This window comes from Actinosynnema pretiosum (assembly GCF_024171695.1).
Taxonomy (GTDB): domain Bacteria; phylum Actinomycetota; class Actinomycetes; order Mycobacteriales; family Pseudonocardiaceae; genus Actinosynnema; species Actinosynnema pretiosum.
In genome coordinates, this window is sequence record NZ_JAMTCF010000020.1 from 115,343 (window position 1) to 172,073 (window position 56,731).

Here is a 56,731-nt window from a genome sequence, read left to right on the forward strand (position 1 = left end):
CTGGGCACCAGCTGCCCGGACCACTTCCTGCGCACCAAGGTCCGGCCGCTGGTGCTGGACCTGCCGCCCGCCGCGCCGCTGGACGAGACCGTCGCGCGGCTGCGCGAGCTGCACGCCGCCTACCGCGAGGACTACCGCGCCTACTACGAGCGGCACGCGCTCCCCGACTCGCCGCCGATGCGCGGCGCGGACCCGGCGATCGTGCTGGTGCCGGGCGTGGGCATGTTCTCCTTCGGCAAGGACAAGCAGACCGCCCGCGTGGCCGGGGAGTTCTACGTCAACGCGGTCAACGTCATGCGCGGGGCCGAGTCCGTCTCCCGCTACGCGCCGATCCCCGAGTCGGAGAAGTTCCGCATCGAGTACTGGGAGCTGGAGGAGGCCAAGCTCCGCCGGATGCCCAGGCCCAAGCCGCTGGCCGGGCGGGTCGCGCTGGTCACCGGCGCCGGGTCCGGGATCGGCAAGGCGGTGGCGGAGCGGCTAGCGGCGGAAGGCGCCTGCGTGGTCGTGGCCGACCTGGACGGGGCGTCGGCGGGCGCGGTGGCGAAGGGCATCGGTGGGCCGGACCGGGCCGTGCCCGTGGTCGCCGACGTCACCGACGCAGGTCAGGTCGCCGGGGCGGTCGCGGCGGCGGCGCTGGCGTTCGGCGGGCTCGACCTGGTGGTCAACAACGCCGGGCTGTCCATCTCGAAGTCGTTGCTGGACACCACCGAGCAGGACTGGGACCTCCAGCACCGGGTGATGGCACGCGGCTCGTTCCTGGTCGCCAAGGCCGCCGCCCGCGCCATGATCGACCAGGGGATCGGCGGCGACGTCGTCTACATCGCCTCGAAGAACTCGGTGTTCGCCGGACCCAACAACGTCGCCTACGGCGCGGCCAAGGCCGACCAGGCGCACCAGGTGCGGCTGCTGGCGGCCGAGCTCGGCGGGCACGGCATCCGCGTCAACGGGGTCAACCCGGACGGGGTGGTGCGCGGCAGCGGCATCTTCGCCGGTGGCTGGGGCGCGCAGCGGGCGGCGGTGTACGGGGTGCCGGAGGAGGAGCTGGGCGCGTTCTACGCCCAGCGCACGCTGCTCAAGCGCGAGGTGCTGCCCGAGCACGTGGCGGCGGCGGTGTTCGCGCTGACCGGCGGGGAGCTGTCGCTGACCACGGGGCTGCACGTGCCGGTCGACGCCGGTGTCGCCGCGGCGTTCCTGCGGTAGAGGGGGATCGGGGTGCGGGTGGCGGCGGTGGACCTCGGGGCCACCAGCGGGCGGGTCGTGGTCGGCGAGGTCGGCGGCGGGCGGGTGCGGCTGGCCGAGGTGCGGCGGTTCCCCAACGGGCCGGTCGACGGCGGCGGCGTGCTGCGCTGGGACACCGGCGCGCTGTTCGCCGAGTCCGAGGCCGGGCTGCGCGACGCCGGACGCCTGGACGGCATCGGGATCGACTCGTGGGCGGTGGACTACGGGCTGCTCGACGCGGACGGCGCGCTGCTGGCCCCGCCCGCCCACCACCGGGACGGGCGCACCGCCGGGATGCCCGCGCGGGTGCACGCCCTGGTGCCGGAGGAGGAGCTGTACGCGGTGAACGGGGTGCAGTCGCTGCCCTTCACCACCGTCTACCAGCTCGCCGCCGAGACCGACCTCGACCGCGCCGAGACCCTGCTGCTCGTCCCCGACCTGCTGGTGCACCACCTCACCGGCGCGGTCGGGGCCGAGCGGACCAACGCGTCCACCACCGGCCTGTACGACGTGCGCGCGGGGGAGTGGGCGCTCGGGGTGGCCGAGCGGGTCGGGGTGCCCGGCCGGTTGCTGCCGCCGCTGCGCTCGCCGGGCGAGGTGCTCGGGACCGCGCTGGGCGCGCCCGTGGTCGCGGTCGGCTCGCACGACACCGCGTCCGCCGTGCTGGGCGTGCCCGCGCGCCCCGACCGGCCGTTCGCGTACCTGTCCTCGGGGACGTGGTCGCTGATCGGCGTTGAGCTGGAGCGCCCGCTGCTCACCGGGGCGGCGCGGCTGGGCGGGTTCGGGAACGAGGCCGGGGTGGACGGCACGACCCGGTTGCTGCGCAACGTGATGGGGCTGTGGGTGCTCACCGAGGCGCTGCGGGCGTGGGGGAGCGACGACCTGGCGGGCGCGCTGGCGGCGGCGGCGCACGCGCCCGCGTTCGGGCCGGTGGTGGACGTGGACGCGCCCGCCTTCCTGCCGCCGGGCGACATGCCCGGCCGGATCGCCGCCGCCTGCCGGGCGAGCGGGCAGCGCGAGCCGGGGACGCGCGGCGAGGTGGTGCGGTGCGTGCTGGAGAGCCTGGCGCTGGCGTACCGGCGGGCGCTGCGCGGGCTGGAGCGGGTGACCGGGACCGGGGTGGAGGTGCTGCACGTGGTGGGGGGAGGGGCGCGCAACGACCTGCTGTGCGCGCTGACCGCCGACGCGTGCGGGGTGCCGGTGGTGGCCGGGCCGGTGGAGGCGACCGCGCTGGGGAACGTGCTGGTGCAGGCGCGGGCCCTGGGCGCGGACCTGCCGGACCGGTGGGCGGTGCGGGAGCTGGTGGCGGCGTCGACGGCGCTGCGGGTCCACCGGCCGGGGGACGGGCGGGCGTGGGACGCGGCGGAGGCGCGGGCCGAGGCTGCGGGGGTGTGGGGGTAGCCGCCAGGATGGTCGGGTGGACGAACAGGTCATCCCCATCCTCCGCGTCGCGCACGCCCCCACCGCCGTCGCCTGGTACGCCAGGCTCGGGTTCGAGCAGCGGTGGGAGCACCGGTTCGAGCCGGGGCTGCCCGCGTTCGTGGAGGTGGCCAGGGGCGAGGTGCGGCTGTTCCTGTCCGAGCACACCGGCGACGCCCGGCCGGACACGCTGGTGTACCTGCGGGTGCGCGACGTGGACGCGGTCGCGGGCGAGTTCGGCGTTCCGGTGGAGCGGGCGCCGTGGGGGCGCGAGGTCGAGCTGCGCGACCCCGACGGCAACCGGCTGCGCGTCGGGTCACCGAGCTCCTAGCGCGACAACCGGTCCCGCACGCGACCCGCCCGCGCGAGCAGGTCGGTGGGGTCGCGCAGCAGGCGGCCGTCGCGCTTGACCGCCCTGCCCGCGACCAGCACCGTCTCCACGTCACCCCGGTCCGCGCTCTGCACCACCGCGCCCACCGGGTCGTGCACCGGCGCGATCCCCGGCCGGTCTGCGCGCAGCACGACCAGGTCGGCCTGCTTGCCCGGCGTCAGCGAGCCGATCTCGTCGGCCATGCCCAGCGCCCGCGCGCCGTTGATCGTCGCGGCCTCCAGCGCCTGCCGCGAGGTCATCAGCCGGGGCGGCGGCTCGTCCCGGCCGGGCGCGCCGGGGCCGTGCAGGGCGGTGTGCCTGGCCGACTGGAGCCCCGACCGCATCTGGCTGAACATGTCGCCCGGACCGGTGGACTCCACGTCCGTGCCCAGCGTCGGCCGCAGCCCCGCCTCCAGCGCGGCGGCCAGCGGCGGCGTGCCGTGGCCCATCAGCATCTCCACCACCGGCGCCACGGACAGCGCCGCGCCGCTCTCGGCGAGCACCGCCAGCTCCGCCGCGTCCAGCCCGGTGCCGTGGACGAACACCGCCCTCGGGCCGAACACGCCGAGGTCGCGCAGGTCGCTCGGCTCCAGCCCGCCCCGACCGCCCAGGCAGTGCAGCACGACCGGCACGTCCAGCTCGCCCGCCAGCGCCCAGTTCCACCGCGCCGCCTCCGGGGTGAACGCGTCCACGCACAGCCCCATGCGCACCCGCGCGCCCCGGTCCGGCAGCAGCTCGGCCAGCCGCCGCACCCCCGCCTCGGACAGGCCGCCGTGGTCCGGGCGGTCCTCGCCCATCGCGCTGTGGCCGAACGCGAACACCGCCCGCAGCCCGGACTCGCGCAGCGCGGCGACCGCGGCCTCGGTGCGGCCGGGGCGGTCGTTGATGTTGGCCACGTCCTGCACCGTCGTGATGCCCGCGTCGAGCGCGGTCAGCGCGCTCAGGGCGGTGCCGACGCCGACGTCCTCCGGGGTGAGCAGGGAACCGCAGTGGCCGAGCACGTCGGCGAAGTACTCGGGCAGCGTCTGGTCCGCGCCCCGACCGCGCAGCACCGCCAGCCACATGTGCCGGTGCGAGTCCACGAAACCGGGGACCACGATCCGGCCGGTCCCGTCCAGGACCTCCTCCGCGTCGGCGGGGGCGACGCCCGCGCCCACTGCGGTGATCACGCCGTCCTCCACGACCAGGTCCGCGCCGACCAGGTCGCCGAGCCGCTCGTCCATGGTCAGCAGGGTCGTGTTGGTGATCGCCAAGCGGTGGGGCAACTCCGGCCTCCGTGCTCGTGGAAGAACCGGAGGCTAGCAACGGGAAGCCCTGCGGGACACCCCTTTCCGGGGTGCCGGGGGAGCGCCCCTCCGACACCCCGAAGCCGTCAGGGCCTGCGGAACTCCGGCTGGTCCAGCACCCGCAGCCAGGTCCCGTCCGGCTGCCTGCGCGCCACCTGCGCCCGCGCGCCCGCGCCGTCCGACGGGGGCGTGGAGGTCAGGGCCAGGTCGCCGCTGACCAGGGTGGGCAGCGGGGGTTCCGGGGTGAAGCGCGGGCGGTGCGCCAGGACCGACGTCCACAGGGCCTCGATCGCGGCCCGGCCCGCCGTCACCTCGCCGGGCGGGTAGGCCATGACCGCGTCCGGCTCGTACAGCTCGGCCACGCCCGCCGCGTCGCCCGCGTTGGAGCGCTCGACGAACAGCCTGGTCAGGTCCTCGGGGGTCAGTGCTTTCTCTCGTTCAACCACGTGGACCAGCCTGCGCCGGGTGGAATCAGAAGTCCAACAGATGGATCTGCTGGGAACTAGCATTCCTGGTCATGGATCTGCGTCAGCTGGAGTACCTGGTCGCGGTGGCCGAGGAGCGGAACTTCACCCGTGCCGCCGCGCGCGTGCACGTGTCCCAGTCGGGGGTGAGCGCGCAGGTCCGGCAGTTGGAGCGCGAGCTCGGGGCCGAGCTGTTCGACCGGACCAGCCGGGTCGTGGCGCTGACCGCCGCCGGTGAGGCCGCCCTCGCGCACGCCCGCGCCGCGCTCGCCTCGGCCGCCGCGCTCGGGCAGGCGGTGGGGGAGGTGGCCGGGGTGGTGCGCGGGTCGCTCGTGGTGGGCATGGTCGCGGGGTGCGCGCTCACGCCGCTGTTCGACGCGCTCGCCGACTTCCACCGCGCGCACCCCGGCGTGCGGTTGCGGCTGGTGGAGGGGGTGTCGGAGGAGCTGGTGGACGAGGTGCGGCGGGGCGTGCTGGACCTGGCGCTGGTCGGGGTCGCGGAGGCGCCGGAGGGGCTGGGGGTCCACGTGGTCGTGGCCGACTCGCTCGTCGCGCTGGTCCCCGAGGGGCACCCGGTCGCGGCGGGCGCGGACCCGTTCGCGCACCCGCTGGTGGCGATGCCCCCAGGGACGGGGTTGCGGGCGGCGCTGGACGCGCGGTGCGCGGCGGCGGGGGAGCGGGCGGAGATCGTGCTGGAGGCCAGCGCGCCGGACGCGGTGGCCGCGCTCGCGGCTCGGGGGTTGGGGGTCGCGGTGCTGGGGGCGTCGATGGCCTCGGCGTACCCGGACCTGACCCCCGTGCCGATCCCGGACACCCGCGCGCTGCTGGCGCTGGTGTGGCGGGATCGGGCGTCCCCGGCCGCTCGGGCCCTCCTTGGAATTATTCGGAATAATTCCTTCAGTGTTGACTAAAAGGAGTCTTCCGGGAGACGGCGGCGGGACCGGACCCGGACGATGACGAAGAGGACGACGGCGACCGCCACGGCCGCGAGCACCACCGTCTGGAAGACGCCCGCGTAGTCGTCGACCACGTGCCAGTTCGCCCCCAGCAGGTAGCCCGCCACGACGAACACCGAGTTCCAGACCAGGCTCCCGGCGGTGGTCAGGAGCAGGAACTTCGTGGGGGACATGCGCTCCACCCCGGCGGGAAGGGAGATGACGCTGCGGAACAGCGGCACCATCCGGCCCAGGAACACGGCCTTGGCCCCGTGCTCGGCGAACCAGCGCTCCGCGCGGTCGAAGTCGGCCACCTCCAGCAGCGGCACCCGCGCGATCACCGCCCTGGTCCGGTCGCGGCCCAGCAGCGCGCCCAGCAGGTAGACGATGACCGCGCCCGCCACCGAGCCCAGGGTCGTCCACAGCAGCGCCTCGGCGAGGCCGAACGTGCCCCGGCTGGCGGAGAACCCGGCCAGCGGCAGGACCAGTTCGCTGGGGATCGGCGGGAACAGGTTGTCCGCGCCCACGACCAGCGCCGCGCCGGGACCGCCCAGCGCGTCCATCAGGTCCACCGCCCAGCCCGCCAGGCCGCCGAGCGGTTCGGAGGTGGGCGGCGTTGCGTCGATCATGATTTTTCCTTGCTGTGAAAGGGTTTTGCGGACAGCTCGACGCTAGGCGGGGCTGAGGGGTCGGGGAATGCGGCGACCCGCCCGGCCGTGCTGGGGCAGGCCTCACGCCGGTGGTGCGGTAAACCTCAGGTCGCCGGGCGTGGCCCGCCGCTACCGTGGCCGCGTGATCCACACCGACGAGCTGAGCGCGGGCGCGGTGGCCGGGAGCTGGGGGCGGGCCGTCGTCGGTGTCCTCCTCGGCGGGCTGCTCGCGCTGGCCACCCCGCTGCTGCTGTGGCCGGTCGGGCGCGACCGCCTCGCCCTCGCGCTGGCCGCCGCCCAGGTCCGGCTGATCACCCGCTGGCACGGCCCCGTCCACGTCGAGCGCCCCGCGCCCGCCCGGTGCAGGCGCTACCTGCTGCTGCGCTGGCCGGTCGGACTGCTCGGGCTCGGCGTGCTCGCGCTGCTGCTGGTGTGCCTGGTCGTGGGGGCCTCGATGCTGTCGGCGTTCCTGCTGGACGGCGACTGGGCGCTGGTCGAGGACTCGCGCGAGCGGGTGGGCGCGGCGCTGCTGCTGGTGTCCGCCCCGATCGGGGTCATGCTGACCTTCGTCACCGCCGCGGGCGTGTTCGGCGTCGGCACGCTCGACCGGTGGCTTGCCGCCGAGGCGCTGGGGGTGAGCGACCGGGCGCTGCTGCGGCGCAGGGTCGCCGAGCTGACCACCACCCGCGCCGACGTGGTCGACGCCGTCAACGACGAGCGGCGGCGCATCGAGCGGGACCTGCACGACGGGGTGCAGCAGCGGGTCGTGGCGCTGGGCGTGCTGGTCGGGCGGGCGCACCGGGCGGGCGCGGGCGACCGGGCCCGCGACCTGCTGGAGCAGGCGCTGGTGGTGTCGCAGGAGACCATCGCCGAGCTGCGGCAGGTGGCGCTGCGGGTCTACCCGAGCGCGCTGGACGCCGGTGGGCTGCCCGCCGCGCTGGAGGCGCTGGCCGAGCGCTCGACCACGCCGGTGGCGCTGCGGGTCGACCCCGGCAGGCTGCCCGCCGCCGTGGAGGTGGCGCTGTACTTCGTGGCGTCCGAGGCGGTCAACAACGCGGTCAAGCACGCGGGGGCCACGCGCGTGGAGGTCGTCGTGGCGGAGCGGGACGGGCGGGTCGAGCTGAGCGTGTCCGACGACGGGGCGGGTGGCGCCGATCCGGCCGGGCCGGGGCTGTCCGGGTTGGCGCGGCGGGTGCTGGCGGCCGACGGGGTGTTCGGGGTGGACAGCCCGGCGGGCGGGCCCACCGTGGTGCGGGCGGTGCTGCCGTGCGGGTGATCCTGGCCGAGGACTCGACGCTGCTGCGCGAGGGCCTGGTGCGGTTGCTGGCGGAGGAGGGGCACGAGGTCGTCGCGGCGGTGGGCAGCGCGCCCGAGCTGCTGGCCCAGGTCGCGCGGCACCGGCCCGACGTGGTGGTGACCGACGTGCGGATGCCGCCCGGCGGTGGGGACGACGGGCTGCGCGCGGCGCTGCGGATCAGGGCGGAGCGCCCGGAGGTCGCGGTGCTGGTGCTGTCGCAGTACGTGGAGCGGCGGTACGCGACCGAGCTGATCACCGGGGGCGGCGGGAAGGTCGGGTACCTGCTCAAGGACCGGGTGGTGCGGGTCGGGGAGTTCCTGGACGCGGTGGAGCGGGTCGCGGCCGGGGGGACGGTGTTCGACCCGGAGGTGGTGCGTCGGCTGCTGGCGCGCGGCGGGCGCGGCGACCCGCTGGCCGCGCTCACGCCGCGCGAGGCGCGGGTGCTCGCGCTGATGGCCGAGGGGCTGACCAACGCGCGCATCGCGGAGCGGGTGCACGTGTCGGTGAGCGCGGTGGAGAAGCACGTGAACGGGGTGTTCGACAAGCTCGGGCTCGCCGGGCTCGCCGGGGTGGCCGGGGTGAGCAGGCGGGTGGTGGCGGTGGTGCGGTACCTGGGGCAGGAGCGGTGAGGGCTACTCGGCGCGGGCGGTCAGGGGGAACCGGGCGCGCACGGTGAAACCGCCGTCCACCGGACCCGTGGTCAGCTCGCCGCCCGCCTGGGTGACCCGCTCGCGCATCCCCACCAGCCCGTACCCGGAGCCGGGCACCGCACCGCCCGCGCCGCTCGGCTCGCGGTTGGCCACGGTCACGACCAGGTGCCCCTCCTCGACCACCAGGCCCACCCGCACGGCCGCGCCGGGGGCGTGCTTGCCCGCGTTGGTCAGCGCCTCCTGCACCACCCGGTACGCCGCGCGCGAGACGGCCGCGTCCACCTCGGGCAGCTCGTCCGACCGGTCCAGCAACACGTCGCCGGGGGTGTCGGCGATCAGCGCGGGGATGCCGTCCAGGCCGGGGGCGCTCTCCTCGGCGTCGTCCTCGCGCAGCACCCTCAGCACGTCCCGCAGCTCCGACAGCGCGGCGGTGCTGGACTTGCGGATGACCTCGGCGGCGTCGGCGACCTGGCCGTCGCCGACCACGGTCAGCGCGCCGGACTGCAGGGCGATCACGCTGACCCGGTGCGCGACGACGTCGTGCATCTCGCGGGCGATGCGCCTGCGCTCGGCGGTGACGGCGCGCTCGGCCAGCAGGTCGCGCTCGCGCTCGGCGGTCTCGGCGCGCTCGTTGAGCAGACCCACCACGCGCGTGCGCTGGTGCACCCACATGCCGGTGAGCACGGGGATCAGCACCGGGATCGTGTTGAGCAGCACCACGAGCACCCACGGGGTGAACTCGTAGTTCAGCCTGGGCAGGAACAGCGCGTACACCGCCGCCGCGCCCGCCCAGGTGCGCCAGGACGCGCCGAAGCGGGACGCGGTGCTGTGCAGGGCGACGAACACCAGGTACGTGGTCGTGTCGAGCGCCAGCATCGCCAGGCCGACCGCGAGCGTCGCCAGCGGCCAGCGGCGGCGCAGCAGCACGGCGGGCGCGGTGAGCAGCACCCCGGCCACCGCGCCGAGCGGGCCGTGGGCGTCCGCCAGCTCCACGGCCGAGGTCGTGGTCAGGAAGGCCGCCAGCAGCGCGTCGAACGCCAGCGACCGCGCGCGGCCCTGCCAGGGGGCCAGCAGGCGCTGCCGCGTCGTCAGCCGAGCGGGCTCGGGTCCAGCAGGTACCGCTCCAGCACCGGTCCGATCCACGCCCCCAGCTCCTCCCGCCCCATGGCCGCCAGCGGCGGCACCCGCAGCACGTACCGCGTGAACGCCAGCCCCAGCACCTGGGAGCCGACCAGCGCCGCCCGCTCGGCGGGCCGGTCCACCGCGATCGCGGCCAGCGCGGGCGCCACCTGGCCGGTGAACACCCCCAGCATCGCCTCGGCGGCGGCCGGGCTGCTCGCCGCCGCGCGCAGCAGCGACAGGAACCCGGCGTCGTGCTCCCACACCGCGAAGAACCGGTCCAGCAGCACCGCCGCGACCCGGTCCCCAGGCAGTCCGCGCAGGTCGGGCAGGCGCAGGTCGAACGCGGCTGCCTCGGCGAACAGCGCCTCCTTGCCGCCGAAGTACCGCACGACCAGCGCCGCGTCCACGCCCGCGTCGGCCGCGACGTCGCGCACCCGCACCCGGTCGAACCCGCCCTCGCCGAAGCGGGCGCGCGCGGCGTCCAGGATCGCCGCCCTGGTCGCCTCGGCGGAGCGCTTGCGGGGTGGTGCGGGCATGGGGCAAGTCAACAGTGCGTTCGCGCGAGTGGCCTAACCGGCCCCGGTCATCGGCGCGCCCACCCTCGGGTCCTTCGTGTTGACCAGGAACGACGTGGCGGGCAGCGAGCCGTCGGCGCGGCGCTCCCCCTCGGCGCTGGCGGGGTCGACCTCGCGCAGCACGTCACCGCCCCAGCCCCGCTCGTTCCAGGTGTTGCCCTGCGCGACCGCGCCGTCACCGAGCAGGGCCTGCTCGCGGTTGCCCAGCGCCAGGTTGTCGCGCAGCCGGGCGGGCGCGTCGCGCAGCGCGAAGCCGTCGCCGGCGTTGCGGAACGCGCTGCTGCCCGACAGCTCGTGCCCGGCGCGACCGGTGCTGGTGAACCCGTCGCCGTTGTTCTTCCACGCCGCGCTGCGCAGCACCGCGTGCGGGCCGCCGGTGCCCAGGTCGAAGCCGTGCCCGGAGCCGAGGGCGCGCGGGAAGCCCCAGCGGTTGATCCCGTTGCCGTAGGCCCAGTTCGAGTCCAGGGTGACCTTGCCGGTGAAGGCGCCGAGGCTGATGCCGTCGTCCACGTTGTCGTAGGCGCGGCAGCCGCGCACGGTGTTGCCGTCCCCGGACCCGGTGGTGAACGCGATGCCGTCCGCCTCCCGGCCCTCGGCGTCCCGGTTGTGGTGGAAGTCGCCGTCCAGCACCAGGTTCCCGGACGCGGAGCCGGAGAAGGCGAGCCCGGTGCCCAGGTTGTCGTGCAGGGACAGCCGCTGGAACGTGCTGCCGCCGCACGAGATGCAGGCCACCGCGCCCGCCGGGCCCTTGATGATCTCCAGGTCGCGCACCACCCAGTGCGCGCCGCGCACGGTCAGCATCGGGCGCGCGCCGACCTGGCTCGCGTCCAGGATCACGTGGTCGCCGGGTGCGGCGGCCAGGGTGATGGGCTTGTCGGGCGTGCCGGAGGCGGTCAGCTCGACGGCCTCGGTGGGGCGGTGGATGCCGTCCTTGAGGTAGATGGTCTGGCCGGGCTGGGCCACGGCGGCGGCCCGGCCGAGGGTGGCGAACGGGTCCTGCTCGGTGCCCGTCGCGCCGTCGTCGCCCTTGGGGGACACGAAGAAGCTGATGGGCGTCGCGGTCGTGGGCGGTGCGGAGGAGCTGGTGGGCGGCGCGCCGCTCGGAGTGTCCACTATGGACGGAGCGGTCGCCGTCGGCAGCGCCAGCTCGGTCGGCGGGTCCGGTTGTCCCGGCAGCGGGATCAGGTACACCGCCAGCGCCACGGCGGTGATCAGCCCGGCGGCGGGCAGCGCGGCGGCCAGCGGCTTGCCCGAGGCGTACCCGGCGACCGCCTTGAGCGCCCCGCCCGCCGGGGGCGCGACGCCCTGCGGCAGCGCGGACACCGCGGCCTGCAACCCGGCGGGCACGAGCAGCAGCCCGGCCTGCGCGGCGAAGTACTCGGCGGGGAAGCGCGGCGCGCCCACGTCCAGGCAGCGGGCGCAGCCGCGCACGTGCTTGGTGGCGCGCTTGAACCACCGGTCCCCGCCGTCCACCCCGCCGCAGGCGGACAGCTCCGGGCAGCGCGGCACGGCCCGCCACGCGCGCAGCGCCGTGCGCGCCAGCAGCAGCCGCTCCTTCATCCGCTGCACCCGCACCGCCGTGTGCGGCACGCTCAGCCGCAGCGCGCCCGCGACCTCGGCGCGCGAGAGCAGCCCGTTGACCTCCTGCCACCACAGGGAGAACAGCTCCCGGTCGGCGGGCGCGAGCCAGCGGGTCGCGTCCAGCACCTCGCGCGACTCGGCGACCTGGCCCATCCGGTTCGCGGTGCGCTCGGCCAGGTCCTGGCCGGGTGCCGCGGGCTCGGGCAGCTCGTCCAGCGGCAGCGCCGGGCGGCGTCCGCGCACGTGGTCGCGCACCTGCCGGATCGTGGTGGTCACCAGCCAGGCCCGGAACCGCTCGGGGTCCTTGAGGTCGCCGACGTGCCGCACCACCCGGATCATGGTCTCCTGCGCGACGTCCTCGGCGTCGGCGTCACCGGGCAGCGCCCGCGCGACCACGTTGTGCACCAGGGGGAGCGCCGAGGAGACGAGCTCGCGCACCGCGTCCGGGTCACCGGCCTGGGCCGCCAGCACCACCTGGGCGTCGACGAGGGAATCCACGCCTGAGTCCTCCCGTGCGCCGCTGCTCTCCGCGCGGCACGACGACGTGCCGAGGTGGCGGGGGAGCGGAGTCTGGCACAGGCCCGGAATCGGTGTAAAGAGCGCGCTTCCCGGCTCGCGGGCGCGCCGGGCGGGGGTGGTGCGTCCCGCCGGACGGGGGTGAGGTGGGCGAACGGCGCACCGCCTGGGCGTCCGGACGGCGCACCGCCTCGGCAGCCGTCCCGGAAAGACAGGGGTGCCAAGGGGATCGACCTCACTCCGCCGTTCGGTCGTCTCGGGGTTGGGCCGCTCGCGCGTGGCGGGGCGGTGCGGGCGCGGGGTGCGGCAACCGGGTCAGGCGCGGCGGCTGCCCGGCGCGCCGGGGGCTCCCTCCGGCGGGTGGGGGAGCGGCGGCCCGCCGGGCGTCGGGGGTGCGGCCTGCCGTCCGCCGGGGCGCGCTGCGGGCTCGGCGCTCGCGCGCGGCTTCGGGACCGGCTGCGGGGTCAGGAGTGCGCGGGCAGCAACCACACCAGCGCCACCAGCGCGATCGCCATCACCAGCGCGGTGACGCCGAGCAGCGCGCCCCCGCCGGGCAGCGCGGGCCGCTCGTGCGCCAGCAGCGCCCGGTAGGCGCGCGCCGAGCGGCGTTCGGCCAGCGCCCACAGCACCGCGCACACCACCAGGAACACCGGCCCCACGGCCAGCGACCACGCGCCCAGCACCGGGGGCAGCACCCGCAGCGACACCAGCGCCGCCGCGGCCACCGCGAGCACCGTGCGCCGCCACGCCAGCAGGGTCCGCTCCGGTTGCAGGCCGGGGTCGAACAGGGCGCGCTCAGCCACGGGAGGTCACCGCAGCGCCGTGCCCAGCACCAGCAGCAGCGCCACCGCCGTCACCCCGACCACCAGCGCCAACCTCGCCCCCGACGAGGAGGGCAGCGGCTCGCCGCGCCGCATCGCCCGCTCGGCGACCGCCCAGCCCCGCCACGCCAGCGGCGGCACGACCAGGCCCAGTGCCAGCAGCACGAGGGACGCGGCCAGCCGCAGCCCGGACTGGACGGGCAGGTGCAGCGCCTCCAGCGCCACCCCGCCCGCGACGAGCGCCAGCGAGGTCCTGATCCAGGCCAGGAACGTGCGCTCGTTGGCCAGGGTGAACCGGGGGTCGGGTTCGGCGCCGTGGTCGTAGACCCCGCGCGGGAAGCGCCGCAGGCTCACGCCGCGACCTCGCTGTGCTGCACGAACGCTATGCTATGCCACGCGGGCGCGCCCCGTTCGGCGCAGCGGGCGGCCCCGGTCGGCGCGGCCGGGGTCAGCCCTCCGGCTCCAGCAGCACCGGCAGCTCCTCCAGCCCGTTGATCACCGCCGACTCCAGCAGCCTCAGGCGCGCCTCCGGCACCGCCAGCCGCAGCCTCGGGAAGCGGCCGAACAGCTCGCGCAGCGCGATCTCCAACTCCTGGCGGGCCAGCGCGGCCCCCAGGCAGAAGTGCGCGCCCACGCCGAACCCGATGTGCCCGGTGCCCTGCGGCAGCGCCAGGTCGAACGGCGCGCCGTCCCGGTTCGCGCCCGCCAGCGACACCAGGATCGGCTCGCCGCGCCGCACCCGCGTCCCCGCCACCACCACGTCCTGCGCCGCGTAGCGCGCCCGCAGCTCGCGCACCGGGCCGTTCCAGCGCACCCCGACCTCGGCCACGTGCGACCACGGGTGCTCGCCCGCCAGCACGGCCGCGAGCTGCACCGGGTGGGTGAGCAGCGCGTGCACCGTGTTGGACAGCGCGTGGACCGTGGTCTCGTGGCCCGCCAGCAGGACCAGGTCCAGCGTCCCCACCAGCTCCTCGTCGGTGCACCGGCCGTCCGAGGTGCCCGCCTCGATCATCGCGCTGGTCAGGTCGTCGGCCGGTTCGGCGCGCCTGCGCCGCACCAGTTCGCCCAGCGCCTCCCGCACCTGCGCCGACGCCGCGACCCGCGCCGCCTCGCCCACCCGCCCGTCGACCTGGGCGGTGTAGCGCTCGCGGAACCACTCCAGCTCGTCGCGCCCGGTGATGCCGAACAGCTCGAACACCACGATCACCGGCAGCGGCAGGCAGAACCGCTCCTTCAGGTCGACCGGCGAGCGCGGGTCCAGCTCGTCCAGCAGCCGCCGGGTGATCGCGGTGACGCGTGGTTCCATGGCCCGCACCCGCTTGGCGGTGAACCCGGCGGCGGCGATCCGGCGCAGCCTGCGGTGCTCGGCGCCGTCGCGGTTGATCATCGAGTGCGCGGTCAGCATGGGCAGCAGCGCCCAGTCCCGAGGCACCTCGCCGTCGCGCAGGGCGGCCCACTCGTCGGGGTGCTTGGACAGCGGCGGCCGGATGTCCAGCACGGCGCGGGCGACCTCCTCGGTGGTGGCCAGCCACGCCCGCACGCCGTCCGCGTCGACCGGCACGAGCGGCCCGAGCTCCTTGAGCAGCCGGTGCTCCTCGTGCGTGGGGGTGCTGTGGTCGAGCACGTGCAGCGGCGCGTCGAGCGAGCGCTCGGCCCGCTCGTCGTGGACCGGTTCGTCGTGGGCCGTCTCGTCGTGAGCCGTCATGGCGGGGCCTCCGGTGCGGGATCGGCACGAGCGGGGCCGGGTCCACGCTAGTGCCGCGCGAGGGGCGGGCGTGAGGGCCGATCGACCGACCGCGCGCCGCCGCTCGCCTGGAATGGCGGCGGAAGGTGACCGGAACCGGTTCGCGGATATGCAGGAAAGCGCTTCCCGGCGGTTCGGCGCGCACGGGTGGAGCAGGGCGCCGGGAACCCGCGCGAACGCGAACCCCCGGCGCCCCAAGCACTCCCCGCCCTCACGCCCCGGCTTTCGAGCCCCGCCTGCACGCCGCTGGTGCCGCGTCTCGGCTCCGTTCGCGCGCCCTCGGTCCCGTGCCCGGCCCCGCCTACGTGCCGCTGGTGCAGCGCCCCGTCCTCGCCTGCACGCGGCTGGTGCCGCATCCGGGCCTCGTCTGCGTGCCGCTGGTGCCGCATCCGGGCCTCGTCTGCGTGCCGCTGGTGCAGTGCCCGGCCTCGTCTGCGTGCCGCTGGTGCAGCGTCCCGGCCTAGCCTGCGCGCACCAGGTCCCGAGCCCCGCCCCCGTGCTCCGCCCCGCCCTCACGCCCCCCGCTGCCCGCGCTCGCCCGCCGCCGCCAGCAGCGACCGGCCCAGCGCGGTGGCGGTGTGCAGTGACTGCCCGCGCTGCCTGCTCGTGCGCAGCAACCCCGCTTCCCGCAGCACCGCCGTGTGCCTGCTCGCCGACGCCGCCGAGGTGCCGACCCGGCGCGCCAGCTCCGTCGTGCTCGCCCCGGCCCGCGCGCACTCCAGCACCGCGCACCGGGTCGGCCCGAGCAGCGCGTCCAGCCCCGGCGCCGCGCCCCCGCTCCACCGGTCGCCCTCGTCCAGCGGGTGCACCAGCACCGGCGGCAGGTCCGGGTCGGCCAGGGTCGCCGGGGTGCGGCAGAAGTACGACGGCACCAGCCGCAACCCCCGCCCGGCCAGCCGGACCTCCCGCTCGGCGCGGTGCGCCACCTCCAGCACCGGCGGTCGCCACCGCACGTGCGGGCCCAGCCCGGACAGCAGCGCGTGCACGCCCCCGTCCACCAGGTCGCGGGCCCGCCTGGCCCGGTCGGCGGCGGCGCTCTCGGCCACCACGCCCGCGTGCGGCTCCACGAGCTTGCCGTGCAGCCTGCGCAGGCACTCCGCCAGCTCGCCCAGCACGCCGGTCCCGCCGCGCGTCACCGGTTCCGGCAGCCGCAGCCGGGCCAGCTCCGCCCCGGCCCTGCGCGGCGGCGTGGCCCGCACCGCGTCCAGCGCGGCTTCCAGGCCGTGCGCCTGCTCGGGCGGGGTCAGCAGGTCCGGCGCGGGCGTGAGCGCCCGCAGCACGGCCAGGTCGCGGTCACCCGGCCGCAGCCGCGCGCGGGTCTCGGCGGCCCAGCGCCGGAACGCGGCGGGCCGGTCCCGGTCGTGCAGCCTCCGGCAGGCCAGGACCACGTCCCACAGCGGTTCCGACCCGCTCGCCACGACGGTCCCCACCAGGTCGTCGGTCGTGAAGACGATGCGCAACACAGTTCCCCCTCTGCTGCTCGCCAGGACATCCTGGCCACCCCGGTGGCTCGGGGTGGGAGGTTCGGGAGGAGTTCACCCCGTCGGGAGCGCGCTTGCGCCCAGGGGGAAGGGGACGTCGGCGAGAGCGCTTCCACCGCAGCTCGGCGCGCCCGTCCCGACCGGGGTTTGCGCCTGCGCGCAAAACCGTGGCGGTCACCGCGTCGCGGCGGGCACCTTGGTCCCGCACCACCGAGTCAGACCACCGAGGGGGAAACGATGAGGGGAATCACCAGGGCCGCCGTCGCGGTCGCCGCCGTCTCGATGCCCGCCGTGCTGTTCGCGGTCCCCGCGCAGGCCGCGCCGAAGGCCGAGGCCGAGGTCGGGGCGCAGCACTTCGCGTGCGGCAGCGGCGTCCGGCCCAACCGGGACCCGATCAGCGCCATCACCGGGGCCAGCTCCGGCGCGCGCATCCGCACCGGGTCCGCCACGTCCTGCACCGCGCCCGGCTCGATCCAGCCGTCCGACCAGCTGGACTACTACTGCTACACGCTCGGCAACGACGGCTACACGTGGACGTACCTGCGCAACCGGCGCACCGGCGTCCAGGGCTGGACCAGGGACGACCTGCTGCCGGGCGGCGGCAGCAACTACGGCTGCTGAACAGGCCACTGAAAGCGCTTACCGCCTTCCGCGCCAAGGACTTCCGGCGCGGAAGGCGGTAAGTGGGCGAACGACGCCGGTCGCGGCTGGTGTTCGCGACCGGCGCCCGTCCAGGGGGCCTGGCTCAGGCGGCGCTGCCCAGGTCCAGCTCGGAGGCGAGCGCGTTGAACACGGCCACGTTGCACTCGAACGCCACGCAGGTCTCCACGATCACGCGCTCGCGCTCGACCTGGCTCCACTGCGCGGTGTCCAGGGACTCGCGGTAGCGCTTGCGGAAGCCGGGGAGCCCGCCGACCACGTCGAACCGGTAGAACGCGGCGCCCGCGTCCACCAGCCCGTACCGCTGGGCGAGCAGCCGCCGGATGACCTGGCCGCCCGCGACGTCGCCGAGGTAGCGGGTGTAGTGGTGGGCGACGAACCCGCCCGACCAGCGCCCGGCCTCCCGGATGCGCCGCACGTACGACTCGGTCGCCGGAACGGGGGCGATCTTCTCCCGCCAGTCCGGGCCGATCAGGTGCGCCAGGTCCTGCTCCAGCGCGGGGACGCGGCGCAGCTCGGGCTCGGTGAACCGGCTGGCGATCGGGTCGTCGGCGAGCGCGTCGGCCCGCTCCTCCAGCGCCCCGTAGATGAAGTAGTACTGCTCGGCGAGCCTGGTGTACGCCCCGAGGTCGAGGCGCTCGCCGATGAGGGCGTCCATGTAGCCGGTCCGCTCGGCGCGCTCGTGCTCCTTGCGGGTGGCGGCGCGCAGCTCGGCGGAGAAGGGGGTCGCGGTGTCCATCTGCGGCTCCTGGGGTCGGCGCGCTGCGGTGATCTCCGACCCTAGGGCGCACGATCAAGTTAGGCAAGCCTAATAAAGCGTCGTCCAGGAGTTGGAACACAAACTTCGCGCGCAGGGAGCAATTGCGCGACGACTCTCCGCGCACGTCCGGCGCGGGGTGCAGGATCGTCCTCGAACCCCGAGGAGGTCGTGTGTCCCTGCTGTCCCGCCCCGCCGTCGCCGACGCCGTGGCCAGGAGGCTCAAGTCGTTCATGACCCCGCGCGGCGACCCCGCCACCCCGTACCTGGGCGCGCGCGGCCGGGTCGGCCAGGTCGCCGTGCCCACCCGGCACGGGGACGTGGCCTGCGCGGTCTACCACCCGCCCGCCGACGTGACCCCGGCGCGCGGGGTGTACCTGAACCTGCACGGCGGCGGCTTCGCCATCGGCTACCCCGGCCAGGACGACTCGTGGTGCCGCTACCTGGCCGCCGAGACCGGGGTGGTCGTGCTCAACGCCGACTACGCCACCAGCCCCGAGCACCGCTTCCCGGTGCCGGTGGAGCAGGCCTACGACGTCCTCGCCTGGGCCGCCGGGACCGAGCGCGACTGGGCCGGGGCGAGGCTGTGCGTGGGCGGGCAGAGCGCGGGCGGCTCCCTCGCGGCGGGCGCGGCGCGGCTGGCGCTGGAGCAGGGCGGTCCGCAGGTCGCGCTCCAGGTGCTGCACTACGCGCCGCTCGACCTGGTCACGCCGGGCAGGGACAAGCGGCTGGCCGGGCCGAGGTCGATGCTGCGGCCGTGGATGGCGGAGGTGTTCGACACCGCGTACGTCCCGGACCCGGCGGTGCGGCGCGACCGGCTGGCCTCGCCCGCGTGGGGGGACAACGGGGTGGGGATCGAGGGGATCGCCCCGGCGGTGGTGATCACCTGCGAGTACGACCGGCTGCGGGACGAGGGCGTGGCGTACGCGCGGGCCCTGGCTGCGGCGGGCGCGCTGGCCGAGCACCACGAGGTGCTCGGGTACGACCACGGCTACAACTTCCGGGGCGGCGCGCCGCGCGAGGTCGTGGACGCGGTCTACGCGCTGATCGCCGGGCACGTCCGCCGGGTGGTGGGCGCGGGCTGAGGGAACCGGCTGAGGAGGCGGCGCTGGTCGGGGCGGGGGGCGCGGACCGCCCCCCCCCAGGTGGCTTGGAGGGACCTGGCCGGTGGCGCGGACTGAGGGGAGCCTGGGCCTGCCTGCCCGCCTGCCCGCCTGCGGGGCTGCGGGCGGGCGGCGCGGCTTGCGGAGGCGGGGCCAGGGCCGTGGTCCGGGTGGCCCCGGCGGGGGAGTGGCCATGCTCTACCTCCGCCGCTCGGGAACCGGCTGGACGCGGTCGTCCGGGCCGCGCTAACGTCCGGCCCGTGACCAGCCCGGAGTCGGAGAGAGGCGAGCCACCGGTGTCCCGGTGGCGCCCCGCGCTCGTCGCCTGACCCGCGCCGAGCCGTCCGCTCCCCACGTCGCCCCCGGCTGACCGGGGTCGCGCCGCCGCGCACCGCACCGCGCCCCCCGCCGTCCCGGCCGGGGGCTTCCTCGCGGGCGCCCGCAGCGCCCGCCGGTGTCGCGGAGCCCTTCCATGCCTCCTGCCGTCCACGCCCTGGCCCTGGCCGTGTTCGCCCAGGCCACCTCGGAGTTCATGCTGTCCGGCCTGGTCCACCCCCTGGCCGCCGACCTCGACGTCCCGCTCGCCGCCGCAGGCGCCCTGACCTCGGGCTTCGCCCTGGGGATGGTGCTGGGCGCGCCGCTCGCCGCCGCGCTCAGCCTGCGCTGGCCGCCCCGCCGGGCCCTGCTCGGCTTCCTCGCCGCGTTCCTGCTGGCCCACGTCGTGGGCGCGCTCACCCCCGGTTTCGCCGTGCTGCTGGCCACCAGGGTGGTCGCCGCGCTGGCCACCGCCGGGTTCCTGGCCGTGGCGCTCGGCGCCGCCGCCCGGCTCGCCGGCCCCGGCGCGGAGGGCAGGGCCACCGCGACCCTGCTCGCGGGCACGACCACCGCGTGCGTGGTGGGCGTCCCGGCGGGCGCGCTGCTCGGCGACCTGTGGGGCTGGCGGTCCGCGTTCTGGGCCGTCGCCCTGCTCACCGCGCCCGCCGTGGTCGCGGTCCTGCGCTCGGTCCCGGCAGGCGCGGTCGCAGGAGCGGGGAGCACGCTGACCACCGAGCTGCGCGGCCTGCGCGTCCCCGGCCTGCGGTCGTCGCTGCTGCTCGCGGCGCTGGTCAACGGTGGCACGTTCGGCGCGTTCACCTACCTCGCCCCGCTGGTCACCGACGTGGCCGGGCTGGGGCCCGGCTGGGTGCCGGTGGCGCTGGCGGTGTTCGGCTGCGGCGCGTTCGCGGGCGTCACGGCGGCGGGCAGGCTGGGCGACCGGCACCCGGACCACCTGCTGGCCGCAGGTCTCGCCGCGCTGCCCGCCGGGTGGCTGCTGCTGGCCGCGCTCCCGGTGGCGCCGCTGCTGCTCGTCCAGGCCGCCCTGTCGTTCGCGGTCGGCTCCACGCTCGTCGCGCGGGTCCTGCGCGCCGCGCCCGGCGCGCCGAGGCTGGCGGGCGCCGCGGCGACCGCCGCGCTCAACGTCGGCGCCGTCGTCGGCCCGCTGCTCGGCGGCGCGGCGCTGTCCGGGGGCGCTCGGGCGACGCTGCTCGTCAGCGCGGCGCTCACGGGCGCCGCGCTGCTGCTCCACGCGCGCGGCCGGGCGGCCACCCGCGCCTGACCGCACCGGGCCGGGTCGTCGACCGGCGACCCGGCCCTGCGATCCGCGCCACCCACCACCGTCCCAAACCGCCACGAACCACCCGTTTCACCCGCCCCGCAAGGCTTTCCGCCCGACCGACCGGAGGGTCGGCCTCCGCTAACCCGAGGCGCGTGGCACGATGCCCGAGGTCCGAGAACAGGAGCGGGAGCGGCTGATGAAGTACGTGGCGATCGGGGACAGCTTCACCGAGGGCGTCGGTGACGAACTGCCCGACGGGACCGTCCGGGGCTGGGCCGACCTGGTCGCGCAGGGGCTCGCGGCGGCCCTGCCCGACGAGGAGGTCGAGTACGCCAACCTCGCCATCCGGGGCAGGCTGATCACGCCCATCGCCACCGAGCAGCTCGAAGCGGCGCTCGCGCTCAAGCCGACCCTGCTCTCGTTCAACGGCGGCGGCAACGACATGATGCGGCCCGGCATGGACGCCACCAAGGTGCTCGCGCTGATCGAGCGCGTGGTGCGCCGCTGCGCCGAGGAGGACGTCCGGCTGATCCTGATCAGCGGCCCGAACCCCGGCGCCGGCCTGCCGTTCGGCCGGGTCATCGACCGCCGAGGCAGCGAGCTGACCAGGGCGGTCACCCCGCTGCGCGACCGGCCGAACCTGGTGCTGGTCGACATCTTCAACGACGCCGAGATCCGCCGCCCCGCCTACTGGGCCCCGGACCGCCTGCACCTCAACGCCACCGGCCACCGCAGGGCCGCCGCGCTGATCCTCAACGCGCTCGGCCACCGCGCCGAGGCCGAGATCGTCGCCCCGGACGCCGACGCCAAGTCCCGCACCCTGCTCGGCGAGCTGCGCTACTACCGCGAGCACGTCCTGCCCTGGCTGGGCCGCAGGCTCGGCGGTCGCTCCTCCGGCGACAACCGCACCGCCAAGGGCTCGGTCTGGTCCTCGGTCCCCAAGCTCTGAGGGGCGCCCGCCGTCCGACGTGACCGGGAACCCGGCGCCGCCACCGCGCGCCGGGCCCGGCGCGCCCCACCGCGCGCTGTGAACTGGCTCTCACGGTTTGTTGTCGCACACCCTTGCTTGTTACGAATAGCGGGCAACAAGGCCGACGAGGGGTGGACCGTGCGCGTACCTGCTTGGACCCGAGCTGCGGGAGCCCTGCTCTCCGCCGCCCTGCTGACCACGGCGTGCTCGACCTCGCCCACCGCGCAGGGCGGCCCGGCGCCGACCGAGCTGCGGCTGGCCATCGGCGGCGAGTCCGAGGACGGCTACGACCCCACGCTCGGCTGGGGGCGCTACGGCTCCCCGCTGTTCCAGTCGACCCTGCTCAGCCGGGACGCCGACCTCGCCCTGACCAACGACCTGGCCACGAACCACTCGGTGAGCCCCGACGGTCTGGTGTGGACGGTCGACCTGCGGGCCGACGCGAAGTTCAGCGACGGGCAGCCGGTCACCGCCAAGGACGTCGCCTACACCTTCACCACCGCCGCCAAGAGCGGCGGCCTCACCGACGTGACCGTGCTCAAGGAGGCGGTCGTCGTCGACGAGGACACCGTCGAGCTGCGCCTGACCCAGCCGCAGAGCACGTTCGTCAACCGCCTGGTGTCGCTGGGCATCGTCCCCGAGCACGCGCACGGCGCCGACTACGCGCGCAAGCCGGTCGGGTCCGGGCCGTTCGTGCTGGAGCAGTGGGACGAGGGGCAGCAGCTCATCGTCAAGCGCAACGACGCCTACTACGGCCAGAAGCCCGCGTTCGAGCGCGTGGTGTTCGTGTTCACCGGCGAGGACGCCACCCTGGCCGCCGCCCGCTCCGGGCAGGTCCACGTGGCCTCGCTGCCGTCGTCGCTGGCGAAGACCCAGCTGCCCGGCATGGTGCTGCGGGACGTGGACTCGGTGGACAACCGGGGCATCTCGTTCCCGTACCTGCCCGCCGAGGGCCGCACCACCGCCGAGGGGCGCCCGATCGGCAACGCGGTCACCTCGGACCGCGCGGTGCGCCAGGCGGTGAACTACGCGCTGGACCGGCAGGCGCTGGTCGACGGCGTGCTCGACGGCTTCGGCAGCCCCGCCACCGGCCCGGTCGACGGGATGCCGTGGTTCGAGCCGTCCTCCGCGATCGAGGACAACGACCCCGAGCGCGCCAAGAAGCTCCTGGACGAGGCGGGCTGGACCGACTCGGACGGCGACGGCGTGCGCGAGCGCGCGGGCGTCAAGGCCGAGTTCCCGCTGCTCTACCCGGCCAGCGACTCGCTGCGCCAGGGCCTGGCGCTGGCCGTGGTCGACATGCTCAAGCCGATCGGGATCGCGGTCTCCGCCCAGGGCGAGAGCTGGGAGGTCATCCGCACCCGGATGCACGCCGAGCCGGTCGTCTTCGGCTGGGGCAGCCACGACCCGACCGAGATGCACACCCTGTACTCGTCGGCCCGCGCGGGCGTCGAGCTGTGGAACCCCGGCTTCTACGCCAACCCGGCGGTCGACGCGCACCTGGACGCCGCGATGGCCACCACCGACCCGGAGGTCGCCACCCGCGAGTGGAAGGCCGCCCAGTTCGACGGGACGCAGGGCTTCTCCGCGCGGGGCGACGCCGCGTGGGCCTGGCTGGTCAACCTCAAGCACACCTACTTCGCCACCCAGTGCCTCGACCTCGGCCCCGAGCAGGTCGAGCCGCACGGCCACGGCTGGCCGGTCACCTGGAACATCACCGCCTGGCGCTGGACTTGCTGAACCCCGCAGGAGCAGCAGGCCTCGGCGGGCCGGGGGAGCCCGGCGACGGGATCGACCGCCCCGACGAGCTGACCGGCCGCCGGAACCGCTCGCGCCCCGGCCGCAACCCGGTGGTGCGCGCGGTGGCCAAGCTCGGCCGCCTGGCGCTGCTGCTGGCCGCCGTCGCCGCGGGCACGTTCACGCTGATGGTCAACTCGCCGGTCGACCCGGTGAGCGCCTACGTCGGCGCGGACGTGGCGCGCCTGGGCCCCGAGCAGCGCGAGCTGATCGCCCAGCGCTGGGGCCTCGACCAGCCCGCGCCGCAGCGGTTCCTGTCCTGGCTGGGCAACCTCGTGCGCGGCGACTTCGGGTTCTCGCCCACGTTCAACCGCCCCGTGCTGGAGGTCATCGGCGACCGGTTCACCGCGAGCCTGGGGCTGATGGCGCTGGCCTGGCTGCTGTCCGGGGTGCTCGGCTTCGCCCTCGGCGCGCTCGCGGGCGCGCGGCGCGGCAAGGCCACCGACCGGGTGATCACCTGGTGGGCGTACACGCTGGCGTCCGCGCCGGTGTTCTGGGTCGGCCTGCTGCTGCTCTACGTCTTCGCCGTGTCGCTGAACTGGGCCCCGGTGTGCTGCGCGGTGCCGATCGGGGTGCCCGCCGCCGAGGTGACGGTCCTTGACCGGCTGGCGCACCTGGCGCTGCCCGCGCTGACCCTGAGCGTGGTCGGCGTCGCGCCGGTCGTGCTGCACACCCGGCACGCGGTGATCGAGGCGCTGGCCTCGGACCACGTCGCGTTCGCCCGCGCCCAGGGCGACCGGGGGATCGGCCTGGTCGCGCACCGGGTGCTGCGCAACGCCGCCGGTCCCGCGCTGCTGCTCCAGTTCGGCTCGCTGGGCGAGCTGTTCGGCGGCTCGGTGCTGGCCGAGCAGGTGTTCTCCTACCCCGGACTCGGGGCGGCCACCACCCAGGCGGCGATGTCCCAGGACGTGCCGCTGCTGCTGGGGATCGCCCTGTTCACCGCCGTGCTGGTGTTCGTCGGCAACACGATCGGAGACCGCGTGCACGCCGCCGTCGACCCGAGGGTCGCGCTCCGGGCGGGTGAGCGGTGAGCGCCCTGACCGCCGACCGCCGCACCCGGACCCTGGTGCTGCTGGGCTGCTCGCTGCTGGTGGTGGCGGCCGTGCTCGTCGCGGGCGCCCTGGCAGGCGACGCCGCGCAGACCACCGCGCTGTCCCAGCGCAACCAGCCGCCGTCCGCCGCGCACTGGTTCGGCACCGACTGGCTCGGCCGCGACGTGCTGGCCAGGACCCTGGCCGGGCTGCGGCTGAGCCTGCTGGTGGGCACCTGCGCGGCGGCGATCTCCGCCGTGGTCGCGCTGCTGCTGGCGTGCCTGGCCACGGTCGGCGGCAGGCGCGCCGACGCGGCCGTCGGCTGGCTGGTCGACCTGTTCCTGGCCCTGCCGCACCTGGTGCTGCTGATCCTGCTGGCGTTCGCGCTCGGCGGCGGCACCGGCTCGGTCATCCTCGCGGTCGCGCTGACCCACTGGCCCACCCTGACCCGCGTGCTGCGCGGGCGGGCGCGCGGCGTGGTCGGCTCGAACTACGCGCTGGTCGCCACCCAGCTCGGGCGCAGCCGCTGGTGGATCGCGCGCAAGCACGTCGCCGGTCACCTGACCGGGCAGTTCCTGGTCGGCCTGGTGCTGCTGTTCCCGCACGCGATCCTGCACGAGGCGGCCCTGTCGTTCCTGGGCATGGGCGTCGACCCGGCGCAGCCGTCGATCGGGGTGCTGCTGTCGGAGTCGATGCGGTTCCTGTCGGCGGGGGCGTGGTGGCTGGCGCTGCTGCCCGGCGCGTGCCTGCTGCTGGTCGTGAAGGCCGTGGACGGCGTCGGCGAGCACCTGCGCGCGCTGCTGGACCCGAGGAGCCACCACCTGTGAGCCTGCTGGAGATCGACTCGCTGGGCGTGCGCTTCGGCCAGTACGAGCGCGGGTTGCGCCGCCGGACCGTGGTGGCGCTGTCGGGCATGGACCTGCGCGCCGACCGGGGCGAGGTGGTGGTGCTGGTCGGGGCGAGCGGGGCGGGCAAGACGCTGCTCGCGCACGCCGTGCTGGGGATGCTGCCGCCCAACGCCGAGGAGAGCGGCGAGGTGCGCTTCGCGGGCGGGGTGGTGGGCCCGGACGCGCGGCGCGCGCTGGCCGGTCGGGAGATCGCGCTGCTGCCGCAGGCCGCGTCGTTCCTGGACCCGGTGACGCCGGTGGGCAAGCAGGTGCGCCGCTCGGCGAAGCTCGCGGGCGCGGCCGATCCGGGTGCGGCGGCGCGCGAGGCGCTGGCGGCGCGCGGGCTGGGGCCGGAGGTGGCGAGGTTGCACCCGCACCAGCTGTCCGGCGGCATGGCCCGCCGGGTGCTCGCGGCGATGGCGCTCATGGCGGACCCGGCGCTGGTGCTGGCCGACGAGCCGACCCCCGGCCTGCCGCCGGAGTCGGTGCGCGCGGTGCTGGCGGACCTGCGCCGGACCGCCGACGAGGGCCGCGCGGTCGTGCTGATCACGCACGAGCTGACCGGTGCGCTGGAGATCGCCGACCGGGTGGTGATCTGCCGCGACGGGCGGACCGTGGACGAGGCCGACCCGGCGGACTTCCGGGACGACGGCGCGGCGCTGGCGCACCCGTACACGCGGGCGCTGTGGAACGCGCTGCCCGCCAACGGGTTCCACGTTCCAGGGTCCGGTTTGGAGGAGCGGTGAGCCTGCGCGCGCGGGACGTGTGGTTCCGGTACGGCCGGACCGGGCCGTGGGTGGTGCGCGGCGTCGACCTCGACGTCGAACCCGGCGAGGTGGTCGGGTTGTACGGGGCGAGCGGGTCGGGCAAGAGCACGCTCGGCAGGCTGCTGGGCGGTCTGGACCGCCCGCGCCGCGGCTCGGTGGAGGCCGACGGCGCCGCGCCGAGGCCCGGCAGGGGCGTGCCGAACCCGGTGCAGATCGCCTTCCAGGACGCGCACTCGGCGATGGACCCCCGGTGGCGGATCTCCGAGGTGCTGGCCGAGACCGCGCCGGACGCGGGCGAGGTCGCCGCGCTGGACCCGGTGCTGGTCCCGCCCGCCCTGCTGGACCGGTTCCCGCACGAGGTCAGCGGCGGCGAGGCGCAGCGGGTGAACCTGGCCAGGGCGCTGCTCACCGGGCCGCGCTACCTGGTGGCCGACGAGATCACCGCGAGCCTGGACGCGATCACCCAGGCGGTGATCTGGCGGCTGCTGCTGGAGCGGGTGCGGGCCGACCGGATCGGCGTCCTGGCGGTCTCGCACGACCGGCCGCTGCTCGACGCCGTCGCGGACCGGGTGATCGACCTGGCGGCGTTGCAGGCCGAACCCGCTCAGTAACCCCACACCACTCGGGCGGGTGGCCTCCTGCCCCCGTCCGAGTGGTGTGCGTGCGCACTGCGGACGGAGCGTGCAAAACGGGCAGACAGTCCCGCCTCCCGCTGTTACACCGGGATCACCAGTGGTTGCGGTAGCTGATCACACCGGCTGGAGGCGGCCATGTGCGGCATCACCGGGTGGGTCTCCCACGACTCCGACCTCACCGCGCGTCCCGGCGCGGGCGACGTCCTGGCGCGGATGACCGCCACCATGGCCTGCCGGGGCCCCGACGACTCCGGGACCTGGTGGCACCCGAACGCAGCCCTCGGCCACCGCAGGCTCGCCGTCATCGACCTGCCCGGTGGACGGCAGCCGATGGTCCTGCCCACCCCGCGCGGCGACCTGTGCCTGGTCTACAGCGGCGAGACCTACAACCACGTCGAGCTGCGCGCCGAGCTGACCGCCCTCGGCCACACCTGGCGCACCGCCAGTGACACCGAGGTCGTCCTGCACGGCTACCTGGAGTGGGGCGAGCGCGTCGTCGAGCACCTCAACGGCATGTACGCCTTCGCCGTCTGGGACTCCCGCGACCGGACCCTGCTGCTGGCCCGCGACCGCATGGGCGTCAAACCGCTCTGCTACCACCCGACCCCGGACGGCGTCCTGTTCGGCTCCGAGCCCAAGGCGGTCCTGGCCAACCCCCTGGTCGAGCGCGCCGTGGACGACGACGGCCTGCGCGAGCTGCTCGTGCCCACCCAGCGCCCCGGCTGGGCGCTGTGGAAGGGCGTCACCGAGGTGGAGCCCGGCACCACCGTCACGGTCAGCCGCTCGGGCATCCGCGCCCGGACCTACTGGACCCTGCGCACCGCCCCGCACACCGACGACCGCGACACCACCGTCGCCACCGTCCGCGAGCTGCTCACCGACACCGTCCGCCGCCAGCTCGTCGCCGACGTGCCCCGCTGCGTCCTGCTCTCCGGCGGCCTGGACTCCAGCGCCATCACCGGCCTCGCGGCGGCCGAGCTGACCGAGCCGGTCCGCACGTTCTCCGTCGACTTCCCCGGCCAGGAGGAGAACTTCGCCCCGGACGGCCTGCGCCCCACCCCGGACGCGCCGTACGTGCGCGACGTCGCCGCCCTCGTCGGCTCCGACCACCACGACGTCCTGCTCGACCCGGCCAGCCTCACCGACCCGGCCACCCGCCGCGCCGTGCTGACCGCGCGGGACGTCCCGATGGGCGCGGGGGACACGGACGTGTCCCTGTACCTGCTGTTCAAGGCGATCCGCGAGGGCTCGACCGTGGCGCTGTCGGGGGAGTCGGCGGACGAGGTGTTCGGCGGCTACCGCTGGTTCCACGACGGCTCGGCCGAGGTCGACGGGTTCCCGTGGATGGTCGCGTTCCGCGAGCTGGGCTCCCGCTCGGCCTCCCCGCTCCGCGCCGACCTGCTGGACCGGCTGGACGTCGGCTCCCACCTGCGGGACCAGTACCGCGCGGCGGTGGCGCGGGTCGAGCCGCTGGACGGCGAGTCGGCGCGCGAGGCGCGGATGCGCGTGGTGTGCCACCTGCACCTGACCCGGTTCGTGCGGATGCTGCTGGACCGCAAGGACCGCATGTCGATGGCGGTGGGCCTGGAGGTGCGCGTCCCGTTCTGCGACCACCGCCTGGTCGAGTACGCCTACAACGCCCCGTGGTCGCTCAAGACCTTCGACGGCAGGGAGAAGAGCCTGCTCCGCCACGCCACCGCGCACGTGCTGCCGGAGTCCGTGCGCGACCGCGTGAAGAGCCCGTACCCGTCGACCCAGGACCCCGGTTACGCGGCGGCGCTGCAGCGGCAGGTCGAGGACGTGCTGGCCGAGCCGGGGCACCCGGTGTTCGACCTGGTGGACCGGGAGCGGGCGCGGGCGCTGGTCGGGGTGGACCCGGCTGCGGTCGGCGCCGCCCAGCGCTTCGCGCTGGACCGGGTGCTGGACCTGTACCACTGGTTCGACCTCTACCGGCCCCGGCTGCTGGTGTCCTGAACCGCCCCGGCCGATCCCGCGCTTTTCGTGTTACCCCTATCTTCAGCGAGCAACGACACACACCGCGCCACGAGCCCGGAAACCTTTGTCCGCCAATGCTTTCCGGCCTTCCCGCCGGTAGTCGCCGTGAACGGTCCGCCGATTCCCCTTGTGGTGGAACAAAAACTTCCACCGAACGGGTGAGACCGCTCTCGCGTTGCGCCGTTTCCCTTACCTGACCGCACTTCTCGGGGGTAACGCCGCGCACCGGATGGCCGATGCACAGCTCGTACGTGAGGAGGGCCCCTTGTCGCCGCACAGCACGGAATCCGCTCTCGGGGTCGACCCCGACGTCCTGGCCGCCATCGCGGCGAGGTTGCGCGAGCTGCGCACCCGCCTCGACCACGACCCCGCCGACGCCCGGCTCGACGTGCCCACCTCGGGCTCGGACCTGGTGTCCGGCGCGCTGGAGGACTTCACCGCCCGGTGCGCCGAGGGCAGGCAGCGGATCAGCGAGGAGCTGGAGGCCGTCGCCGCCGCGTTCGACGCCTCGGCCGCCAAGTGCCTGCGCGCCGACCACGACGGCGCGCTCGCCCTCGCCCAGCTCTTCGGCCGGAGCGCCCCGTGACCACCCTGCCCAGGCTCGCGCGGGTCGCCGCGCCGGGAGACCCGGACGGCGTGCGGCGCGCCTCCGCCGCCCTCGCCCTGGCCGGTGAGGAGGCCGACGCGGTGCGCACGGCGCTGCGCGCGGTCGGCGACGTGCTGTCCATGTGGCCGGGCGCCGACTCGTTCCGGGGCAGGCTCGAACGGGTCTGCGCCGACCTCGGCGTCCTGGTCACCGCGCACGCCACCGCCGCCAAGGCGCTGTCCGGCTACGCGACCGAGCTGGCCCCCGCCCGCGCCCGCGCCGGGTTCGCCCAGGCCCGCGCCACCTCCGCCGCCGAGGAGGAGGCCGACGCCGCGCGCAGGGCCCGCGCCGCCGACGCCGAGGCCACCGCGCACGGCAACCGGGCGCTGCAGGCCGTGCAGCGGGTCGGGTACGCCAAGAACCAGCTCACCATCGCCACCCTCATCGGCGACGACAAGGCCGCCGACGACCTGGCCTCGCGGATCGAGACCGAGGAGCGGCTGGCGCGCGTCGCGGGCGCCGAGCACGAGCAGGCGCAGGAGCGCGCGAAGCTGGCGCAGTCCGAGCGGGAGGAGGCCGTGCGCAGGCTGGGCGCGGCCAAGGAGCTGGCCGAGCAGGCCAGGAACCTGCGCGAGACGGCCGCCCGCGTGGCCGCCGGGGTGCTGCGGGAGGCGGTCGAGCACGCCGTCGGCGAGTTCGCGGTCGGCGCGCTGGAGGGCGCGGAACAGGCAGCGGGCGAGCTGGGCGGTGGCGGGGAGGGCGAGTCGGCGGGGGAGTGGTCCGATGGCGTGGCCGCCGTGCCGCGCGCGGCCGTGGGCGCGCTCCGGGTGCTGCCGCAGGAGGAGCCGCGCCCCGACGCCGAGACCGCCGAGACCTCCGATGTCGACACCGCCGAGCCGGATGACGTCGGGACCGCGCCGGTGACCTTGTCCGAGCTGCCCGCCGCCCGCGCCCCGCTGGCCCTGCTCCCGCCCGTCGAACCGGGGGAGTCGACGCCGGTCGAGCGCGTCGGGAGCCACCGGGCCGCCGAACCCGCACCCGTGACCGGTGCCGTTGACGGCGCAGAGGACACCCCGGGGGATGCCCCTGAGCCCGACGCGGACCCGGTGCTGTCCGGGACGATCGACGTCGAGTGGTTGACCGCCGACGTCTTCCTCGACCCCGCCGACACCCCTGCCGAGCCGTCCGAGGACCTCGTCGACTGGGCCGAGTTCGAGTCGCTGGCCGGGGTGGTCCTGCTCGGCGACCGCATCCGCCCGCCCGGCGCAGACCTGGACGAGCTGGCCGAGGTCCTGTCGCTCGACACCCGCCTGCGCGACCAGCTCCCACCTCGCGAGCACCCCGTGCCCGCCCCCGATCTCTCGGCCGCCGTCCCCCTGGCGGCCGAGGCCGCCACCACCGCACCCGCCGACACCGGTCCGTTCGGCGCCGCACCCGTCGCCACCGGAAGCGCCCACGCCAAGCCCGCCGCTACCACCGGATGCCCCGACACCACGCCCGTTGACGCCGGAAGCGCTCACGCCAAGCCCGGCACCGCCGCGCCCGCCACCCCCGAGCCCGCAGGTCCCGAGCGCTCAGCCCCCACGCCCGCAGACCCCCGGCCCGCAGACCCCCAGCCCGCAGACCCCCCGTCCCTGCCCGCCGTCGCGGAGCGCAACCTGCCCCGCCCGGTCAGCAAGGTCTCGGCCGCGCTGCGCCTCCCGGCGGGCTGGATCGAGATCGACCCCCGCTCGGACGCCCCCCTGCCCAGCGCCGCCCTGTCCGCCAGGGCACAGCGCGCCGAGGCCGAGCGGGTCGCCAAGCTCGCCGCCCCGGTGGCACTGGAACTGCGCAAGCTCTCCGAGGGCTCCGAACCGCTCCTGGCCGCCGTCTGGGCGGGCGGCGGCGACCTGGCCCCGCCCGCGCTCACGGCGGGCGCGCTGCTCGCGGTGTCCCCGGCGGTCGGCGGACTGGCCCAGGTGTGGGCGTCGATCGAGCGCGCGCCGGGCGCGGGCGAGGTCACCGTGTCCTCGGTGGAGCTCCCGGTGGGCGTGGCGCTGCTGGCCACCACCGAGGTCGACCTGCCGAGCCCCGGCCTCCCGGTCCCGGACCGCGCCCTGGTCAGCCGCTACTTCCTGCGCCTGCCGAACAGCGACCGGGTCGCCGTGCTGTCCTTCACCACCCCGAACACCGAGCTGGCCGACCGCTTCGGCGAGGTCTTCGCCGCGATCGCGGCGAGCCTGCGCTTCCACGCCGCCTGACCCCCGCCCGCCACGCCTCCCCGCGCGGCGGACGGGACGTCAGCCCAGCCCGTGGCCGCGCCCGGTGACCGCGTCGCGCAGCTCCTCGCGGCCGTCCAGGTACTCCAGGCTCGTGCCGGTCACGACCGAGTCGGTCCAGCTGCGCGGGCGCATCCCCTGGTCGTCGCGGAACCGCTCGGACACCGCCTCGTAACCGGGCACCCACTGCGCGCTGGGCGTCGGCGAGTACCGGTCGTGGTGCAGCACGACCCGCTGCGGCGGCCGGGGCCGGATGCCGCCCGCGCGCTCGGGGTCGGGCACGCCCACGGCCAGGCCGAAGGCGACGTAGCTGTGGTCGGGCAGGCCGATCAGGTCGGCCAGCTCCTCGGCCCGGTTGCGCATCGCCCCCAGGTAGACCGCGCCCAGCCCGATGGCCTCGGCCGCGACCACGGCGTTCTGCGCGGCGATGGCGGTGTCGATCGTGGCCGTGGTGAACGAGTCCAGGTACTCCAGGCTCGCCGCGACCTCGCCCCGCTCCTCGGTGATGGCGTGGTTGCGGGAGTTGTCGGCCACCCACAGCAGCACGACGGGGGCCTCGTCGACGAAGCGGTAGGTGGTGCCGGACAGGCGACTGCGGGTGAACTCGGTCAGCCGGGCCTTGAGCTCGGGCGCGGTGACGGCCACGACGCTCCAGTGGTGCAGGTTCGACGAGGTCGACGCCGACTGCGCCGCGGCGACCATCGTCTCCAGCGCCCCCTCCGGCAGCGGTTCGGGCAGGAACGCGCGGACCGACCGGTGCCGGAGCAGGGCCTCGACCTGCTCGTTCCAGATCAGGCCCGCCGGGGCCTCGTCGCGCCCGTAGCGCTGTTCCAGCAGCTCGCGCTGTGCCTCGTTCACGGTGGCGTGCCTCTCTCGGGTGCCGTCAGGCAGTCGCCTGACCGAGTGGCACAGTATCAGCACTTTGGCATAGCTCTGCCACAATGGCGCGGAGTAGAGTGCGGGGGTGTCTACCCTCCAGGACAGGCGGCGCCAGGCCACGGTCACCGAGATCGAGGCCGCGGCGATCAGGCTCTACGCCGAGCGCGGCTTCGACGCCACGACCTGCCCGGACATCGCCGAGGCCGCCGAGGTCTCCTCCCGGACCTTCTACCGCTACGGGATGAACAAGGAGGAGGCGGCGTTCCGGGGCGCCAAGAAGTTCAACGAGCTGCTCGCCGACGCGGTCGTCGCGCGCGCGGGCGACGGGCGCCTGACCCCCGCCGCGTGCGAGGAGGCCATCACCGGCGTGCTCGTCGACGTCGCGGCCGAGGAGTGGTTCGAGCGGGTGCTGCGCGTGCGGCGGCTGGCCGCGCGGGACCCCGAGCTGCGCCGCGTCGAGCACCACCACGACGCCGAGGGCGTCGACCTCGTCGTCGACCGCGTCGTCCGGGACGGGGCCGGGGACCGGCTGCGGACCAGGGTCGTCGTGGCCACCGCGCTCGCCGTCTTCCGGGCCGCGCTGGACGAGTGGGTCACCGCCGAGCCCGACACCGGGACCGCCGGGCTGCTCGACCTCTACCGCGAGGTCCGCGCGCACGCCGAGGAGCGCTGACCGCGCGCGGTCAGCGCTCCTCGGGAAGCAGGTCAGGCGACGGCGGTGGTGGTGGCCACGAGACCCACCCCCGCCGCGATGAGCGCCATCCCGGCCAGGGTGCCCGGCGCGATCGGGTCGGCGAACAGCACCCGACCCGCCACCGCGACCAGCGCGATGCCACCACCGGCCCAGATGGCGTAGGTGATCGCGACCGGCAGCCCGAGCCGGATCACCTGCGCCTCCAGGTAGAACGCGATGCCGTAACCGACCACCAGTCCGAGGACCGGCAGCGGTTTCGTGAAGCCGTGCGAGGCTTTCAGGCACAACGTGGCGAAGACCTCGCTGCACACGGCGAGGCTGAGCAGGAACCACTTGAGCATGGAGTTGTCCCGGAGTCCGGAGGGAAGCGTGGGCTGGGGTGAGCAGCCCAGGCGTCAACCGCCGCGGGTGGGGAAGTGGACTCGCAGGACGAATTTGGAGGGGCCGTCAGGTGTCGTCGCGCGACACACGGAACATCACCCTTACGCCAGGAAGGTGGCCCTTGGTGGCCTGTGGTGAGGATACCCCCGACCGCCTGAGCCGCAAGGAAGTTCACCCGAGGGACGGGTGAACCGCCTCACCCGAGCACGTCCCGCACCGCCAGCGCCAACCGCTCCGCGACCACCGCCACCTGCTCCGGCGTGATCACCAGCGGCGGTCCCAGCAGCAGCACGTCCCCGTCGCGCCCGTCCGCGCACCCGGTGGAGTGGTACACCAGCAGCCCGCGCTCGCGCGCCGCCGCCACCACCCGCTCGGCCACCCGCTCCGCGCGCGGGAACGGCGCCTTGCCCTCCCGGTCCGCCACCAGCTCCACGCCGCGCAGCAACCCGATCCCGCGCACGTCCCCGACCGCCCGGTGCCCGCCGAGCCGCTCCCGCAGGCACGCGTCCAGCACCGCCCCGACCCGCTCGGACGCCTGGACCAGCCCGCGCTCGGACAGCACCCGCAGCACCGCCCGCCCCGCCGCCGCGCCGACCGCGTGGTGCGAGTTGGTGAACCCGTGCGTGAACGCCCCGATCGCCTCCCGCACCCGCCCCGAGCACACCGCGAGCCCCAGCGGCCAGTACCCGGACGACGCGCCCTTCGCCGCCACCAGCAGGTCCGGCCGCACCCCCCAGTGCTCGCACGCGAACCACCGCCCGGTGCGCCCGAACCCGGTCATCACCTCGTCCGCGACCAGCAGCACCCCGCGCTCCCGGCACACCCGCGCCACGGCGGGCCAGTACTCGTCGTCCGGCACGCACGCGCCCAGCCCCGCGCCCGCCACCGGTTCCGCGACGAACGCGGCCACGTCGTCGGTCAGCAGCTCGTCCAGCCGCCGCGCGTGCCACGTCCCGCAGCCCACCGGGTGCTCCGGCGCCGGGCAGCGGTACTCGTAGGGCGCGGTGGCCCGCCGGGTCGCGCCCAGCCACGGCAGGTACGGCGCCCGCAGCCCGTCCCGCCCCGACACGTCCAGCGCCCCGCGCGTGCTGCCGTGGTACGCGCCGCCGCGCGCCACCACCACGTGCCGCTCCCGCCCCTGCGCGAGGTGGAAGGCCCGAGCCATCTTCAGCGCCGTCTCCACCGCCTCGCTGCCACCGGACACCGGGTACACGCGCGGGTCGTCCACCGGCAGCAGCGGGGCCAGCTCGTCCGCGTAGGCGTCGACCTCGGCGCTGCGCAGCGCGGTCGGGTGCACGTACGCGACCTTGCGGGCCTGCGCCGCGATCGCGTCCACGACCTCGCCGACGCCGTGCCCGATCGAGGTCACCACGGCCCCGCCGGACCCGTCCAGGTACTCGCGCCCGTCGGTGTCCACGACCACCGCGCCGCTGGCGTGCGAGGCGGTGGGCAGCCCGGTGGCGCGGGCGAACACGTGCCCGCCCGCGCCACCGGCTAACCCGCTGCTCATCCCGCCACCGCCGCCAGCGCCTCGCCGAGCACGCGCAGCCCGGTGTCGGCCTCGGCCTCGGTGATCACCAGCGGCGGGGACACCCGGATGCTGCTCTCGCCGCACTCCAGCACCAGCAGCCCGCGCTCGAACGCGGCCTGCTGCACCGCCTCGGCCAGCTCCGCCGTGGCCAGCTCGACGCCGATCATCAGGCCGACGCCGCGCACGTCCACGATCGCCTCGGGCCAGCGCGCCTGGAACTCGCGCAGCCCGGCCGTCAGCCGCTCGCCGACGGCGGTCGCGTTGGCCAGCAGCCCCTCGGACTCGATGACCTCCAGCGTCGCCAGCCCCGCCGCGCACGGCACCGGGCTGCCGCCGTAGGTGGACCCGTGGGCGCCGGCAGGCCAGGTCTCCATCAGGTCCGCGCGCGCCACGAACGCGCCCAGGGGCAGGCCCGACGCGAGCCCCTTGGCGCTGAGCAGCACGTCCGGCCGCACGCCGGTGTGCTCGATGGCCCACATCCTCCCGGTGCGCCCGACCCCGGACTGGACCTCGTCGGCCACCAGCAGGATGCCGTGCCGGTCGCACAGCTCCCGCAGCCGCGCCAGCCAGCCCTCGGGCGGCACGATGTACCCGCCCTCGCCCTGCACCGGCTCCACGAAGATCGCGGCGACCTCGTCCGGGGAGACGACGTGCCGGAACAGCACGTCCTCCAGGTGCTCGAACGTGGCGTCGCTGCCGTACGGGGCGTGCAGGATTCCAGGTAGCAGCGGCCCGAAGCCCTTGTGGTACTTGGACTTCGACGCGGTCAGCGACACCGCGCCGTAGCTGCGGCCGTGGAACGAGCCGTAGAAGCTGATCGCGTACTGGCGGCCGGTGGCGTGCCTGGCGAGCTTGAGCGCGCCCTCCACCGCCTCGGCCCCGGAGTTGGTCAGGAACACCCGCGCCGGGCCGTCGATCGGCGCGGTGTCCGCCAGCGCCCGGCACATCTCGGAGTAGATCGGCAGGTAGAAGTCGCTGGCCGAGTAGTGCAGCAGCTCCGCGCTCTGCCGCTGCACCGCCTCCACCACGCGCGGGTGCGCGTGCCCGGTGGAGTTGACCGCGATGCCCGCGTTGAAGTCCAGGAACAGGTTGCCGTCGACGTCCTCGATGACGCTGCCCCGACCGCGCAGGGGCACCAGCGGGTAGGCCCTGGGCAGGGAGCGGCTGGTGACGGCCTCGTCGCGGGCCAGCACCTCGCGGGCCAGCGGGCCGGGCAGCTCGGTGCGCAGCAGCGGCGCGGTGGCCGTGCCCGCGTTGCTCGTGGCGGTCATCGCGACACCACCGTCCGGGACTGCTCGCGCAGGTACAGCTGCACGTAGTGCGGTCCGCCCCCGGCCTTGCCGGTGCTGCCGGACCCCTTCCACCCGCCGAAGGGCTGCACCCCCGGCCACGCCCCCGTCGTCGCACCCGCCGCGCGGTTCACGTACACCACCCCCGCCTCGATCTCGTCCAGGAACCGCTCGACGTCGGCGTCGTCGCCGGAGAACAGCCCGGCGGTGAGCCCGAAGTCGGTGTCGTTGGCCAGCTTGAGGGCCTCGTCGAGCGAGTCGACGGGCGCGATGGCGACCAGCGGCACGAACAGCTCGTCGCGGAACAGCCGGTCGTCCACCGGGACGCCCGTGACGACGGTCGGCGCGACGTAGTGCCCGTCCGCGCGGCCGTCGCCCGCGCCCAGCACCTCGCCGCCCGCCACGACCTGCCCGACCTCGCGGGCGTGCGCGACCGCGTCCGCGAACCGGGCGACCGCGTCGGCGTCCACCACCGGCCCGACGAACACCGGGCGCTCCAGCGGGTCGCCCACCACCAGCTCGGCGGTCTTCGCGACCAGCTTGGCCACCAGCTCGTCGTGCACGTCCCGGTGCACGTACACCCGCGAGCACGCCGAGCACTTCTGCCCGGAGAACCCGAACGCCGAGCGCGCGATGCCGGTCGCCGCGACGTCCAGGTCGGCGTCGGCGGTGACGATGGCGGGGTTCTTGCCGCCCATCTCGCACACCACCGGCTTCGGGTAGGCGCCCGCGAACGACCGGTACACCTCCATGCCCGCCGCGTACGAGCCGGTGAACGTCAGCCCGGCCACGCCGGGGTGCGCGACCAGCGCCTTGCCGGTGTCGTCGCCGCCGGGCAGCAGGTGCAGCGCGTTCGCGGGAACCCCGGCCTCGCGCAGGCACTCCACCAGCTTCGCGGCGCTGAACGTGCCCTGCGTGCTGGGCTTGAGCACGGTCGAGTTGCCCGCGACCAGCGCGGCGCCCAGCGGTCCCGCCGCCAGCGCGCCGGGGAAGTTGAACGGGCTGATCACGCCCCACACGCCGTGGGGGCGCAGCACGCTGCGGGTGTGCTCGCGCTCGGACAGGCGCTCCATGTCGGCGGAGAACCCGTCGTGCTCCTCGAACCGGTCGCAGTAGTACCGGATCAGGTCGGCGGACTCCTCGACGTCGCCGAGCGCTTCGAGCCGGTTCTTGCCGACCTCCATCGTCATCAGCGCGGCCAGCTCGCCGGACCGCTCGCTGATCAGGTCGGCCGCCGCGCGCAGCACCCGCAGCCGCTCGGCCTGCGGGGCCCAGGACACGGCGGTCGCGGCGGCGCGCACGGCGTCGTCCACGTCCCGCGCGGTCGCGGTGCGGCCCCGGCACAGCACGACCGAGGTGTCGGCGGGGCTGGTGACGGTGAACAGCTCGCCGGTGGCCCTGGGCGCGCCGCCGACGTCGACCGGTATCTCCCGGCCCAGCCACGACCGGGCGGTGTCCGCGCCGCGCTCGTAGTGGGTGTGCAGGGCCTCGTTGTCGGCGGTCAGGGTGGCGTAGGTGACCCGCGGGCGTTCGGCGTCGGCCATCGTGTCGCTCCATCCTCGTGGACTGCGCGGCTGGGCAACCCTAAGACGGATTCCGTGGCCGTGTCGACGCTTGCCCCGAAGCTCTTTCGTGACCAGGCGGCTAGACCGCAGTTCTTCCGGAGTTGTGCGTGTCCCGCCGAAGCTCTTGCACATCGTCGCGGGAACGGGCTAATCCCACTGGCCGGGAGCCGGTCCCACCCCGCGCTAGGGTGCGGGGTGTTGGTGGTTCGCCCGACCGGTTGACCCCGGAAGGGCGAGGCAAGAGGGAACCCGGTGCGAGTCCGGGACTGCCCCGCAGCGGTGAACGGGAACGAAAGCCGTCATCAAGCACTGCGCCCGAGTCGGGCGTGGGAAGCGACGGCCGGTAGGAGCGCGCACGACGCCCGTGAGTCCGAAGACCTGCCGCCGACCCGCGCGCCCACCGGACGCGCGGCGCCCGTGGGCCTCTCGGGAGGGCTCGCGCGGACGCGGCCGTCACCCCTCCGGGTAAGGCCCTCCTCGCGACGCGCCCGTGCCTGCCCGCGGGTCCACGCACGCTCACGAGGAGAGAGCCTGTGACCAGCGGTATCGGTTCCACCGTGCTCGGCTACCCCAGGATCGGCCCGCGCCGGGAGCTCAAGCGCGCCGTCGAGTCCTACTGGGCCGGGCGGATCGACCGGGACGCCCTGCTCGCCACCGCCGCCCGGCTGCGCGCCGACACCTGGCGCGACCTGCGCGAGGCGGGCCTGGACTCGGTCCCGTCCAACACGTTCTCGTTCTACGACCAGGTCCTCGACACCGCCGCCCTGGTCGGCGCCATCCCGGCCCGCTACCGGCAGGACCACGAGGTCGACACCCTGTTCGCCGCCGCGCGCGGCACCGGGTCGCTGGCCCCGCTGGAGCTGACCAAGTGGTTCGACACCAACTACCACTACCTCGTCCCCGAGATCGACGAGGACACCACGTTCGCCCTCACGGGTGACAAGCCGCTGGCGGAGTACCGGGAGGCGCGGGCGCTGGGCGTGCCCACCAGGCCGGTCGTGCTGGGGCCGGTGACGTTCCTGCTGCTGGCCAAGGGCGCCGACCCGCTGTCCCGGCTGGACGAGCTGGTCGAGGTGTACGCGGACCTGCTACGCGCGCTCGCCGACGAGGGCGTGGAGTGGGTGCAGCTGGACGAGCCCGCGTTCGCCGCCGACCGCACCGAGCGCGAACTGGTGGCCCTGGAGCGCGCCTACACCCGGCTGGCCGCCCAGGCGGCGAGGCCACAGCTGCTGGTGACCGGCTACTACGGCGACCTCGGCCGGGCGCTGGGCGTGCTGGCGGGCACCGCCGTGGACGCGCTGGCCGTCGACCTCGTCGCCGGGACAGAGGAGGGCCTGGCCGAGGTGACCGCGCTGCGCGGCAAGACCCTCGTGGCAGGCCTGGTCGACGGCCGCAACGTGTGGCGCGCCGACCTGCGCGCCGCCCTGGCGCGGGCCGAGGCGCTGCGCCCGCTGGCGCGGGAGGTGGTGGTGTCGACGTCGTCGACGCTGCTGCACGTGCCCTACGACCTTGACCAGGAGCAGGGCCTCGCGCCGGAGGTGCGCGACCGGCTGGCGTTCGCGCGCCAGAAGGTCCGCGAGGTCGTCCTGCTGGGCCGCGCGCTCGCCGAGGGCCCGACCGGGGAGTGGGAGGCCGAGGCCGACCGCCCCCGCTCCGCACCCCGCCACGACGAGTCCGTCCGCTCCCGCCTGGCGGGCTTGCCGCCCACCGCCCGCACCCGCGCCCCCTACGCCGACCGGGTGATCGCCCAGTCCGACCTGGGGCTGCCGAGGCTGGCGACCACGACGATCGGCTCGTTCCCGCAGACCACCGAGATCCGCACCGCGCGCGCCGCCCTGCGCTCCGGCGAGCTGGACCACGACGGGTACGCGGAGCGGATGCGGGCCGAGATCGGCCGGGTGATCGCGCTGCAGGAGGACATCGGCCTGGACGTGCTGGTGCACGGCGAGCCGGAGCGCAACGACATGGTGCAGTACTTCGCCGAGCACCTGGACGGGTTCGCGGGCACCGAGCTGGGCTGGGTCCAGTCCTACGGCTCCCGCTGCGTGCGCCCGCCGATCCTGCACGGCGACGTCACCAGGCCCGAGCCGATCACCGTCCCGTGGACCACCCACGCCAGGTCCCTCACCAAGCACCACGTGAAGGGGATGCTGACCGGTCCGGTGACCATCCTGGCCTGGTCCTTCGTCCGCGCCGACCAGCCGCTCCGCGCCACCGCGGACCAGGTCGCCCTGGCGCTGCGCGACGAGATCGCCGACCTGGAGGCGGCGGGCACGCGCGTGATCCAGGTGGACGAGCCCGCGCTGCGCGAACTCCTCCCGCTGCGCGAGGCGGACCGGGAGGACTACCTCGACTGGTCGGTGTCCGCGTTCCGCCTCGCGACGGGTGGCGCGGCGGCGGGCACGCAGGTGCACACGCACCTGTGCTACTCGGAGTTCGGCGAGGTCATCGGGGCGATCGACGCCCTGGACGCGGACGTGACCACGATCGAGGCGGCCCGCTCGAAGATGGAGGTCCTGGCGGACCTGAGCGCGGCCGGTTTCGCGCGGGGAGTCGGACCGGGCGTGTACGACATCCACTCGCCTCGCGTGCCGGGGGAGGAGGAGCTGGTGGCGCTGATCGCGGAAGCGTCCCGCGCCGTTCCCGGCGACCGGCTGTGGGTGAACCCGGACTGCGGCCTGAAGACGAGGGCCTACGCGGAGGTGGAACCCGCGCTGCGGGCCCTGGTCGCGGCGGCGAAGCGCGTCCGGGAGACGACGGCGGACTGACGCCCGCCGAGGTGTTCCCGCTGGGCTGACACCCGGCAGGGTAATGGCCCCCGCGCTCCCGATCGGGAACGCGGGGGCCGCCTCCACCCCGGAGTCCGTTGCAGCGACGGAACCCGGTAGTACTTCCGCACCTTCGCCAGAACCCTGCTGAACGCTGAGTACCCCACCCCCCACACCCTGAACCTGCCCGATCCACATGTCCCCCGGACGGCGCAGCCCACCCCTCACCGCCACCCCTCGCCACCTGCCGGCCACCGTTCCCATCGCTCGTCCTCGGGGGCAATCACTCGTCCGAGGGATGAACCCGGTGCCCCACGTTGCAGGCGCGGCGTCCGCCGCACACGATTCCCCCGCAGTGGCAGGTCTGGTGGCAGCAGGTCTGGCGGCGCTGGCAGGTCTTCAGGTGCGGTGCCCGGTTCGGATGGTGCCCGGTTCTGATGGTGCTCGGCGCTGTGCTCGGTTGTGGTGGTGTTCGGCTCTGGTGGCGGAGGGGCGGTGGCATGGGGCTCGCGGCGCACGAGCAGCACGAGGAGGCCGAGGCGGGGGACGCCGTCGACGCGCTCCTGGGCGGGTACTGGAGGTTCCACGTGCTCGGGGCGTTCGTGCGCCTGCGCGTGCCCGACCTGCTCGCCGAGGGGCCCACCACGGCCGCCGAGGTGTCCGACATGCTCGGGGCGGTCCGGCCCGACGTCGTCGACACCTTCCTGCGCTGCGCCTCCGCCGAGGGGCTGCTCGACCGGAGCAGCGACGGCTGGTACTCCGCCAACGTCGTCACCGCCGCGCTGTGCCGCAACGGCAGTCACGCCACGCTCGCCCTCATGCTCACCGCACCGGGGGCTTGCCGCCCGATGGAGGTGCTCGACCAGGTCGTCCGTCACGGCAGGTCACGGGCGGACCTGGTGTTCGACGGCGACGACCTGTGGACCTACTACCGCCGCACCCCGCACGAGGCGGCCTGGTTCTCCGACTGGATGCAGGAGTTCACCGAACCGGTCGTGGACTCGGTACTGGACCGCTACGCGTTCACCGGCCACCGCCGCGTCGTGGACATCGGCGGCGGCAACGGCACCCTGCTCCACCGGGTCCTCGCCGCCCACCCCGACGCCACCGGCGTGCTGTTCGACCGCCCCGAGGTGGTGTCCAGGGCGGGCGCGGTGTTCAAGCGCCTCGGACTGGCCGACCGGGTCGAGCTGGTGGGCGGCGACTTCTTCGAGGCCATCCCGCCGGGCGGGGACCTGTACCTGCTCAAGAGCGTGCTGTGCGACTGGGACGACGCCAGCTGCGTCCGACTGCTCTCCCGCTGCCGCGAGGCGGCCGGACCGGGCGTGCCGATCGTGGTCGTGGACTGGGTGCGCGGCGACGGCGACTCCCCGGTGCACGACACGATCTCGTTGCAGCGCCTGGCCCTGAACGGCGGCGAGATCCGCACGTTCGGCCACTTCCGCGGCCTGTTCGAGGCGGCGGGCCTGGAACTGGCCGTCCTGGACCGCCCCACCCCCGGCACCACCCACGAGTGGGAACCGGCAACGATCATGGAAGTGGTCGACGCCTCCCCGTGGCGGTAAAGGCTCACGGGCAGGCAGGCTCCCCACGGGCGGGGGCGGGGGCTCTGTGGGCAGGGACCTCACAGGCGGGACCCCTGTGGGCAGGGACCTCACGGGCAGCGCTCTGCGGGCAGGGTTCTGCAGGCAGGAGACCCCACGAGCAGGGACCCCACGGCGGGGGACTCCACGGCGGGGGACTCCACGGCGGGGACTCCACGGCGGGGGACCCCATGGCGGGGCCCCATGGGCAGCGCTCTACGGGCAAGGCTCTGCGGGCACAGGCGGTGTTTCACGGGCGTATGGAAAAACGGATACGCCCTCGCAACCCGCTGACCTCTTCACTGACCGGCAACCGCAACGCGCTCCGCGTGCGGGCAGGGAAGGGGCATGGTCGTGGACGTGGGCAACGCCGTGGGAGATGTCGAAGGGACCTCAGAGGGGAGCGCGGGCGGGATCGGTCGGCGGAAGGTGCTCGGGTGGGGTGGTTTAGCGGCGGCCGGGGTGGTCGCGGCGAGCGCGTCACCCGCTGACGCGCTCGAAGCCCCGCGCAAGGGCGCGGGAGCCACCGATGCCGGGAGCGGGGCGGGAGCCACCAACGCCGGGAGCGGGGCGGGAGCCGCCGATGTCGGGAGCGGGCCGGGGGAGCGGGTTCCTCCGGACGCCCTGCCCGGTGGCGCGCTCGACCGGTACGTGGCCGAACTCGCCGCCGAGGACGAGTTCTCCGGGGTGCTCCTGCTCTCGTACCGAGGTCGGACCGTGCTGTCCCGCGCCTACGGCATGGCGGACGAGGAACTCGGGGTTCGCAATCACGTGGGTACCGCGTTCAACCTCAGCTCGGCCAGTCAGCCGTTCCTGGCCGTGGCGGTCATGCAGCTCGTGCAGGCGGGCGCGGTCGGGTTGGCCGATCCGGTGGGCGCCCACCTGACCGGGTTCCCCACCGACATCGCCGAACGGGTGACCGTTCACCACCTCCTCACCGGCACCGGCGGCCTGGACGCCCCGATGCCGGACTGGAACCGGGTCTTCCACAGCCGTGACGAGGTGCGCGAGCAGCACCGGCTGTGGACGCACCAGGCCCGGCTGGTGGCAGCCCCCGGTTCAGCCGACCAGGGGCACACGCCCGGCGGCGGGGTCGGATTGGCCATCGCCGCGCGGATCGTGGAAGCGGTCGCAGGGACGACGTTCTGGGACTACGCGCACGAGCACGTCTTCACCCGCGCGGGCATGACCGGTTCGGGTTTCTACACCCGGACGCAGTGGCTCTCGGATCCCCGCATCGCGCACCCGTACGCGAGGCAGACCGACGGAGGCCGGGTGGACGTCGTGCGCCACCTCGACCGGGGCAGCACCGCCGACCCGATCGAAGGCCGGAACCCGGCGCGCGCGTTCATCGGCCACTCCTCCGGCGACGCCTTCGCCACCGCGCCCGACCTAGTCCGCTTCGCGCACGCCCTGCGCGACGGCACACTCCTGTCCCGCCCCTACGCCGAACTGCTGACCGGCGCCAAGCTGCCCAGCCGCAACCCCAGGTCGTTCACGGGCTACACCGGCCCGCTCCACCTCCTCAACGGTGATCAGTGGACGTTCGGTCGTGGTGGCGGCAACGCGGGCTGCGGAGCCGACTGGACGGTCTACCCGGACACCGGCTGGACCGGCGTCCTGCTCAGCAACTACGACGACTTCCCGATGGTGGAGATCCTCCAGCTCCAGGAGCAGGTCATCACCGGCCAGGACGGCACCCCACCGGGCGGCGGCTGACCTCACCGATTGGTGGCTGACCCCGTTGAGGTGATCTCGGCGAGGTCCGTCACGAGCCCTGGTCCGACACCAGGCTCGCGACGTGGCCGCGAATTCGGCCTGCGCCTGTGCGGTCTGGTCCCGGCGCGCGCCGACGTCACCGATCACGCCGCAGCTCACGCGGTCTTCGAGGTCGGCGCCTCGCCGGAGCTGGACCACTGCGCCCTCTCCGGTGAGGCGCAGCGGTGGGTGGTGGTGGAGCTGCGCACGCGGGTGTTCAACACCCGCGCGTAGCGGCCTCGAGGCCGCGCTCGTCCCCGCCGTCGAGCGCTGTTGTGACTACTGGTGGGCATACCCGCCGGTGCGCTGAGCACGCCCCCGAGGACCGGAAACCCTGTGCCCGAGCTGCCCGACCTGCCCGACCCCGATGCCTGACCGCGTGCGGACCCGGCCGATACCAGGGTCTTCCCCGATGTCGTCAGGGTGACCATGTGGTTACCGTGCGTGCATGACCGAGACGTGGAAACCACCGAGGACCCAGGCTGAGGCAAAGGCCCTGCAAGCAGCTTTAACGCACGGTGAGGGCTATCGGGTCTCTCTGGACCTGGTAGTCACCGTGCTGGACGAGGAAGCGCTGCGGCGGGCGGTCCAGACGGCCCTGGAGTCCGCCCGCTTCAGCACCGAGCAGGCCCGGCGGTCGGTGACCGAACGGGTCGGCGGCGACGTCGCCGAGGCACTGCACTTCATCCTCCAGGTCGATGGAATCTTCGCGGACGAGAGCGCCGTGTTCGTGCGGTCGGCCCACGTCCTCGTCCAACCGCAGGGGGCGGAAGACGCCTGACCATCCCCTGCCGCCGCCGCGCCCGGAACCGCACCGGCCATCGCGCGTTGATCCGGGCCGTGCCGCGCAGGGCGGCCAGGTCACCGAAGTGGACCGGCGCGGCGGTGACGCGGACCAGGAAGTGTCCCGGCAGGGGGCGGCGGTCGCCGCGCGCCCGCCAACCGACTTGCCGAACCCGCCCCGCATCCGTCCTGCACCCGCCCCCCGAACATCCAGTTCTCGTCCCGGAGCCTCGTCATCGACGAGTTGCCCCCCGGTAGCCCGGTCTTTCGCATCTCGACCGCGACGGCATGGCTGATCTGCTTGGTGGCCATCGAGCGCTGGAACGCGGTCTTCACGTTGCCCGCCCGCTGCGCCAGGTTCCGCAGGAAGGTGAGGATCTTCGTCGGTGCCCACTGCGGCGGTCGACGCGCCGAAGTTGGGCACGGCAGCGGGTGGCGCGGGTATTCGGATCAGCACCAGCCGGGGGATCAGCTCGGTGAGGACCGCCTGGGAAGTCCTCGGCGAGGATCATGATCATGTCGGAGAGCTGGAGCACCTGCGTCAGCTCGCCGGCCTGGGGCGCGACGCCGTCGACGCCCGAGGCGAACTCGCCCAGCTTCGTGCTCACCGCCCGCCTCGGCAGCGCGTTCCCCGGTGGTGGGATCGGTGCGCGTCCTCCTCAGGCCTCCTGCACCACCGCCGTCGCCCGGATCTCCACGCGCATCCCCGGTGCGCCCAGCGCCGCCACGCCCAGGGACGTCCAGATCGGGGCGCGGTCGCCCAGGCGGGCGCGGAACTGGGCGACCATCGTTCTGTTGTGGGTCTCGCCGAGGAAGTCGCCCGCCTCCGGCTCCGGCACGTGGTACGAGTCCACCGCGATCACGTCCGCCCACGTCGCGCCCGCCGTGGCCAGGGTGCGCTCCAGGTTGTCGAACGCCTGGACGATCTCGGCTTCCAGGGACTCCGGGAAGTTCCAGTCGTCGTCCCAGCCGCCCTGGCCGGACGTCTCCACGCGGTCGCCCACGCGCACCGCCTGGCTGTAGCGCATGGTCGTGAGCTGCCGGTCGCCGTAACCGGGGGTCACGCTGAAGGTCGCGCTCATAGAGAAAGCTCCTGTTCGATCGACGAACCACGGGATGAGTTCACGCTTGAAGTCAAGCTACCACCGTTTCGCTTCACGTGTGAAGTCATCGGGGATCGGTAGAGTTCCCGGCATGGCGGGCGAGACTTCGAAGAGCGGGGAAACCGCAGGTCAGGGACCTGAGAACCCGAACGGGTACGACGACAAGAAAGTCGTCTGGGAGCCCCGCTGGCTCGACGCGGGTGAGAAGGAGGCCTGGATCGCCCTCGTCTCCCTCGTCCTCCTGCTTCCCGGCAGGCTGGAGTCCCCGCTCCAGCAGGAGGCCGGGCTGACCCTGTTCGAGTACCTCGCCCTCAGCCACATCTCCGAGGCCCCCGACCGCCGCCTCCGGATGAGCGAGCTGGCCTACCTCGCCAACGGCTCCCTGTCCCGCCTGTCCAACGTCGTCAAGCGCTTCGAGCAGCGCGGCTGGGTCGAGCGCTCGCCCGACCCGGCCGACGGCCGCTACACCCTCGCCGCCCTCACCGACGCCGGGTTCGCCGTGGTCCGGGCCGCCGCTCCCACGCACCTGCGCGCGGTCCGCGAGCTCGTGCTCGACCCGCTCACCGCCGACGAGCAGCGCGCCCTCGCCGAGATCGCCGCCAAGCTCCGCGCCCGCCCGGTCGACCTGGCCTGAGCTCCGCGAACCCCGCGCGACCCGGATCTCCGGGGAAAACCCCTCAGCCCGCCCGCCGCCGTGCCGAAGCTCGGTGGCACAGGTCATAAGCGGGTACAGGAGGAGCCGGTGTTGCGTTCGCTGAGCATCAGGGGAGGCCTGCTGGCCTCGGCGGGAGTGGCGCTGGGGGTGGCGGTCGCCATCGGCGCGGTGGGGATCGTGGAGACGTCCAACACCGCGACGAAGGCCGAGGCGATCCACCAGGAGGCGCTGCTGCCGCTCTCCGCCGTCAAGGACATGCAGCAGCTCATCTGGCACGGCCGCTGGGCGTCGCTGTCCAACCTCACCGCCTCCGACGCCGAGAAGGCCAAGGCCTACGGCGCCGAGTCGGCCACGAACTACGAGGCGGTCACCACCCGCCTGAACGAGTACTCGACCATGCCGGTCACCGACGCCGAGCGCGCCGCCATGGCGACCTTCGCGACCGACTGGGCGAACTACATGGAGCTGCGCAAGCAGTCCTCCGCCCTCAAGAACGACGGCAAGATCGCCGAGTGGGAGGCGTTCCGCAGCAGCACGCTGAACCCGGCGCTGGCCAAGGCGCTGGAGAACCTCGACAAGGCCATCTCCCTCACCCAGGAGCACGCCACCTCCGCCGCCACCGCCGCCCAGGACGCCGCCTCCAGCGCGCGCCTGGCGATCGTCCTGGTGCTGATCGCGGGCGTGCTGCTGGCCGCAGGGTTCGCGCTGGCCGTGTCCCGCGTCCAGGCCCGCCGCCTGCGCGAGCTGCAGGACGTCGTGACCGCGCTGGCCGACGGCGACCTGAGCGAGCGCGTCGCCGACACCAGCTCCAACGAGATCGGCGAGATGTCCCGCTCGGTGCACACCGCCGTCACCAAGATGCGCGGCACCGTGCAGACCCTCGCCGCCGCGAGCCGCGAGCTGTCCGAGCGCTCCACCGCGCTGCAGGGCACCAGCCGCGACCTGGCGGGCGGCGTCGACCGCGCCTCCGACCGGGTCGGCCAGATCGACTCCGCCGCCGGTGAGGTCAGCGACGGCGTGCAGGCCGTGGCGGGTGGCGCCGAGGAGATGGGCGCGGCGATCCGCGAGATCTCCATGAGCGCCGCCGAGGCCGCCCAGGTCGCCGCGAACGCCGTGCAGTCCGCCGCCGAGGCCCGCCAGCTCATGGCCAAGCTCGACTCGTCGTCGGTGGAGATCAGCAACGTGGTCTCCGCGATCACCGCCATCGCCGAGCAGACCAACCTGCTGGCGCTGAACGCCACCATCGAGGCGGCCCGCGCCGGTGAGTCCGGCAAGGGGTTCGCGGTGGTCGCTGGCGAGGTCAAGGACCTGGCGCAGGAGACCGCGAAGGCCACCGAGGAGATCGGCCGCCGCACCGAGGTCATCCAGCACGACACGCGCGCCGCCGTCGAGGCCATCTCGGGCATCGGCGCGGTCATCGAGAAGATCAACGACTACCAGAACACCATCGCCTCGGCGGTGGAGGAGCAGAGCGCGACCACGCAGTCCATGACCGCAGACCTGAACCGCGCCGCGGGCGGCACCACGCGCATCAGCGGGCAGCTGGCCGAGGTCGTCGGCGTCACGGCCGACACCAAGCGGGCCGCCCAGTCCGCCGAGCAGACCGCAGGCGACCTGGCCGGGCTGTCCACCAGGCTGCGCGAGCTGATCGACTCCTTCCGCTACTGAGGGACCCCACGGATTCGGCCCCGTCCCGCGTCGTGACCCGGCGCGGGGCGGGCCGCCCCCACATGAACCCGGCCGCGTCCTCGCGCGGCCGGGTTCAGCCGTCGCGGACCGAGTCCACCAGCGCGGTGACCGCAGGGTGCCAGTCGCGGTCGGCGGGGCCGGCCAGCACGAGCCTGCGGGTCACCGGCTCGCGCAGCGGCACCACCACCAGCCCCGGCGGCAGCATCGCGCCGACCAGGCCGGGCACGAGCGAGACGCCCATGCCGGAGCGGACCATCGCCAGCAGCGTGCCCAGCTCCCTGACCCGGTGCCTGGGCGCGAACGGGTGACCGGCGTGGGCCTGCCGGACGCGGTGCTCGCAGCAGCCGCGCGAGAGCAGGAACGGGTCGTCGGCCAGCTCGCCGACGCCCACCTCCGGCTGCCCCGCGAGGGGGTGGTCGGCGGGCAGCAGCGCGTGGAAGGCGTCCTCGCGCAGCAGCACGCCCGCGCCCGGCGGCGGGTCGACCCGGACCGCGACGTCGACCGTGCCGTCCACCAGCCACTCGTCGATCTCGTCGTCGTCGCCCTCGAACACCCGCGCCTGCACGCCGGGGAACTCCGCGCGCCACCGGTCCAGCAGCTCGGGCAGCAGCCCCTGGCACACCGTCGGCGGCGCGGCGATGCGGACCGTGCCGCGCGGTCCGCCCCGGTCGCGCTCGGCCAGGTCGGTGATCGCGGTGGCCGCCGCGACCGCGCTGCGGGCGTGCGCGAGCAGCTCCGCGCCGAACGCGGTGGGGGCGGCGCGCCCGCGCCGGGACAGCACCGCGCGGCCGAGCGTGCGCTCCAGCGCGGCGACCGCGTGCGAGACGGCCGACTGGGTCAGGCCGAGCGCGTCGGCGGCGGCGCCGAAGCCGCCCTCGTCGACCACGGCGAGGAACGCGCGCAGCTGGGCGAAGTTCAGGGCCATGAGCGCCTCTCATGGGTGACGGGTGGGCACTTGTTGGACTCATGATGGGGCACGGGGTGATGCTCGTCGGCGTGGGGACCACCGGGAAGTTCGTGCTGCTGTCCGCGATCTGGGGCAGCAGCTTCGCGTTGATCAAGGTCGCGGTGGACGCGGGCGTGCCGCCGGTGCAGGTGGCGCTGCTGCGCTGCCTGTTCGGGGCGCTGGCGCTGTGGCTGATCTGCCTGGCGCAGCGCGCCCAGATCCCGCGCGACGCGCGCACGTGGGGGCACGCGGCCGTGGTCGCGGTGCTGCTCAACGCGGTGCCGTTCACCCTGGTGGCGTTCGGCGAGTCCAGGGTGGACTCGGTGCTGGCCGGGGCGCTGAACGCCACCACGCCGCTGGCGACGCTGGCGTTCGCGCTGCTGGTGGTGCCGGGGGAGCGGGTGACGTGGACCAGGCTGGCGGGGCTGCTGCTGGGGTTCGCGGGCGTGCTGGTGCTGCTGGGCGCGTGGCGGGGGCTGGAGGGGGACGTGCTGGTCGGCGGGCTGGCCTGCGTCGCGGCGACGTCCTGCTACGGCGCGGGGTTCGCGTACACCCGGCGGTTCCTGACCGGCGGGCCGCACCGGGCGAGCGCGCTGTCGGCGGCGCAGATCACCTGCGCGACGCTCCAGCTGCTCGTGGCCGCGCCGCTGCTGTCCGACTCGGTGGTGTGGCCGGGCGCGCCGGTGGTGCTGGCGCTGGTGGTGCTGGGCGCGGTGGGCACGGGGTACGCGTACGTGCTCAACTTCGACCTGATCCGCGAGGCGGGGCCGACGGTGGCGTCGACGGTCACGTACGTGACGCCGCTGTGGTCGACGGCGCTGGGCGCGCTGCTGCTGGCGGAGCCGGTGGGGTGGAACACGGTCGCGGGCGGCGCGGTGGTGATCGGCGGGATCCTGCTCAGCCGCAGGCCGGTCCGGGCGCGGTCGGGGGTGGACGTCGGGGTGGCGCGGTAGGGGCCTCCAGGTGGGGGTGACGGCAGGGACGAGGTCAGCGCGTTCCTCCGCTCGCGCCGCGTCTGGACGACACCGAGCGGATGCACCTGCGCGACCTCGCCCGTGCGGCAGGGCCTCAGGCGCGTGGGCGGGCGCTGTTCTCGCCGATGCACGAGGACCTGTCGTGCTGGGCGAACACCGCCCGGTTCGCGTTCCTGAGCCCTGCCGTGCGGACGTTCTACCTGGACTGGGAGCGCGTGAGCCGGGAGGCGGTCGGGGTGCTGCGGGTCGCGGCGGGCAAGAACCCGCACGACCGGGGAGTGAAGCGCTTCCGGCACCCGGTGGTGGGGGAGCTGGACCACGAGGCCCTGGACCTGTCGGCGGAGGACGGGCTGAAGCTGCTCGCCGCCCCGGCGGCCACCACGAGCCTGCGGCCCGCCGACGGCTGAGCCCACGAGGGGGCACCGGTGTTACCCCTCACGACGTGGACTCCCGCCGCGCGCCTGGCTGCCGTTGGTTGGGACCCGCCCCCGGACCCGCGCGAGCCCGTGCCCTACCCGCGCCTGCTCGCCTCGGTGTTCGGCGCGGTCGCCCGGCACCGGGCCGCGCTGCCGACGCTGCTGGTCTGCGCGGCAGGGTTCGCGGTGTTCTCGCTGTTCTGGACCGCGCTGACCTACCTGCTGACCGCCCCGCCGTTCGGCTACTCGGCGGGCGGGATCGGGCTGCTGGGGCTCGCCGGCCTGGCCGGGGCCGTCGCGGCGCGGCGGGCGGGCGCGCTGCACGACCGGGGCTGGTCGGTCCCCGCGACGGGGGCGGCGCTCGCGCTGCTGGCGCTGTCGCTGGTCGGCGCGTGGCTCGCGCGGGAGTCGATCGTCGCGCTGGTGGTCGTGGTCGTCGTGCTGGACGTGGCCGCGCAGGCGAACCTGGTGCTCGGCCAGACCCGGCTGTTCGCCCTGCCGGGGACCACGCGCAGCAGGCTGAACACGGCCTTCGTGGTGTGCAACTTCCTCGGTGGTGCGGCGGGTTCGGCGCTGGCCGGTCCACTGTGGACGGCGGGCGGCTGGACGGCGGTCGTGGTGGCCGCGCTGGCGCTCACCGGCGTCGGCGGCGTGGTCTGGGGGTTCTCGCGCGGGCGGCTCGCCGAGGTGGCCCACGCGGGGTGAGCGGGTCCCCCTCGGGAGTCCTTTGTGGACTCCCGAGGGGGAGGCTCACTTCCCGAGTTCCGCGTCGAGCGCGGCCTTGAGCCCGTCGTAGGTGGGCGCGCCGGAGAACCTCGCGCCGTTCACGAAGAACGTGGGCGTGCCCCGGACGCCGAGCGCGACGCCGTCCTCGCGGTCGGCGAGCACCCGGTCGACCGTGGCCGGGTCGTCCAGGTCGGCCTCGAACGTGGCCACGTCCAGCTCCAGTCCGCGCGCGAAGCCGAGGAACGTCTCCCGGTGGGACACCCGCTGGTCGCCCCACCGCGCCTGGGTCTCGTACATGGCCTGGTACATCAGCTCCAGCTTGCCCTGCCTCCCAGCGGCCTCCACGGCGCGCGCGGCCAGTTCGGCGTTGACGTGACCGGGGATCGGGAAGTAGCGCAGCACGAACGTGACGCGGTCGCCGTACTCGGCGCGCAGCCGCTCCACGTCGGGGTACGCGGCCCCGCACGCCTCGCACTCCAGGTCCAGGAACTCCACCACGGTGACCTTCGAGTCGGCGGGGTCGGTGAGCTTGTGGCTGTCCGGTCGCACGAGCAGGGCGGGGTCGGCGGCGGCTGCGGGCTGCTCGGGTGCCGCGCCGGGGAGGCCGGGGCGGTTCAGGAAGAGCAGCGCGCCGAGCACGGCCGCCACGACGGCGACCGCCGTGAGCGACACCTTGAGGTTCTTGGTCATCCTTCGTCCGTTCGCTGCGACGCCCAGGGGACGGCGGGGCGCGGCCCGGCCGGTGGCGGGGTCGCTGCGTCCCGGCCCTGGGGCGGGGTTCGGGGGAGGCGGGGGAGTGCGTCGTCGGGGACGCGGCTCAGTCAGGGTGGTGCGGTCCGGCGCTCACGCGCGGTCGGTCACGTCCGGGACACGCACAGGCGCAGCGGGCTCGGGGCGCTCAGGGCCACCGGGCGCGGGCGGGTGATCCGGCGCAGCGCGGCGAGCGCGGCCGACCACGGCAGCGGGCGGGTGAGCGCGGCCAGCGCCAGCAGCACGGCCAGCAGGGCTGCGACGCACGTGCCGAACAGGCCGGACAGGTCTTCGGAGGTCGGGGTGGCGTCGGTCCAGGCGGTCAGGCCCGCTCCGGAAGGGGTGTCGACGCGCCAGGTGTCGGTGCGGGGTTCGACGTCCACCGGGGTGCTCCCGGCGTCGGCCGGGGCGGCGAGGACCGCGCAGCAGCCGGTGCTCTCGGCGGCGCTCGCGCACAGCGACCCGTGCAGCACCAGGACGCCCATCAGGACGGCCAGGAACGCGGCTGCCCGCGCGAGCACCGCCCGCGCCCCGCTGCTCCTCGCGTCCGGCACGCCATCAGGTTAACGCCCGCGCTCCCTGGGACGTCCGGCCCCTTCATATCAATACCTGTTAGTTTGTTGATGTGACCGATGAGCGCGACGCCTGCGAACTCCTGTGCCTGGACCTCCCGCACGCCGAGGAGATCCGCTCCCACCTGCCCGCGCTCCCCGCCGTCGAGGCCGCGGCCTCCGGGGCCCGAGCGCTGGGCGACCCGACCCGGCTGACCATCGCTGCGGCCCTGCTGCCCGGCACCGAGCTGTGCGTGTGCGACCTGGCGTGGGTGGTGGGCCAGGCGCAGAACCTCGTCTCGCACCACCTGCGGCAGCTGCGCGTCGCGGGCCTGGTCGCCGGACGGCGTGACGGGCGCATGGTCATGCACTCGCTCACCGCGCGCGGTCGCGCGCTGGTCACCGCGGTGCTGGGCGAGCACGTCACCTCGGAGGCGTGAGGGATGTCGGACACGTGCTGCGGGCCGCAGGACCGCCGCGAGACGGCGGCGGGGGCGGACGAGGACCACGGACCGGAGCGGCTGTGGCAGGTGCGCGAACTGCGGCTGGCGCTCGTCGCCGCCGTGGTGCTCGCCGTCGGGTGGCTGACCGGGCTGGGTGGCGCCGAGCGGGTGGGCGTCGGGCTGGAGCTGGTCGCCGCCGTCGTGGCCGCCGCCACGTTCGTGCCCGGCGCCCTGCGCGGACTGCTGCGCCGCCGGATCGGCGTCGCCACCCTCATGACCATCGCGCTGATCGGCGCGGTGCTGCTCGGGCAGACCGTCGAAGCCGCGATGCTGGGCATCCTGTTCTCCATCGCCGAGGGCCTGGAGCACTACGCGATCGCCCGGACCCGGCGCGGCCTGCGCGCCCTGCTGGGCCTCGTCCCGCCCACCGCCACCGTCCTGCGCGGCGGCGCGGAGGTCCAGGTCGCGCCGGACGAGCTGGTGATCGGCGACCGCCTGGTGCTGCGCCCCGGCGAGCGGGCCGCCACCGACGGCGTCGTCCGCGCCGGGCGCACCAGCCTCGACCTGTCCGCGATCACCGGCGAGTCGGTGCCGGTGGAGGCGGGTCCCGGCGACGTGCTGCACGCGGGCGCCATCAACGGCGGCGGCGCGGTCGAGGTCGAGGTCACCGCGCGGGCCGCCGACTCCTCCCTGGCGCGGATCGTGCACGTCGTCGAGCAGGCCCAGGAGCGCAAGGGCGTCGGGCAGCGCCTGGCCGACCGGGTCGCGAAGCCGCTCGTGCCCGCGATCATGGTGCTGGCGGCGGCGATCGCCGGGGTCGGCGCGCTGCTGGGCGACCCGCTGCTGTGGGCCGAACGCGCGCTGGTGGTGCTGGTGGCGGCCTCGCCGTGCGCGCTGGCGATCTCGGTGCCGCTGACCGTGGTGGCCGCCGTCGGCGCGGCCAGCAGGCAGGGCGCGCTGGTCAAGGGCGGCGCGGCGCTGGAGGAGCTGGGCAAGGTCGGCGTCGTCGCGCTCGACAAGACCGGCACCCTGACCCGCAACGCGCCCGCCGTCGTGGCGGTCCTGCCGGTGGCGGGCGCCAGCCGCGCCGAGGTGCTGTCGGTGGCGGCGGCGCTCGAAGCGCGCAGCGAGCACCCGCTCGCCCGCGCGGTCCTGGACGCCTCGGCCCCGGCGGCGGTGGCCGAGGACGTCACCGCCGTCCCCGGCCACGGCCTGACCGGCGTCCTGGACGGCCGCGCGCTGCGCCTGGGCAAGCCGGGCTGGGTGCCGCCGGGGCCGCTGGCGGGCGAGGTCGACCGGTGGCAGGGCCAGGGCGCCACGGTGGTGCTCGTCGAGCGGGACGGCGCGCTGCTGGGCGCGGTCGCGGTCCGCGACGAGCTGCGCCCGGAGGCCGCCGAGGTCGTGGCGGGCCTGCGCGGGCTGGGTATCGGCACCGCGATGCTGACCGGCGACAACCGCCGCACCGCCACCGCGCTGGCCGAGCGCGCGGGCATCACGACCGTGCACGCCGAACTCCTGCCCGAGGACAAGGCGCGCATCGTCGCCGACCTGCGGGGCCGCCGCCCCGTGGCGATGGTCGGCGACGGCGTCAACGACGCCCCCGCCCTGGCCACCGCCGACGTCGGCATCGCGATGGGCGCGATGGGCGCGGACGTCGCCATCGAGACCGCCGACGTGGCGCTGATGGGCGAGGACCTGCGCCACCTGCCGCAGGTCCTCGCGCACGCCCGCCACGCCCGCCGGGTGATGCTGCAGAACGTCGCGCTGTCCCTGGTGATCATCGGCGCGCTGATCCCGCTGGCCGGGTTCGGCGTGCTGGGCCTGGCCACCGTGGTGCTCGTCCACGAGAGCGCTGAGGTCCTGGTCATCCTCAACGCCGTCCGCGCGGCCCGGATCACGCCGCTGCCGCACGTGCCGGACGGCCCGGCGGCGCCGAACCTGACCGTCGCCCCCGCCGGTCCGAAATCCGAAGGCTGCTGCGAGCGCTGCTGACCGCCGCTGCGAGGGCTCGGGCGGGTCAGCCGATCCCGACCGCCAGTTCGAGCCCCTCGCCGGTCCAGCGGACGGCGCGCAGGTCGGGCACCACCACGTCCGGCCGGTCCGCGCCGAACTCCCGCCCGCCCACGCCCACCACGACCCCGGCGCCCGCCGACCGCCCGGCGCGCACGCCCACCGGCACGTCCTCGAACACCGCGCACCGCGACGCGTCCACGCCGAGCAGCCGCGCCCCGGCCAGGTAGCCCTCCGGGTGCGGCTTGCCGCTGGCGACGTCACCGGCGGTCACGAGCGCGCGCGGCACCGGCAGCCCGGCGGCGCGCAGGCGGGCGGTGGCCAGGTCGCGCTTGCCGGAGGTGACGGTGGCCCAGCGGTCCGGCGGCAGCGACGCGAGCAGCTCCGCCGCGCCGGGGATCGCGGTGGTGGCGCCCACCTCGGCCAGCTCGAACGCGTCGATCATCGCCACCGCCTCGGCCCGCCGCTCCCGCTCCACGTGCAGCGCGACGGTGTCGACCGCCCGCCTGCCGTGCACGGTGGCCATCACCGCGTCCGGGTCCAGCCCCAGCTCGCGCGCCCACCGGGTCCACGCGCTCGTCACGCTCGCCTCGGAGTCCACGAGCACGCCGTCGCAGTCGAACAGCAGCCCCGCGCAGGGCGCCGCCGTCATCGGGTTCGTCTCCACGGGCACACGGTAACCCGGTAAAATCGTTGAGCGAGTATATTCGTGAGCCATGACATCCGCCCAGGCACGGCACTGGCGCTCGGCCTCGGACGCGCTCGCGCTGCTCCGGCGCGAGCCCGACGTCACCAGGACCCGGCTGGGCAAGCACCTCGGTCTGGCCAGTGGGCCCACCTCCGACCTGGTCAAACGCCTCGCGCGCGCCCGGTTGGTCGTGGAGCGCCGCGCCCCGTCCGGCGGTCCCGGCAGGCCAACGACCACCGTGCGCGCCCACCCGGCCGGTCCCGTCGCCCTGGTCGTGGACCTGCGGCACGGCGACTGGCGGATCGGCGTCTGCGACCTCGCGGGGGTGGTGGAGGTCGTGGCGGGCGGCGCTCACGACGGCGCGGACCCCGAGGCGCTGCTCGCCGGGCTCCGCGCGCGGATCACCGACCTCGCCGCGCCGTTGGGCGACCGCGTCGTCGGGATCGGCGTCGCGGTCCCCGGCCCGGTGGCGGACGACCGGCTGCGGATGACCGCGCTCGGCTCGCGGGACGTGCCGGTCGACCGGATCGCCCCGCCCGGCCTGCCCGCCGTGGTCGGCAACGACGCCACGGCCGCCGCCGTCGCCGAGGCCCGCCTGCACACCCCGCGCCCGCGCACCCTGCTGCACGTGGTGGTGGAGGTCGGCATCGGCGGCGCGCTCCTGGTCGACGGCGTGCCCGCGCCCAGCGCCCGAGGGCTGCACGGCGAGTTCGGGCACCTGCCGTTCGGCGACCCCGACGTCGAGTGCCCGTGCGGTGCGCGGGGGTGCTGGAGCGCCGGGTTCGAGGCGGGCGCGGTCGCCCGGCGCGCGGACCGGACCGTGACCGGTGATCCGCGCGCCTGGCTGCGCGACTTCTACGCCGACCGGGGGTCCGCGTCGCGCGCCCGCGCCGGACTGGCCGCCGACCTGGGGCGCGGGATCGCCGGACTGGTCAACGCGCTCGACCCCGACCTGGTCACCCTCGGTGGGCTGGCCGCGTCCGTGCGGGACGCCGCCGCCGAGAGCTTCGAGCGGGCCGCGTGGGCGGGGCTGATGGCCGTGCACCGCGAGTCGCCGCCGGTGGTCGTGGCCGCCCGCTCGGACGAGGACGCCCCGCTGATCGGCATCGGCCTGTCGGTGTTCGACCGGGTGCTCGGCGCCGACCTGCTCGCGCGCTGGTCCACCGGGGTCACCGGCGGCGCTTGAGCAGGAAAGCCGCCGCCAGCAGGGAGAGCGCCGCCACCGCACCCGTGATCGCCCACGGGAACGGCTCGTCCTCCTCGGCCGACGCGCTGGTGGCGTCCCCGACCAGGAAGCGCAGCGTCGACGTCGCCTCCACCGCCTCGCCCCCGCGCGGGGTGATCCGCGCGGTGAACCGGGCGCGGTACTCGCCGGGC

General features: G+C 75.3%; 54 protein-coding genes and 1 riboswitch (2 of these 55 cut by a window edge). Of the genes, 32 read left to right on the forward strand and 22 right to left on the reverse strand.

Annotated features, from left to right (window positions below; genetic code table 11):
- The 3 genes in view from LV78_RS32830 to LV78_RS32840 are tightly spaced (at most 16 nt apart) and all read left to right on the forward strand, a layout consistent with a single transcriptional unit that may run on beyond the window.
- Nucleotides 1-1,200, forward strand: the 3' portion of a protein-coding gene (locus LV78_RS32830; protein WP_253849906.1) for a bifunctional aldolase/short-chain dehydrogenase. Its footprint begins 831 nt before the window's first position; 1,200 of the gene's 2,031 nt are visible here — the last part of the coding sequence; the start codon falls outside the window, past its left edge; it ends in the stop codon at nt 1,198-1,200.
- A 12-nt stretch (nt 1,201-1,212) separates the two neighbouring features.
- Nucleotides 1,213-2,619: a rhamnulokinase gene (locus LV78_RS32835; RefSeq protein ID WP_253849907.1), complete on the forward strand. Its 1,407-nt coding sequence runs from the start codon at nt 1,213-1,215 to the stop codon at nt 2,617-2,619.
- 16 nt (nt 2,620-2,635) lie between these two features.
- Nucleotides 2,636-2,968: a glyoxalase superfamily protein gene (locus LV78_RS32840; protein WP_253849908.1), complete on the forward strand. Its 333-nt coding sequence runs from the start codon at nt 2,636-2,638 to the stop codon at nt 2,966-2,968.
- On the opposite strand, the gene LV78_RS32845 is transcribed toward LV78_RS32840, so the two are convergent.
- Together LV78_RS32845 and LV78_RS32850 are read right to left on the reverse strand one after the other, a co-directional pair.
- The gene (locus tag LV78_RS32845; RefSeq protein WP_253849909.1) at nt 2,965-4,272 is read right to left on the reverse strand and encodes an amidohydrolase family protein; all 1,308 of its coding nucleotides are present in this window, start codon (nt 4,270-4,272) and stop codon (nt 2,965-2,967) included. The two genes, LV78_RS32840 and LV78_RS32845, sit on opposite strands and share 4 nt — an antisense overlap.
- Nucleotides 4,273-4,379: 107 nt before the next feature.
- A complete protein-coding gene (locus LV78_RS32850; protein WP_253849910.1) occupies nt 4,380-4,739 on the reverse strand; it encodes a YybH family protein in 360 nt (119 codons plus the stop codon).
- Between the two features lie 71 nt (nt 4,740-4,810).
- On the opposite strand from LV78_RS32850, the gene LV78_RS32855 reads away from it, so the two are divergent.
- Nucleotides 4,811-5,668 (forward strand): LysR family transcriptional regulator, encoded by an 858-nt coding sequence (locus tag LV78_RS32855; RefSeq protein WP_253849911.1) that lies wholly within the window; start codon nt 4,811-4,813, stop codon nt 5,666-5,668.
- Here LV78_RS32855 and LV78_RS32860 read toward each other — a convergent pair.
- Nucleotides 5,665-6,321: a DedA family protein gene (locus tag LV78_RS32860; RefSeq protein WP_253849912.1), complete on the reverse strand. Its 657-nt coding sequence runs from the start codon at nt 6,319-6,321 to the stop codon at nt 5,665-5,667. The genes LV78_RS32855 and LV78_RS32860 overlap by 4 nt on opposite strands.
- Nucleotides 6,322-6,484: 163 nt before the next feature.
- On the opposite strand from LV78_RS32860, the gene LV78_RS41860 reads away from it, so the two are divergent.
- Both LV78_RS41860 and LV78_RS32870 read left to right on the forward strand, forming a co-directional pair.
- Nucleotides 6,485-7,618, forward strand: a complete 1,134-nt coding sequence (locus LV78_RS41860; protein WP_253849913.1) for a sensor histidine kinase — start codon at nt 6,485-6,487, stop codon at nt 7,616-7,618.
- On the forward strand, nt 7,609-8,268 hold the full coding sequence (locus tag LV78_RS32870) for a response regulator transcription factor (protein ID WP_253849914.1): 660 nt from the start codon (nt 7,609-7,611) through the stop codon (nt 8,266-8,268). The genes LV78_RS41860 and LV78_RS32870 overlap by 10 nt, the downstream gene beginning before the upstream one ends.
- Before the next feature lie 3 nt (nt 8,269-8,271).
- On the opposite strand, the gene LV78_RS32875 is transcribed toward LV78_RS32870, so the two are convergent.
- The 7 genes from LV78_RS32875 to LV78_RS32905 form a co-directional block, all read right to left on the reverse strand.
- Nucleotides 8,272-9,432 carry a sensor histidine kinase gene (locus tag LV78_RS32875; protein ID WP_253849915.1) on the reverse strand — a complete coding sequence of 387 codons (1,161 nt, stop codon included), beginning with the start codon at nt 9,430-9,432 and terminating at the stop codon, nt 8,272-8,274.
- Entirely contained in the window at nt 9,378-9,947 is a 570-nt protein-coding gene (locus LV78_RS32880) for a TetR/AcrR family transcriptional regulator (RefSeq protein WP_253849916.1), read from the reverse strand. The genes LV78_RS32875 and LV78_RS32880 overlap by 55 nt, the downstream gene beginning before the upstream one ends.
- A gap of 33 nt (nt 9,948-9,980) precedes the next feature.
- A complete protein-coding gene (locus tag LV78_RS32885; RefSeq protein WP_253849917.1) occupies nt 9,981-12,065 on the reverse strand; it encodes a sigma-70 family RNA polymerase sigma factor in 2,085 nt (694 codons plus the stop codon).
- A 482-nt stretch (nt 12,066-12,547) separates the two neighbouring features.
- On the reverse strand, nt 12,548-12,886 hold the full coding sequence (locus LV78_RS32890) for a DUF202 domain-containing protein (protein WP_253849918.1): 339 nt from the start codon (nt 12,884-12,886) through the stop codon (nt 12,548-12,550).
- 6 nt (nt 12,887-12,892) lie between these two features.
- Complete coding sequence (locus LV78_RS32895; RefSeq protein ID WP_253849919.1) at nt 12,893-13,258, reverse strand: YidH family protein; 366 nt, start codon at nt 13,256-13,258, stop codon at nt 12,893-12,895.
- Between the two features lie 94 nt (nt 13,259-13,352).
- Complete coding sequence (locus LV78_RS32900; protein WP_253849920.1) at nt 13,353-14,609, reverse strand: cytochrome P450 family protein; 1,257 nt, start codon at nt 14,607-14,609, stop codon at nt 13,353-13,355.
- A 551-nt stretch (nt 14,610-15,160) separates the two neighbouring features.
- Nucleotides 15,161-16,111, reverse strand: a complete 951-nt coding sequence (locus LV78_RS32905) for an ArsR/SmtB family transcription factor (RefSeq protein ID WP_253849921.1) — start codon at nt 16,109-16,111, stop codon at nt 15,161-15,163.
- A gap of 255 nt (nt 16,112-16,366) precedes the next feature.
- Here LV78_RS32905 and LV78_RS32910 point away from each other — a divergent pair, with 255 nt between their 5' ends.
- Nucleotides 16,367-16,750, forward strand: coding sequence for an SH3 domain-containing protein (locus tag LV78_RS32910; protein WP_253849922.1), 384 nt, complete (start codon nt 16,367-16,369; stop codon nt 16,748-16,750).
- Nucleotides 16,751-16,874: 124 nt separating this feature from the next.
- On the opposite strand, the gene LV78_RS32915 is transcribed toward LV78_RS32910, so the two are convergent.
- Nucleotides 16,875-17,528, reverse strand: coding sequence for a biliverdin-producing heme oxygenase (locus tag LV78_RS32915; protein WP_253849923.1), 654 nt, complete (start codon nt 17,526-17,528; stop codon nt 16,875-16,877).
- A 191-nt stretch (nt 17,529-17,719) separates the two neighbouring features.
- Here LV78_RS32915 and LV78_RS32920 point away from each other — a divergent pair, with 191 nt between their 5' ends.
- The 11 genes from LV78_RS32920 to LV78_RS32970 all read left to right on the forward strand — a co-directional run bounded on the left by LV78_RS32920 (nt 17,720) and on the right by LV78_RS32970 (nt 31,154).
- A complete protein-coding gene (locus tag LV78_RS32920; RefSeq protein ID WP_253849924.1) occupies nt 17,720-18,631 on the forward strand; it encodes an alpha/beta hydrolase fold domain-containing protein in 912 nt (303 codons plus the stop codon).
- A gap of 490 nt (nt 18,632-19,121) precedes the next feature.
- Entirely contained in the window at nt 19,122-20,246 is a 1,125-nt protein-coding gene (locus tag LV78_RS32925) for a Cmx/CmrA family chloramphenicol efflux MFS transporter (RefSeq protein WP_253849925.1), read from the forward strand.
- A 160-nt stretch (nt 20,247-20,406) separates the two neighbouring features.
- Complete coding sequence (locus tag LV78_RS32930; RefSeq protein ID WP_253849926.1) at nt 20,407-21,195, forward strand: SGNH/GDSL hydrolase family protein; 789 nt, start codon at nt 20,407-20,409, stop codon at nt 21,193-21,195.
- Between the two features lie 159 nt (nt 21,196-21,354).
- Nucleotides 21,355-22,956, forward strand: coding sequence for an ABC transporter substrate-binding protein (locus tag LV78_RS32935; protein WP_253849927.1), 1,602 nt, complete (start codon nt 21,355-21,357; stop codon nt 22,954-22,956).
- Nucleotides 22,950-24,044: an ABC transporter permease gene (locus LV78_RS32940; RefSeq protein WP_253849928.1), complete on the forward strand. Its 1,095-nt coding sequence runs from the start codon at nt 22,950-22,952 to the stop codon at nt 24,042-24,044. Before LV78_RS32935 ends, LV78_RS32940 begins: the two co-directional genes overlap by 7 nt.
- Nucleotides 24,041-24,871 (forward strand): ABC transporter permease, encoded by an 831-nt coding sequence (locus LV78_RS32945; protein ID WP_253849929.1) that lies wholly within the window; start codon nt 24,041-24,043, stop codon nt 24,869-24,871. The genes LV78_RS32940 and LV78_RS32945 overlap by 4 nt, the downstream gene beginning before the upstream one ends.
- Complete coding sequence (locus LV78_RS32950; protein ID WP_253849930.1) at nt 24,868-25,677, forward strand: ATP-binding cassette domain-containing protein; 810 nt, start codon at nt 24,868-24,870, stop codon at nt 25,675-25,677. Before LV78_RS32945 ends, LV78_RS32950 begins: the two co-directional genes overlap by 4 nt.
- Entirely contained in the window at nt 25,674-26,309 is a 636-nt protein-coding gene (locus LV78_RS32955) for an ABC transporter ATP-binding protein (protein ID WP_253849931.1), read from the forward strand. Before LV78_RS32950 ends, LV78_RS32955 begins: the two co-directional genes overlap by 4 nt.
- 159 nt (nt 26,310-26,468) lie before the next feature.
- A complete protein-coding gene (gene asnB / locus LV78_RS32960; protein ID WP_253849932.1) occupies nt 26,469-28,307 on the forward strand; it encodes an asparagine synthase (glutamine-hydrolyzing) in 1,839 nt (612 codons plus the stop codon).
- 286 nt (nt 28,308-28,593) lie between these two features.
- A complete protein-coding gene (locus LV78_RS32965; RefSeq protein ID WP_253849933.1) occupies nt 28,594-28,914 on the forward strand; it encodes a PE domain-containing protein in 321 nt (106 codons plus the stop codon).
- Nucleotides 28,911-31,154, forward strand: coding sequence for a hypothetical protein (locus LV78_RS32970; protein ID WP_253849934.1), 2,244 nt, complete (start codon nt 28,911-28,913; stop codon nt 31,152-31,154). The genes LV78_RS32965 and LV78_RS32970 overlap by 4 nt, the downstream gene beginning before the upstream one ends.
- 39 nt (nt 31,155-31,193) lie before the next feature.
- Here LV78_RS32970 and LV78_RS32975 read toward each other — a convergent pair whose 3' ends face one another.
- On the reverse strand, nt 31,194-32,030 hold the full coding sequence (locus tag LV78_RS32975; protein WP_253849935.1) for a nitroreductase family protein: 837 nt from the start codon (nt 32,028-32,030) through the stop codon (nt 31,194-31,196).
- A gap of 106 nt (nt 32,031-32,136) precedes the next feature.
- Here LV78_RS32975 and LV78_RS32980 point away from each other — a divergent pair, with 106 nt between their 5' ends.
- Nucleotides 32,137-32,724 carry a TetR/AcrR family transcriptional regulator gene (locus tag LV78_RS32980; protein WP_253849936.1) on the forward strand — a complete coding sequence of 196 codons (588 nt, stop codon included), beginning with the start codon at nt 32,137-32,139 and terminating at the stop codon, nt 32,722-32,724.
- A 32-nt stretch (nt 32,725-32,756) separates the two neighbouring features.
- On the opposite strand, the gene LV78_RS32985 is transcribed toward LV78_RS32980, so the two are convergent.
- The 4 genes from LV78_RS32985 to LV78_RS33000 all read right to left on the reverse strand — a co-directional run bounded on the left by LV78_RS32985 (nt 32,757) and on the right by LV78_RS33000 (nt 37,490).
- Complete coding sequence (locus LV78_RS32985; RefSeq protein WP_015801879.1) at nt 32,757-33,086, reverse strand: DMT family transporter; 330 nt, start codon at nt 33,084-33,086, stop codon at nt 32,757-32,759.
- A gap of 236 nt (nt 33,087-33,322) precedes the next feature.
- On the reverse strand, nt 33,323-34,636 hold the full coding sequence (locus LV78_RS32990; protein ID WP_253849937.1) for an aminotransferase family protein: 1,314 nt from the start codon (nt 34,634-34,636) through the stop codon (nt 33,323-33,325).
- Nucleotides 34,633-35,928, reverse strand: coding sequence for an aminotransferase class III-fold pyridoxal phosphate-dependent enzyme (locus LV78_RS32995; RefSeq protein WP_253849938.1), 1,296 nt, complete (start codon nt 35,926-35,928; stop codon nt 34,633-34,635). The genes LV78_RS32990 and LV78_RS32995 overlap by 4 nt, the downstream gene beginning before the upstream one ends.
- Nucleotides 35,925-37,490, reverse strand: a complete 1,566-nt coding sequence (locus tag LV78_RS33000; protein WP_253849939.1) for an aldehyde dehydrogenase family protein — start codon at nt 37,488-37,490, stop codon at nt 35,925-35,927. Before LV78_RS33000 ends, LV78_RS32995 begins: the two co-directional genes overlap by 4 nt.
- Before the next feature lie 206 nt (nt 37,491-37,696).
- A riboswitch (cobalamin riboswitch) is annotated at nt 37,697-37,911 on the forward strand.
- A 133-nt stretch (nt 37,912-38,044) separates the two neighbouring features.
- Here LV78_RS33000 and metE point away from each other — a divergent pair.
- The 5 genes from metE to LV78_RS33025 all read left to right on the forward strand — a co-directional run bounded on the left by metE (nt 38,045) and on the right by LV78_RS33025 (nt 44,401).
- A complete protein-coding gene (gene metE, locus LV78_RS33005; RefSeq protein WP_253849940.1) occupies nt 38,045-40,279 on the forward strand; it encodes a 5-methyltetrahydropteroyltriglutamate--homocysteine S-methyltransferase in 2,235 nt (744 codons plus the stop codon).
- A gap of 500 nt (nt 40,280-40,779) precedes the next feature.
- Entirely contained in the window at nt 40,780-41,844 is a 1,065-nt protein-coding gene (locus LV78_RS33010) for a methyltransferase (RefSeq protein ID WP_253849941.1), read from the forward strand.
- A 366-nt stretch (nt 41,845-42,210) separates the two neighbouring features.
- Nucleotides 42,211-43,581, forward strand: coding sequence for a serine hydrolase domain-containing protein (locus LV78_RS33015; protein ID WP_253849942.1), 1,371 nt, complete (start codon nt 42,211-42,213; stop codon nt 43,579-43,581).
- A 12-nt stretch (nt 43,582-43,593) separates the two neighbouring features.
- A complete protein-coding gene (locus tag LV78_RS33020) occupies nt 43,594-43,854 on the forward strand; it encodes a hypothetical protein (protein WP_253849943.1) in 261 nt (86 codons plus the stop codon).
- 214 nt (nt 43,855-44,068) lie between these two features.
- Nucleotides 44,069-44,401 (forward strand): hypothetical protein, encoded by a 333-nt coding sequence (locus LV78_RS33025; protein ID WP_253849944.1) that lies wholly within the window; start codon nt 44,069-44,071, stop codon nt 44,399-44,401.
- A 661-nt stretch (nt 44,402-45,062) separates the two neighbouring features.
- On the opposite strand, the gene LV78_RS33030 is transcribed toward LV78_RS33025, so the two are convergent.
- Nucleotides 45,063-45,485 (reverse strand): Rid family hydrolase, encoded by a 423-nt coding sequence (locus LV78_RS33030; RefSeq protein ID WP_253849945.1) that lies wholly within the window; start codon nt 45,483-45,485, stop codon nt 45,063-45,065.
- Between the two features lie 112 nt (nt 45,486-45,597).
- Here LV78_RS33030 and LV78_RS33035 point away from each other — a divergent pair, with 112 nt between their 5' ends.
- The gene (locus LV78_RS33035; protein WP_253849946.1) at nt 45,598-46,140 is read left to right on the forward strand and encodes a MarR family winged helix-turn-helix transcriptional regulator; all 543 of its coding nucleotides are present in this window, start codon (nt 45,598-45,600) and stop codon (nt 46,138-46,140) included.
- 108 nt (nt 46,141-46,248) lie between these two features.
- Nucleotides 46,249-47,829, forward strand: coding sequence for a methyl-accepting chemotaxis protein (locus tag LV78_RS33040; protein WP_253849947.1), 1,581 nt, complete (start codon nt 46,249-46,251; stop codon nt 47,827-47,829).
- A gap of 94 nt (nt 47,830-47,923) precedes the next feature.
- Here LV78_RS33040 and LV78_RS33045 read toward each other — a convergent pair whose 3' ends face one another.
- A complete protein-coding gene (locus LV78_RS33045) occupies nt 47,924-48,775 on the reverse strand; it encodes a LysR family transcriptional regulator (protein ID WP_253849948.1) in 852 nt (283 codons plus the stop codon).
- A gap of 44 nt (nt 48,776-48,819) precedes the next feature.
- Between LV78_RS33045 and LV78_RS33050 the strand changes: the two genes are divergently transcribed.
- From LV78_RS33050 to LV78_RS33060, 3 genes are all read left to right on the forward strand, one after another.
- A complete protein-coding gene (locus tag LV78_RS33050) occupies nt 48,820-49,749 on the forward strand; it encodes a DMT family transporter (protein ID WP_253849949.1) in 930 nt (309 codons plus the stop codon).
- Between the two features lie 80 nt (nt 49,750-49,829).
- Complete coding sequence (locus tag LV78_RS33055; RefSeq protein ID WP_253849950.1) at nt 49,830-50,177, forward strand: MmyB family transcriptional regulator; 348 nt, start codon at nt 49,830-49,832, stop codon at nt 50,175-50,177.
- A 99-nt stretch (nt 50,178-50,276) separates the two neighbouring features.
- Nucleotides 50,277-50,891: an MFS transporter gene (locus LV78_RS33060; protein ID WP_253849951.1), complete on the forward strand. Its 615-nt coding sequence runs from the start codon at nt 50,277-50,279 to the stop codon at nt 50,889-50,891.
- A 45-nt stretch (nt 50,892-50,936) separates the two neighbouring features.
- Here the strand turns inward: LV78_RS33060 and LV78_RS33065 are convergent, their stop codons facing one another.
- Together LV78_RS33065 and LV78_RS33070 are read right to left on the reverse strand one after the other, a co-directional pair.
- Nucleotides 50,937-51,602: a DsbA family protein gene (locus LV78_RS33065; protein ID WP_253849952.1), complete on the reverse strand. Its 666-nt coding sequence runs from the start codon at nt 51,600-51,602 to the stop codon at nt 50,937-50,939.
- Between the two features lie 167 nt (nt 51,603-51,769).
- On the reverse strand, nt 51,770-52,216 hold the full coding sequence (locus LV78_RS33070) for a hypothetical protein (RefSeq protein WP_253849953.1): 447 nt from the start codon (nt 52,214-52,216) through the stop codon (nt 51,770-51,772).
- A 71-nt stretch (nt 52,217-52,287) separates the two neighbouring features.
- Between LV78_RS33070 and LV78_RS33075 the strand changes: the two genes are divergently transcribed.
- Nucleotides 52,288-52,653, forward strand: a complete 366-nt coding sequence (locus tag LV78_RS33075; RefSeq protein ID WP_253849954.1) for an ArsR/SmtB family transcription factor — start codon at nt 52,288-52,290, stop codon at nt 52,651-52,653.
- Between the two features lie 3 nt (nt 52,654-52,656).
- Nucleotides 52,657-54,648 carry a heavy metal translocating P-type ATPase gene (locus LV78_RS33080; RefSeq protein WP_253849955.1) on the forward strand — a complete coding sequence of 664 codons (1,992 nt, stop codon included), beginning with the start codon at nt 52,657-52,659 and terminating at the stop codon, nt 54,646-54,648.
- A 25-nt stretch (nt 54,649-54,673) separates the two neighbouring features.
- Here the strand turns inward: LV78_RS33080 and LV78_RS33085 are convergent, their stop codons facing one another.
- Nucleotides 54,674-55,333, reverse strand: coding sequence for an HAD-IA family hydrolase (locus LV78_RS33085; RefSeq protein WP_253849956.1), 660 nt, complete (start codon nt 55,331-55,333; stop codon nt 54,674-54,676).
- A 49-nt stretch (nt 55,334-55,382) separates the two neighbouring features.
- Between LV78_RS33085 and LV78_RS33090 the strand changes: the two genes are divergently transcribed.
- Nucleotides 55,383-56,540 (forward strand): ROK family transcriptional regulator, encoded by a 1,158-nt coding sequence (locus LV78_RS33090; RefSeq protein WP_253849957.1) that lies wholly within the window; start codon nt 55,383-55,385, stop codon nt 56,538-56,540.
- Here LV78_RS33090 and LV78_RS33095 read toward each other — a convergent pair.
- Nucleotides 56,524-56,731, reverse strand: partial view of a choice-of-anchor M domain-containing protein gene (locus LV78_RS33095; protein WP_253849958.1) — the 3' portion only. The gene runs 521 nt beyond the window's last position; 208 of the gene's 729 nt are visible here — the last part of the coding sequence; its start codon lies beyond the right edge, outside the window; it ends in the stop codon at nt 56,524-56,526. The genes LV78_RS33090 and LV78_RS33095 overlap by 17 nt on opposite strands.

Coding starts and splice junctions, on each gene's coding strand:
- LV78_RS32855 (WP_253849911.1), top strand. CDS start 4,811: ATGGATCTGCGTCAGCTGGAGTACCTGGTCGCGGTGGCCGAGGAGCGG.
- LV78_RS32860 (WP_253849912.1), bottom strand. CDS start 6,321: ATGATCGACGCAACGCCGCCCACCTCCGAACCGCTCGGCGGCCTGGCG.
- LV78_RS32880 (WP_253849916.1), bottom strand. CDS start 9,947: ATGCCCGCACCACCCCGCAAGCGCTCCGCCGAGGCGACCAGGGCGGCG.
- LV78_RS32900 (WP_253849920.1), bottom strand. CDS start 14,609: ATGACGGCTCACGACGAGACGGCCCACGACGAACCGGTCCACGACGAG.
- LV78_RS32910 (WP_253849922.1), top strand. CDS start 16,367: ATGAGGGGAATCACCAGGGCCGCCGTCGCGGTCGCCGCCGTCTCGATG.
- LV78_RS32915 (WP_253849923.1), bottom strand. CDS start 17,528: ATGGACACCGCGACCCCCTTCTCCGCCGAGCTGCGCGCCGCCACCCGC.
- LV78_RS32925 (WP_253849925.1), top strand. CDS start 19,122: ATGCCTCCTGCCGTCCACGCCCTGGCCCTGGCCGTGTTCGCCCAGGCC.
- LV78_RS32930 (WP_253849926.1), top strand. CDS start 20,407: ATGCCCGAGGTCCGAGAACAGGAGCGGGAGCGGCTGATGAAGTACGTG.
- asnB (WP_253849932.1), top strand. CDS start 26,469: ATGTGCGGCATCACCGGGTGGGTCTCCCACGACTCCGACCTCACCGCG.
- LV78_RS32985 (WP_015801879.1), bottom strand. CDS start 33,086: ATGCTCAAGTGGTTCCTGCTCAGCCTCGCCGTGTGCAGCGAGGTCTTC.
- LV78_RS32990 (WP_253849937.1), bottom strand. CDS start 34,636: ATGAGCAGCGGGTTAGCCGGTGGCGCGGGCGGGCACGTGTTCGCCCGC.
- LV78_RS32995 (WP_253849938.1), bottom strand. CDS start 35,928: ATGACCGCCACGAGCAACGCGGGCACGGCCACCGCGCCGCTGCTGCGC.
- LV78_RS33000 (WP_253849939.1), bottom strand. CDS start 37,490: ATGGCCGACGCCGAACGCCCGCGGGTCACCTACGCCACCCTGACCGCC.
- LV78_RS33010 (WP_253849941.1), top strand. CDS start 40,780: ATGGGGCTCGCGGCGCACGAGCAGCACGAGGAGGCCGAGGCGGGGGAC.
- LV78_RS33015 (WP_253849942.1), top strand. CDS start 42,211: ATGGTCGTGGACGTGGGCAACGCCGTGGGAGATGTCGAAGGGACCTCA.
- LV78_RS33025 (WP_253849944.1), top strand. CDS start 44,069: ATGACCGAGACGTGGAAACCACCGAGGACCCAGGCTGAGGCAAAGGCC.
- LV78_RS33030 (WP_253849945.1), bottom strand. CDS start 45,485: ATGAGCGCGACCTTCAGCGTGACCCCCGGTTACGGCGACCGGCAGCTC.
- LV78_RS33035 (WP_253849946.1), top strand. CDS start 45,598: ATGGCGGGCGAGACTTCGAAGAGCGGGGAAACCGCAGGTCAGGGACCT.
- LV78_RS33045 (WP_253849948.1), bottom strand. CDS start 48,775: ATGGCCCTGAACTTCGCCCAGCTGCGCGCGTTCCTCGCCGTGGTCGAC.
- LV78_RS33050 (WP_253849949.1), top strand. CDS start 48,820: ATGGGGCACGGGGTGATGCTCGTCGGCGTGGGGACCACCGGGAAGTTC.
- LV78_RS33055 (WP_253849950.1), top strand. CDS start 49,830: ATGCACCTGCGCGACCTCGCCCGTGCGGCAGGGCCTCAGGCGCGTGGG.
- LV78_RS33065 (WP_253849952.1), bottom strand. CDS start 51,602: ATGACCAAGAACCTCAAGGTGTCGCTCACGGCGGTCGCCGTCGTGGCG.
- LV78_RS33080 (WP_253849955.1), top strand. CDS start 52,657: ATGTCGGACACGTGCTGCGGGCCGCAGGACCGCCGCGAGACGGCGGCG.
- LV78_RS33090 (WP_253849957.1), top strand. CDS start 55,383: ATGACATCCGCCCAGGCACGGCACTGGCGCTCGGCCTCGGACGCGCTC.